Consider the following 57,671-nt stretch of genomic DNA (forward strand, 5'->3'; position numbering starts at 1 on the left):
CCTGAGCCTCGAGCTCCGCCGAGCGGCCACGGTGAGAGCCGCTTCGTCCATCGTGCCCTTCTCTGGGCCAATAGACCAAGTGATGAAACTAAACATGGCCACCACTCGCACGGATTAGTATGCGACGGTATTGTATCACGACTCCTGACCGCTGTCAGGATTTCGCCGGGGGGGGGGACTAGGGCTTAAGTCTTAACAACCCTGCGTAGACCACGTCTTTCGGGGCGAGTTGCTCGAACGCACGCTGCAGGTCGGCGACGAGCCCCGGCTCGAACTCCACGGTGGTGAGCGAGGCGGTGGAACCGACGACTGCTGCGCACACGATACCTTCCTTGACCCCACTCTCCCTCACGGCCTGCAAGAGCTGCGGCGTGATGTCCACGATGTCGGTGTTGCCGCGTGTGCGGACGTCGATGACGTGTGCTATTGTCATTTACCTCCTGCCCTGTAACAGCGGGCGGATGTAAAGCTTGTACAACAGGCCGGCGAGGCCGTCGGAGTAGCTGATCAGAATGCGTGGCAGGATGTGGGGGTCGTGCCGGTCGCCCGCGATGCCGAATCGGACGGTGACGGCAGCGAGGTATCCCCTTGCACGCACGGCGCGTACCGCCACCTCTCCGTAACGGCCGAAGGGGTAGGCGAAGGTCTTTGGTCGCACACCGATGCACCGAACCAACTCCTCCTCCGCCGCGGCGATCTCGGCCCAGATCCCGCTCTCACCGTCTCTCGGCTCGTCGAACCCCATCTCCTCGGCCGCGGACCTAGCCGTCTCACGCTGCGCCCCCGACATGTCGTGCCGACACCCCGTTTCGTCATGCTGAGCCTGTCGAAGCATGCTCTCGGTTGCCGCGCGCTCTCGGCTATCGGCGCGAGCGAGGCGGTCGGCGACGTCATGCTTCGACGGGCTCAGCATGACGGGTCCGGGCGCTGGGCGTTCACCTGCGGTTCTCTCCGACCCGCACACCGAGGGGATGGGTGCGGAAAGGTCGGCGTGGGTGTGGGTGTGGTTGCCGATCTCGTACCCGGCATCGCGGAGGCGAGTCAGTGAATCCCAGTCGGCGAGTTGGCGCGCGTTCTCTCCATCCCACCGACTCATATCTCCCACGAACGCGGTGACAGGAAACACCGTGCCCGTGGCATCGTGGTCTTTGGCGGCCTGCAGCAGCGGCTCCGTGGAGCACACATACGCATCGTCGAACGTGAGCACCACGCACCGCCCCTCGGCTGCATACAGATCTCGGAGGGGTATCAGTCGGTAGCGGCGCGCGAGGAAGGCGACCTGCCTGCGGAAGTCCCGCACGCTCACGTTGAGGAATCGCTCGTGAGGTTCGCCGACCTTGTGGTAACAGAGTATCGGCGTGCGCATTGCTCGGTAAGTGTACCGGAGTACAATCCACCCTATGAAGACGAGGCAAGAGGCCTGGGATCTGATGTGCCGCCACACCGAAACCGAGAGCCTGCGCAAGCACATGCTCGCGGTGGAGGCCTGCATGCGCCACTACGCCGCCAAGTACGGTGAGGACCCGGAGGTGTGGGGCATCGTCGGCCTGCTGCACGACTTCGATTACGAAAAGCACCCCACCGCCGAGGAACACCCTCTGGTCGGAATGAGCATCCTGAAGGACGAAGGCTGGCCGCCCGAGATCATCCGAGCCATCGGATCGCACGCCGCCGAGCGCACGGGAATCCAGCGCGAAAGCCTGATGGAACGCTGCCTGTTCGCCGTGGACGAGTTGTCGGGGTTCATCTTGGCGGTCACGTACGTGCGGCCCTCGCGCAGTATCACGGAAGTCGAAGTTTCCAGCGTCAAGAAGAAGATGAAGGACAAGAGCTTTGCGGCTGCTGTGAGCCGAGAGGAAATGTTGCAGGGGGCGGAGGAGCTGGGGATCCCCTTCGAAGAACACGTTCAGAACTGCTTGGACGCGATGCGCGGCGTAGCGGCGACGCTGGGGATCGAGTAGCCGATGAATGCCGAAATCGTGTCGGTCGGCACGGAGCTATTGCTCGGGCAGATCGTGGATGCGCATGCGCCGGTACTCGGTCGGAGGCTGGCCGAGATCGGCGTCGGATGTACGCACCGGCAGACCGTCGGTGATAATTTGCAGCGGGTAACCGATGCGCTTCGGCTTGCGCGTTCGAGGGCAGACGTCGTTATCACTATTGGAGGACTTGGGCCGACCGAAGACGATCTGACCCGCGAGGGTATCGCAGCGGCGTTCGGCGCGCCGCTCGTGCACGACCCGACTATCGAGCAGGGGCTCCGCACTTTGTTCGAAGCTCGAGGGCTGCGATGGGTGGACTCGCAGCTTCGTCAAGCGATGAAGCCGGAGGGCGCAGAGGCGATCCCCAACCCCAATGGCACCGCCCCCGGCCTGTGGCTGGAGCGCGAGGGCAAGATCGCCATCGCGATGCCCGGGCCGCGCGGCGAGTTCGGCCCGATGCTGGAGAACCACGTGCTGCCTCGGCTCAGCCGTCTGAGCGCTGGGGTGCGCATCGTGTCGCGTGTCGTGCGAGTCGTCGGCATCGGTGAGAGCGTCGTCGAGGAGATGGTGAGGCCGCTGCTGAAAAGCGAGAACCCTACGATCGCCCCCTTGGCCCACCTGGGTGAGGTGCATCTTCGCATCACTGCGCGAAGCAACGACTCCGAGGAGATTGAACGACTGCTGGACCACGCCGAGCACGAGCTGCGAGCGATCCTCGGCGATGCAGTGTACGGGGTGGACGAGACGACGCTGCAGGAAGCCGTGATTGGGATCCTGCGAGAACGCAACGAGACGCTTGCATGTGCCGAGAGCTGTACGGGCGGGGGTCTCGGAGCGGCCATCACCGAGGTCCCGGGAAGCAGCGACGTGTTCCTCGGTGGCTTCATCACTTACTCGAACGATCTCAAGCAGAAGCTGCTCGGGGCCCCGGAAGAGGTGTTGCAGCGACACGGTGCGGTGAGCGAGGAGTGTGCACGCGCGATGGCAAGTGGCGCGCGCGCTGCGACGGGCGCCACTTGGGCGCTTTCCATAACGGGGATCGCGGGGCCCACCGGCGGGACGGACGAGAAGCCGGTCGGTCTGGTGTTCATCGGCATCGCCGGGCCGGTGGGAGTAGACGTGGTGAGGCACCGTTTCCTCGGGGGACGGGAGGACGTGCGACGGCGGTCACGGCAGGCTGCACTAACCCTCTTGCGCGCCAAGCTGTTGGAGGCGCGATGAGGGTCTTTCTGGCGCTGGAGATGGACCGAGAGCCGAGGGAACATCTCGCCAAACGGGTGTTGGAGCTGCAGTCCCGCATCAGCGGGGGACGCGTCGGGTGGGTAGTGCCCGAGAACCTTCACATCACCCTGAGATTCTTGGGCGAGTTGAGCGAGGATCGGGTCGCAGAGGTGCGGCAGGCTGTGGAGAGCATTTCCTACGGAGCCTGCCCCTTCGAGCCGAGCCGTTGGGGCGCGTTCCCGGATGCCAAGCGTCCGCGAGTGCTGTGGGCTGGCTGTTCGCCGGAGCAGGAGCAGCAGGTCGCCGGACTTGCAGAAATGGTAGAATTTCGTCTACACTCGATTGGCATCCATAGGGAGCCCAAGCCTTTCCGCGCGCACGTCACCGTGGGACGGGTGAAGGAGCCGGTACGGGGAGTTGCCGAAGCCTTCGAGGCGAGTCCGTTGCGCGGCATCGGGCTTTCTTCGGGCGAGAGCTTCGTGCTGATGGAAAGTCGGTTGGGCCCGGGCGGATCGAAGTACACGGCGCTGGCGCGCTTCGCGCTGGGAAAGGAATGAGGGAATGACGATGACCGATGAGCTAAGCAAGGAGAAGGCACGCGCGCTCGAAGTTGCGCTGTCGCAGATCGAGAAGAACTTCGGTCGCGGCGCCGTGATGCAGCTCGGACAAGGAAAACTGCCGGAGGTGTCGGCCATCTCCACTGGGTCGCTCTCGGTGGACCTGGCGATCGGAGTCGGCGGCGTGCCGCGCGGGCGCATCACCGAGCTGTACGGAACGGAGAGTTCGGGCAAGACCACCCTCGCACTGCACATCGTGGCAGAAGCGCAGAAGGCCGGCGGATTGGCGCTCTTCGTGGACGCCGAACACGCACTGGACGTGGAATACGCGCGCAGGCTGGGCGTAGACGTAGAGAGCCTCTACATTGCACAACCCGCGACGGGTGAAGAGGCCCTGGAGATTATGGATGCGGTGGTGCGCAGCGGTGCGGTGGACGTTGTCGTTTTGGACTCCGTTGCCGCCCTGGTGCCCAAAGCGGAGATTGAGGGGGAGATGGGCGACACGTTCGTCGGCGTGCAGGCGCGTTTGATGTCTCAGGCGCTCCGCAAGTTGGGCGGCAGCGTTCATAAGTCGAACACCGCAGCGATTTTCATCAACCAGCTCCGCGAGAAGATCGGCGTAATGTACGGCAACCCCGAGATAACGCCGGGAGGGAGGGCGCTGAAGTTCTGGGCCTCGGTTCGCCTGGAGGTGCGACGCGGCGAGATGCTGAAGCGCGGAACCGATCAGTACGGAGCGCGGACCAAAATCAAGGTCGTGAAGAACAAAGTTGCGCCTCCGTTTCGCACGGCGGAGGTGGACATGATCTTCGGCCAGGGCATCTCGCGCACTGGGGACATCATTGACGTAGGCCTCGCAACGGGCGTGATCAGCAAGACCGGCACCTACTACAACTTCGGGGATCTGCGACTCGGCCAGGGGCGCGACAACGCGAGGGCGTTCCTCGACAACAACCCGCAGTTGGCCGACGAGATCGACGCGGCAGTGCGCGCGAAGATGAAGGAAGGCGCGAGCCTGCCCGCAGAGCGCACCGCGGTGGTCGAGATTGAATGAGCGAGTCCGAGGCGGCTGACGAAGCATACAAAGAGGCGATGAGTCGGGCAGGTCGCCTGTTGCTGCGGGGGCCGTACTCCAAGTCGGCGCTCGTCGCGCGCCTGGCGGCGGAGGGCTGCGACCATGCGGCTGCGGCGAAGGCGGTGGCCAGCCTCGCCGAAAGTGGCTTCGTGAACGAAAGTCGGGATATCGAGAATTTGATTGGCGACGGCTTACGGCGGGGCTACGGCAGTCTCCGCATCCGCATCCGGCTGGAGCAGGCAGGCTACTCGGAAAGCGCGATCGATCGCGCGATCCAACGGGAACTGTCACCAGAGAAAGAGGTGGCTACTGCAGTTGCCTGGCTGACGCACAAATTCCGTTCTACTGGGAAGCGCGACTTGCCCCGGGCATTCGCCGCGCTGGCGCGACGGGGTTTTCCGGAAGACGTGGCGCGGGATGCGGCGGAGCGCGTGTTCGGGGAGGAGCAGTAGACGACAGTGCTACAATCTAGCCTCTCGACCACCGACAAGGCTGGAGTGGCACTTGCGCGTTCTGTTCTTCGGAGACATCGTGGGCAGACCGGGGCGGCGTGGCGTCGCCTCGGTGATTCGCGATTGGACTGAACGCTTCCGGCCCGACATCGTGATAGCGAACGGGGAAAACGCAGCCGGTGGGATCGGAATCACGGCATCCATCGCACGCGACATCTTCGGGCTAGGAATCCGCGTGATGACCCTCGGCAACCATGCGTGGCAAAAGCGCGAAGTCTACGATTACCTGGACAGCGAGCCCTGCATTCTCCGCCCCGCCAACATGCCACCGGGCGTTCCCGGTCGAGGGATGGGGGAGTATCCGGCGGGTAGGCAACCGTTAGCCGTCCTCAACCTGTGCGGGCGCGTGTTCGTCGGGGACTACGACGATCCGTTCCGGTGTGTGGACAGCCTGCTTCAGCAAGTGAGCGCCCGATGCGTGCTGGTGGACTTCCACGCAGAGACTTCCTCCGAGAAGCAGGCCTTCGGCTGGTACGTAGACGGCCGCGTGTCCGCCGTCGTGGGCACGCACACGCACGTGCAGACCGCCGATGAGCGAGTATTGCCGGGAGGGACGGCCTACATCACCGATGTGGGGATGTGCGGCCCGCAGGATTCCGTAATAGGGATGGACAAAGACACCGTGTTGCGCAAGTTCACTACGCAGATGCCCGCTCGCTTCGAGGTGGCTAACTCGGAACCGGTGGTGTGCGCGGTCGTCTTGGAGATCGAAGACGAGACCGGTAGGGCATCGAGCATCGAAAGGCTTCAGTGGAGGGGCTGAGCGTCTCTCCCGACGATGGGTACCAGAAGGAGGTACGGCAGATGACGAGGTTGTTCGGAGTAGGAACGACGATGGTTGCGGCTATGCTCGCGGCGAGCGCCTTCGGCGCGGTGACGATCTATGGCGGCGGAGCTGGGGCAGAGAACGGCTATACGTTCGGTCCTTGGGGGGCCGGTGCCGCCGTCGAGTCGAAGGAGATTGCCCGCACGGGAGGGCATTCCATCAAGGTTACGACCCGCGGGTACTTCAGCGGAGGACAGATCGCGCTGGACAGGCCGGTGGACGTAAAAAGCCTCGCTGCGGACCCGAACAACCTCATGGTGTTTTACGTGTACCTGCCGGAAGCTGCCACGGGCGGAGGCTACGGCACCGGCGGAGGTGTGGGCCCCACGGTCGGCGGGCCGATGGGAGGTGGACCGACGAAGGGCGGGCCTCCGGGACCCGGGCCTTCAGGCGGGAGCGTCCGCGGTAGCGGCCAGATCGGTACGGGGGACGCAACCCCCATCAGCGTTCGGAATCTGCGTGTGCTCATCTCGACCGATGACGGTAAGTTGTCCGAGGTGTTCTTCCGCGTATACCGTCACTACCACGCACAATCCGGATGGCATGGCTATGCGCTGCCGATTGCCAAAATCCCGGGCTTCGACCGCACTAACGGGCGTATCAATGGCTTCCGCTTCTTCGCGGATGCGCCGACCACGTTCTATGTGGGCGAGATCACGGCGATCAACGATGCAACCCCCATCTCGGGGGAGATCCTGTCCATGAACACCAACCTCGCGAGGGACGACGAACCCGCCTTTCTCGCAGTGGGGCAAGCAGGGGTGACCCCGCTCTTGTTCTACTGGGACTGGGACGACAGAGACGGCGTGCAGATGGAAACGGAAGGCCCTGCCGTATATCACCGGTTCCGCGTGCCGGGCGACTACACGGTCACTCTGACCATCGCCGACGCGTACGGAGTGAAAAAGCCCTTCCAGACGACGATCTCGGTGACTGTGAACCCGTAAGAAGGGTCACCACTCTGGACTGAGACCGAGCGCTCGACGCATGTCGGCGGTGGTGTAGCGCCACCTCCCGCCCGTGAACTCTAGGGGTAGCTGGATATTGGCAGTGGCCTCCGACCCGTCCTTGAGCGCCCTCACCCGCACCGCTATCGGAACGGTCGAGCGATTGTTCTGAACGGGGGACTCCTTAACTTCGTACGCGATCACCTGGTAGCCACGCCGCTTCAGCTCTTCGATGATTTGCTTGCCGTACATCTCGATGCCGCCGCCGAAGTCGAGGCGGCGATCTTCGTCTTCCGTGAAGTTGATGTAGTAGGCCAGATCGCGAGGGTTCTCGGTCTGGAGTGCGAACATGATCTTCTCGGCAGCCGCGGCGGGACCCTGCGATCGCATGACCATCTTCACGACGAAATACAGGCCGACGAGCACCGCCCCAATCAATATCGGGATGAACAGCTTCTCGATGGGGAAGTGCCTGTACTCGTTGAAGTAGTACCTGCTTTCCGTCGAGGGAGTTCTCCTTGCCATTTTGCCTTATTCCGCTCCGCTGGACCTGACCGGCATTATGGACTTAAGTGCCTGCTCGTCGGTTCCTGCTGCGAAACGAAAGAGTCGGGCGCGAAACGCATCGAAAGAGGACCAACCGTTCCAACGCTCGGCCCACGTCCCGGTCAGCCCCCCGGCGAAGGCGACAATGTTCGCATCGCCCACTCGCCACGTGACGAGCAGCGGGAACACGTCCGCAGCGAGGTGCACCTTCGCATCGCGCCTGGCTTCCAACAGGTTGTAGGAGCCGACGGTAGGGGCTGAAGCCCACCCCAGGAAGCGCAACAGCCCGCTATGCTCGTCTTGAACCGTAGGTCTGTCAGCCCTTCCGGTTCGCGTCCCTGTCGGACCCGGTGCGACGGCGATTACCGGCAGCCATCGGGCGAGATGCGCGGACTGGAGCCCGGCGTCCGCGTACCCTTCTGGCCCCCCCTCCACTACCAGCCCCAATCCCTCGGCCATCGCGTCGCACAACATCGCATCGAAGTTGCCGAGCCGCTTGGCGAGGTCGCGGCCTTGCTGCAGGAAGACCGCATCGTACTGACTCCGAAGGTCCGAGCCGTCGGCAGCTAACGCTTCGAGCGTTTCCGCTCTGGCTTCGACGACCGCGATGCGGATCCCGTAGGGCTCCACGGCTCGGGCTAGGCGCTCGCATGCCAGAACGTCGGTGGCGACGGCCAGCACCCTGGCTTCGTCGGCTGCAAAACACGCGAGTGGGATGTAAGCGAGTAGGGCCGCTCCTAGAAGTCTCATTTCGTGGCGAAACGATACCCTTTCAAGTTGGGCAAGGAGGAGACGATGACGAAATCGGCAGTGAATGCCGCGCCGTCCTGCAACGTCAACGTGTGCACGCCCTCTCCCAGCCGAACCTCGCCGAGACTGATGACATCGCCTTCTCGCGTCCCCTGTCCGGGCTGCGCAACCACCTGGTCGTTGAGCAACACCGTCGGAGTGATCAGGTCGGGGCCGCGCAACGTGCGGATGAACAGCGAGTAGCTACCCGCTGCCTTGATCTCGAAGCGCGTGGTGATCGGCGCGTCGGCCGGAACGACGAGCGCGGTCACTCCAGAACCGGGGCTGCAATCGGGGCGAGCAATGGTCTCGGCGCGCCCTGGATCGAGGAACTTCTCACACTGCAGCAGGAACTCGTCGGTGTTCGGGCCGAGGGGCGTAGCAGAGGTCCCCCCGGGCTGCACAGTCACCGTCCTCGACTCGGTCGCGTCGGGCGTGCGCACGGTTCGGGTGCTGGGCGCCGATGACGTGTTGTAAAACACCAGTTTGTCCGAGAGCATGGTGGTGTACACGCCGTCACGGCGGTTGTCAATCTCCAGGGCATCCTCACGCTTCGGGTCCACCTCGGAAAGCCGGTAGATCAACATTCGAGCAACTTCGAGATAGTCGGACATGCGCACCCTGGTAGCCGGAAAGAACACGCTAAGCCCATCGCCCACCTCGGCCGACCAAAGATCACGGACCTGTGACGCCTCGACGCTGGACCGGAAACGACCCACCAAAGGCTCCGGGGCACTCGACGAATCGGCCCGACGAATCACCACACGCCGCACTCCCAAACCGATGTCGCGAAGATCTTCGGAGTCTGCGAGGTGCTCTCCGAAACGCCAGGTGTCGGACTGAATGGACAGCCTGCAGACGGGGCGGGTCACCCAGGCAGACGGGATGACGAAACGGTAGGCCACTTCGCCGGAGCGCGGGAGTTTCCCAAGCAGACGGCCCTCGAAAAACACGCGACGCTCGTAGCCCTCTGCCTCCGCCGGCACCCAACAACGGATCGTCACGGAGTAGTCCTGCCCTTCCTTCATGGGCAGTCGGACCGAGACGTTTGCTCCGGCATAGCGAATGGGCAAGTCGCCGGCACGTTCCGGCGGGTACCAGTCGCCTTCCAGCAGCCAATCTTGCTTCGGGTCGGTTACGTCCACCTCGTACACGTCCGGCGTCTTGCCTTCGTACACGTCCTTCAGCGCGGCGGGTGAGGCGGTGGCCGCCTGTGGGAACAACGCTGCGAACGCCTCCGTGGAGCCATCGGGTGTAGCCATCTTACCGAAGTCGTAGGCGAGCAGCACGCCGCCCTCCTTCAGCCAGCGTTCCAAGCTCGAGAGCGTGGCGGCATCCCACACGGGACCCTCGAACAAGATCGCCACTCGGTACTTGGACAGGGCGCCTTCCTGGATCAATCGCTCGTCCAAAACGTCGAAATCGGCATAGTCGCGAAGCAGAGTGGCCCCTTGCAGATACAGCGACGGAGCGGACTGGTCCGGGCGGAGATACTGCGTGGTAGAGGGGTACAAAACCGCGACATCGGTCTTTGGGATCGCCACGGTCAGGTAACGGCTTAGCTGCAGCGCGGCGTCGCCATGGCGGCTCCAGTTCTCGTGCCAATCGAGATACCCCGAGGCGCCGATGCAGACCGCTTCTGCAAGGCGCTGCGAGAACCCCTTGGCATCCGAGGGGGCCGCGGACTGCAGCCAGATGGGCACATGGTAGTGCTTGGCGGCAGCCCGAGCCAAACCGAGGGTGAGAGCGTGGTTTCGCGCAAAGGCGTGGTAGCCACCGACGGTAAGCAGAACGACGGCTTTGCGCTTTGCCGCCTCCTTGAACAGCGCAGTGATGTCCGCGCCGATCTTCGGCGAGTTGTCGGGCGGGCCGACGGGTAGCAGAAGGAGACTGTTCGGGCAGGCTTCGCGGGCAACATCCATTAAGCTGCCGCTCATGGCCGTTATGCCGTCGAGATACCAGCGCACGAAGTCCAGCCGGGCCACGTAGCCGAACTCAGGGCCGAGTGGAAGCGGAAGGGGCGACGAGGTCTCGATGTCTGCATTCCAGGCCTCGTTCAGCTCCTCGAGCCCACCATACTTGGTCAGCATGGCGCGGCTGAACGCCTCGCGAGCGTGATCGTCGGCGCACCAGAAGGATGGAGTCTCGACGATGCTTCCCACGGTGTTGGCCCACTGCGTCCGAAGGTCGTCCGACAAGCCTTGCATGCCCACCAGCAGCCCGGCGTCACCGAACTGGCCGTGGACCCCGACGATGGCAACCGGCGGCGAGCCGAACTGTGCCGCCGCAGCCGACCAGTTGTGCTCGGCGAACGTGCGCAACGCGGGCGACCAGGGCGAAAGCGCAGGAACGCTGCGGCCGGTCTCGGCAGAAACGAGGAAGTCGCGGAGGAAGCCGGTGCGTTGCCAGGCGTTGGGGATGGCGGCGTGCACCGACAGACCCCAGGCACCGCCGGCCTGCTCGACCGCGTCGCGCTCGGCGGAGGCGCGTGACCAGTTCCACACGCCCTCCTGCGTCTCCGGAGTGCCGAGCGTGTCCATCTTGGTAACGAAGAGGTCTACTCCCAACGCCCGCAGCGCGGGAATGTCGGCGATCACAGAGGCGGTGCTTGCGAGCACCATGCGGTCGCCGGCCTTGGACTCGGCCAGATACGGGTTGGAGCCCGGTGCGGGCGACGGTACACCCGCGAAGGAGCGCACCAGCCGGGACGGATCCGGCTGGCCCTGCAGGCTGAGGCACAGAACCGCGACAGTTAGAGCGGAGCAAAGCATTCGGTGGAGTTCCTCCGTGTCCCCCCTATTGCTTGGACCTGGTTGGGCGACGCACGTGTCACCCGACTTCCAATTCTGCGCGATTCGTCGGCTCCCTGTCTTAGCGCCGCAAAAGGGGTGGGTGCGCTGCGCCACATCCGGAGGTGCGGCGGGGTCCCAAAGAGTGCAACGCAAGAGAGAGTCGAGCAGTAATTCACTGGGGCAGTCCGAATGAGGGCGGGATTCGCCCCGATCCGACAGGAATCGACCGATTTTCTGACTGCGGGACTCTCGAGGCCGATCCGTCTTAGGTTCAAACCGCAGTGAGAGTCCCGCAGAATCGGCCGAAAAACATTATTTTTGTTGCAATGCGACTGCCCATTTGGGACCCTGCTCGGACCGCGGTTGGTGCGGGATGGGCGAGATGGGGGTTCCGCTGCCGGGTGAGATGTAAGCTTCGAACACCTTTTTGCCGGAGTGAAAATTGTATGACAAGCTACATTGCGGGACTCTACCCCTTTTTTGGGGTGCCGAGAGACTCCCGCACAGGTTCAAAGGTTGACAGATCGCCAAATGTGGTGATACAATTGAACCTAGAGAGGGCCGAGGGAGGGGTCGCAGTGACCGCCCCGCTAACAAGGGGACTGAAACAGATTGCATTCGGCGTCCACCCGTGCCGGGAAAACGCTTCGCGTCGCAGTGACCGCCCCGCTAACAAGGGGACTGAAACGCCACTCCGGCGACGCGGTCTAAGTAGCCGTACCCGACGAAGTCGCAGTGACCGCCCCGCTAACAAGGGGACTGAAACCCCCCTTCTTCTCTCGCTCGATGCCGACTAGGCTTCTCCCGATGTCGCAGTGACCGCCCCGCTAACAAGGGGACTGAAACCAGAGGTGCCCCCGGCGGGAACATTCACCAAATGCGACTAGGGAGTGCATTCGCCGGGGGCACCTCTGGTTTCAGTCCTTCTGGAAACGGTCCACCTCGAACATGACCCCGAACCACCAGGCAATCTCGTGCACGTCATCCCGTGGCACCGCCGGGACGGCGAAACTGTCGAGCCGGCGGTACGAGGTACTCTGCCGCAGGAGCGGAGGATGGACGTACTGGAAGAACTGAGGAAAGCTGGAGCTGTGCTGCACGGGCACTTCGAGCTTTCCTCCGGCCTGCACAGCGAGGTGTACTTCGAGAAGTTCCGCCTGCTGGAGCAGCCCGAGGTGCTGCGCCCGCTCTGCCGTCAGCTCGTGCAGCCGTTTCTCGATCTCGGGATCGAGTTCGTCGTGGGGCCGACCATCGGCGGGGCGCTGGTGGCTTACGAAGCTGCTGCGGCCCTGGGCGTGCAGGCAAGATACCTCGAGCGAACCGGTGCCGGCGGAAGGGAGTTGCGGCGCGGTGCGGTGATCCCAGATGGAGCGCGAGCCCTTCTGGTGGACGACGTGCTTACCACTGGCCTGTCGCTGCAGGAGTGCCTGCCCATACTCGCTCACGCCAGGCTGATGGGGATCGCCGTGCTGCTCTCGCGCACCGAGCATCCGGTGGATCTCCCGGCGCGGTTGCACGCGCTGGCCACCCTGCAAGCTCCCAGCTACGCTCCCAGCGAATGCCCCATGTGCCGCGAGGGAGTGCCGATCACCAAGCCGGGTAGCCGCGGCGGACCTACGAGCTAGCGGGCGGTAGGCTCTGCACGAACTCCGCGAGTGCCTCGCCCCAGTGGCGTAGAGGGGGAAGGCCCAGGCGATGCACCTTGCTGCAATCCAGCACACTGTAGCGAGGGCGACGGGCGGGAGTCGGCCAATCTGCCGTTGCGATGGCCTCCACCTCGGCTTGAATGCCCGCTGCAGAGAGCGTGGCTACCGCGACCTCGTGCCACGTGGCGGAACCCGAGTTCACGATGTGGAACAGACCGGGCGGCGGCCCGAGAGCGAGAAAGCGCAAGATTGCCTCTGCCAGGTCCGATGCAGAGGTGGGAGAGCCGGTCTGGTCGGCCACTACGCGCAGCGGCCCTCCCAGGCGGGCGGCGTTCAGGATGGTCTTTGGAAAGCACGGACCTTTGGCTCCGAACATCCACGCCGTTCTTACGATGGTCGCGCCTTCGGGGTAGGCGTGCATTGCCCGGCGCTCGCCTTCCAGCTTGCCTCGTCCGTAGTCGTTGAGGGGCTTCGGTTCGTCTTCTTCGGTGTACGGGGCGTCCTTCTCCCCGTCGAACACGTAGTCGGTGCTGACGTGAAGTAACCGGGCGCCCGATCCCCGGCAGCAGCGTGCCAGCACTTCGGGGCCCTCCGCGTTCAATCGGAACGCCTCACGGTTTCCCTCGCATTCGTCCACGCGGGTGAATGCGGCGCAGTTGACGACCCACTCGGGGCGATGGTTGTGGAGCGCTGCCGACACGGCATCCGCGTCTAGGATGTCCAGGTCGGCCTTGTTCGTGGCGAGGGCATCTGGAGCGAGTGCGGCCAACTCGGAACCCAGCATCCCCGCTGCGCCGGTGATCAGGAGCCTCACCGGAGGTCCTCCACGGCTCTCTCGTATGCTTTCTTCGCGCTCTCACCGAAGCAAACCAGCAGTACCTCTTCGATCTCCGGATGCTCTTGCAGGAAGGCGGTGACGGTGCGATAGGCGATTCGGGCCGCGCGGTCACGCGGGAAGCCGTACGCGCCGGTGCTAATAGAGGGAAACGCCACGGTACGGGCTCCGGCCTCGACCGCCAATTCCAGCGAGCGGCGATAGCAGGATGCCAAAAGATCGTCCTCGCCTTGGCCTCCCCCCTTCCACACGGGACCGACCGCGTGAATCACGAAGCGCGCCGGCAGCCGGTAGCCGCTCGTTATCTTGGCGTCCCCCGTCTCGCAGCCTCCGAGTCGGGAGCACTCGGTCAGCAGCTCGGGCCCAGCGGCGCGATGGATGGCACCGTCCACGCCTCCTCCGCCCAGCAGCGACGAGTTGGCGGCGTTGACGATAGCGTCAACCTGCAGCGTGGTGATGTCGGCCGAGACGATGCGCACACGTGCCATTAGTCAGCCTCCGACCCCGGTCGCATGTCGCGAGATGGCGACGACGGGCCGGGCACCCGGTCGCTCCAGGAGCGTGACTGCTGGGCCGTACAGGTCGCGCAGTCGCTGTGCGCTCAGGATGTCCTCTGGTGAACCGACGACCAGACTTCCCGATGGCACGAGGAGGGCGACACGGTCCGAGAATTCGGATGCGAGGTTGAGGTCTTGCAGCACGCAGAGCACTCCCACGGGGCGTTTGCTTCGTTCGCACAAGGTGCGCAGCAGAGACATTGCTCGTGCCTGGTAGCCCAGGTCCAGGTGTGCAGTCGGCTCGTCCAGCAGCATGAGCGGGGTGTCCTGGGCTAGGGCACGCGCGATGAGCGTCCTCTGCAGCTCGCCTCCGCTGAGCTGCGTGACGGGCCGATCTCTAAGAGCGATAAGGTCGAGGGCGTCCAGAGCGGCGTCCACGATGGGGCCGGCGTGTTCCTCATCACCGTGCGGCGTTCGGCCCATCCGCACCACCTCGCGCACGGTAAAGTCGAACACGGGGGGCTCGCTCTGGGGGACGTAGGCGATCAGACGCCCCCTCTCCGCAGCGCTCATCGCGTGGATGGAGCGGCCGTCTAGCATCACCCGACCCGACAGCGCAGGCAGATAGCCGGTGAGGGTGCGAAGCAGCGTGGACTTGCCCACGCCATTCGGCCCGATCAGCGAAAGCAACTCGCCAGGTCGTAGCTCCAGGCCGACGTCGGCGACAACTTGACGCTTCGCGTATCCGCACGCCAGCGACTCTGCACGGAGCATCAGTCTGCGGGAAGGACGGCTTCTAGGGTGCCGTGCACGTATGCAGCGTAGAGCCGTGCATACTCGCCGTCTCGAGCCAGCAATTCCGAGTGGTTGCCCTCCTCCACCAAACGACCGGCTCGCAGCACGACGATTCGATCGGCGCGTGCTGCGGTGCTAAGGCGATGGGCGATGACGATCAGCGTGCGCTGATGACGATTGCTCTCGATCGCCTCTTGGATGGACCTTTCCGAGACGGAGTCGAGTGCCGAGGTCGCCTCGTCCAGCAGGAGGATGCGTGGGTTACGCACGAGGGCTCGAGCGATGGCGACCCGCTGGCGCTCGCCCCCGGAGAGGTCGGTCGCGCTGGCCTGCAGCCCTTCCGCGGCGCCATTCGTCCGGCCACGAAAGAGGTGCGCCGCCAGGTGAGCGGCTTCTGCGGCCTGCTCGACTTCCTGGTCGGTGGCATTCGGACGACCCATGCGGATGTTGTCTGCGATGGTTCCGGAAAAGAGCAGCGTGGACTGGGGCACGACGCCGATCTGTGCTCGCAGCGACTGTGCCGTGATGTCCCGCAGGTCGTAGGAGTCGATGAAGATGCGGCCTTCGGTGGGGTCGTAAAAGCGCAGCAGAAGGTCGGCCAGAGTGCTCTTGCCCGCACCGCTTTCTCCGACGATGGCTACCGTTTCACCGGGCTTCACGGTGAAGGAGACATTGGACAGAGCCTGTGTGCCGTCGGCATAGCGGAACGATACGTTGTCGAATTCGATATGCCCGGCAATGGGTGGTAGCGGCTTCGCATCGGGCTTGTCGCGAACGTCGCTCTGGACGTCTAGCACCTCCCGGTAGATTCGGTCTGCGGCGGCGAGAACCTGGGCGCGCGTGGCGTTCATGTTGCCGACGCCACCTGCCGCGGTAACCATCTGGTGCGCGACGAATAGGAAACCCATCAGCTCGCCGCCCGTCATCACGCCTTGCGCGACGTCTCGCCCTCCGATCCACAGCACCAAGGCGATGCCGACCGTGCCGATGAGCTCCAGCATCGGTTTGATGGTGGATATCTTCTTCTGTGCATACATAGCGGTGCGGAAGGCGCTCTCGTTCGCATCGTCGAAGCGTTCGATCTGGTGATTTTCCATGCCGAAGGCCTTGATCACCCGGACGCCGCGGAGTGACTCCTCTAGGACGTGGACGAAGCCTCCGATTCGGTCCTGAAGCTCTCGTGTGATGCGGCGGACCTTTCGGCCCCGGTTGACCACGATGAGGAGCATGAACGGCATGGCGACCAATGCGGCTAGAGCGAGCCGCCAGTTCAGGATGAGCAGGTACACGCAGCCGCCCACCAACATCAACGGGGCGCTTACGAAGTCGCGCACGAGCCGCATTCCGTTCTCAACCACTACTGCGTCGTTCGTGATGGTGCTCTGGAGTGACCCGGCATGCTTGCGCTGGAAGTAGGAGATGGGCATCTGCTGCAGGTGCTCGAAGATGTGCGCGCGCAGTTTCTTGGTCATACTCTGGGCGGCGAGCGCCATGTAGTACATTTGCCCACGCGCGAAGAGGAAGTTGGCGAAGGCGACCGCAGCCACGAAGATCATCAGGCGGTCCAGCCCCGCTATGTCCTGATGTGTAGCGAGGTCTACGAAGTGCTCGATTAGTTTGGCGATGGCGAAGGTGATCCCCGCAACTCCCGCCGTGCAGAGCAAGGCGAGGGCCAGCGGCCGCCACTCGGCCAGCACCATGCGGATGACGCGACGCTCGACAGACATCACTTCAGCCTCACGGTAGCATATCGCAACCTGGCCTAGCAACCCGAATGCCCGGCTTCGGGCAGAAGGGACAGGGCGATTTCGGCGGTCCTCTCGGTCGCACCGGGAGGTCCGAGGCGCGCGACAACCTCTTCGAATCCGTCGAGCTGCGCTTGCCGGGCGGGTCCGTCATTCAGGAGCCGGATGCACTCCTGAACGATGCGTTCGGGTGCGGCTTGGGCCTGCAGCAGCTCGGGGCACAGCTTCCTGCCCAGCACGATGGATGGAAGAGCGACGAAGTCGAAACGCGGTTTTCGGAGTCGCCACTCGAGGTGCATCAGCCAGTCGCCTCGGTACATTACCACGATTGGGCAGTGGCATACGGCAGCCTCCAGTGTCGCGCTGCCCGAGCACACGATGGCCGCGCGGGCTCGACTGAGTAGTTCGATCGGGCCGTGCTGGGCGAGTGTTAGTGGGAGCCGGGTCACTGCGGACCAGGCCTTTCGTATCGCCTCGGGTCGGACAGTGAGAGCGGGGGCGACTTCGAAATACAGATCGGGGACTTGACGGGCGAGGTGTTCGCACGCCGACGCCATTACCGGAAGGTTGGCACGGACTTCGTGGTCGCGGCTGCCGGGTAGGAGGGCCAGCACCGGCTTTCGCGGCGCATCGGTGTGGGCCGGAGCAAGGTCGCGCAGCGGGTGGCCGACGAACTCGGCGCGTGCCCCGGCCTCTTGCAGCAGGCGCGCAGACCATTCGAAGGGTGTGGCGATCACGTCGGCGATTGCGGGCAGGTCCGCGCCCTGTCGGTCCTTGCGCCACGAGCCTGGCGGCATATAGTAGAGCACGCGGGCGCCGATAGCTCGGAGCCGGCGGGCGAGCGGGATGTTGAACGCACCGAAGTCTATAGGAACGTGGAGGTCGGGCACCCGCTCGGACGCCTGCCTGAGAAGGCGACGGTAGGAAGCGTAGACTCGCGGTACCTTCGGGAGCGAGCGGACGATTCCGATGGCCCCCCAGTCGGAGGAGTCGGCCAGCAGAAAGTCGGCGGCGTTGCGAAGTCGCGGTCCACCCACGGCTTCCACTCGCAGGTCGGGCCGTGCCGTTTTCAGCCTTGCGCAGAGCAGGGCGCCCACCATGTCTCCGGAGGCTTCGCCCGCCGTGATCCAGACGAGCGGGTGGGACACTACCGCTGGTCCTGCCGCCCGTACCTACCCTGTCTTCCGCTATCCACGAACTGGAGTAGGTAGTCCAACTCCTCGCAGGGCGGTACCTCTCTACGTACGACCTCGATGGCATGGCTGAGACCCATCTCGGAGCGGAAGAGCAGTTTGCAGGCCTTGTGCAGGGATAGGCGCGCGTCCGGGGTGGCGCCATAGCGGCGAAGGCCTACCGCGTTGATGTCCCGCACGTTGGCAGGATTGCCTTCGGTCAGCATAAAGGGTGGCACGTCCCTCACGATCCGTGACATACCACCTACCATTGCCACCTTGCCTATTCGTACGAACTGGTGCACTCCGGTCAGTCCGCCGATGTTCGCGAAGTCCTCGATGGTGACATGCCCGGATACACCCACACCGTTCGCCATGGTGACTTGGTTACCGACAGTCACGTTGTGCCCGAGGTGACAATATGCCATGAGGTAGTTATCGTCTCCTACCACCGTGGCACACTCTTCACCCGAAGCTCGGTGAAGGGTCACGAACTCGCGTATCACGTTCTGGTCGCCGATACGAAGGTAGCTGCGCTCGCCCCGATACTTACGATCCTGCGGGGGGCCGCCGAGAACCGCACCGGGCCAGACTTCGTTATATTTACCGAGGATGGTCCAGCGACCGATGTAGACGTTGGAGGCGAGCGACGTTCCATCGCCGAGGACTACGTCCTCCTCGATGATGCAGTAGGGTCCGATCTTGACCCCTTCCCCCAGTTCGGCACGGGGGTGAACGATTGCCGATGGGTGGATGTCCGTCACGACTCCCTGTTAAACCTCCTCTGGCCCATTGCGCTCGGTGAGCGCGAAAGTCAGTTCGCCCTCGGCAGCAATCTCCTCATTCACCCTACCTACCATGCTGATCTTGCCGATGTTACGCTTGAACCATAGCAGGTTGACTTCGGTGACGAGCGTGTCACCCGGAACCACGGGTCGTCGGAACCGGACGTTCTCGCAGCCTGTGATCACGGCGAGCTTCTTGGCATGTTCTGGATGCGACAGCATGATGACGGCCCCCGCTTGTGCCATCGCCTCCAATACTAACACACCGGGCATGATCGCTTGGCCTGGGAAGTGGCCGTTGAAGAAGTCCTCGTTAACTGTGACGTTCTTCAGCCCGACGGCGCGCTTGCCGGGCTCGAGCTCCAGAATGCGATCCACGAGTAGCAGTGGGTACCTATGCGGCAACAGACTGCGGATCTGCTCGACGTCCATAACGATGTCAGTCTTCAATACCCATCCTCCCTTCCTTTGTCTCCGCCGCGGAGCCGCCTAGCGACCTCTACGTTAACGGCATGCCCGGGCCGTTCCGCTCGCACCGACAGGTCATAAATGCTATGCCCCGACAGGGTGAGATCGCCTATGACGTCCAACACTTTGTGCCGCACCGGCTCGTCGGGAAATCGGGGCTGCGTCAGCGGGCCGTCCGTGGAGAATACCAGAGTGTTATCGAGGCTTGCGCCCAAAGCCTGGCCCAACGCCCGGAGCCGCTCTGCATCCTCCAGTAGTCCGAAGGTTCTTGCAGGGGCAACCTCGTGTAGATACACTTCCGGCGTGAGGGCGATGGATAGGCTCTGGCTGCCAATCGCTTCGTGTTCGTAGGAGATGGACACTGCGACCGAGCCCGTACCCGGTTCGACCCGAACGCGGGAACTGCCCGTAACCACTTCCACAGGTTCGATCTGCGGACATGCTTGCCCGCCCAAGCGCTCGAGTCCGGCTTCTCGCAGAGCTTGGGCGAAGGGTAGTGCGCTACCGTCCAAGATCGGAACTTCGGGTCCATGGATTTCGAGCACCGCATCGGTGATGCCGAGACCGTTTAGCGCGGAGAGAAGGTGCTCGACGGTCAGGATGGTTCCGTCTTCGAATCGCAGCCCCGTACATCGCGCAACGTCTACGATGTTGGCAGAGCGCAGCGGGTGCAATCCGCTGCCAGAGGTGACCTGAAGACCGGACGCGCCTGGGTGAACGGTTGCCGCGCACGTCTCGCCCGTGTGAACACCCGTCCCACGCCAGGCAACGGACTTACCGATCGTGCAGCGGTCACCCACTGCGCTTCTCCAGTTCCTCGACACGCGCTCGAAGCGCCCGCAGCTCTTTGATTATCTCCGGCAGCCTCGATGCGGCGGCCATCGTGCGCAGCGTCTCACGGCGGGGTCGCGCGGGTGTGCCCCAGTAGTCCCCAGGCTCGGTGATGGAAGCTGCGACCCCGGTTTGTCCACCGGTGCGAACGCCCGGGCCGATGCGGACGTGGTCGGATACCCCTGTCTGCCCACCGAGGACGACCCCATCCGCCAACTCGCTGCTACCCGAGATGCCGGTCTGGGAAACGATGATGCAGTTCGCGCCGATCCGAACGTTGTGACCAATCTGAACCAGGTTGTCCACCTTGGTGCCAGGGCCGATGACGGTGAAACCCACCATAGCGCGGTCCACGGTCACGTTGGCGCCTATGTCGCAGTCGTCGCCAATCTCGACATGCCCGACCTGCGGAATGCGTTGGTGCGTTCCGGCCTCGAAGCGGTAGCCGAACCCCGCTTCTCCGATGACGCAGCCTGCGTGGAGCCGGCAGCGACTGCCCACCCGAGTTCCGGGCATCAGGGTGGCACGCGGAAACAGTTCCGTGCCAGGCCCAACCGAGCAACCTTCTCCGACGTAGGCGAAGGGATGTAGCACGACGTCCTCTGCCAACCGTGTATCGGCCATCACACAGGCGAAAGGCGCGACGCGGACGCTCTCTGCGAGGTGGGCGTTGGGATGGACAAAGGCGAGAGGATGCACACCTACCAGAGGCCGGAAGTCGCCTTCGAACAGCGGTAGAAGTTGCTGCAGGGCAGTACGCACGTCATCCACGATCACCAAAGGCTTCTGGGAACTCGAACCCTTCGGAGCGAGAATCGCGGCGGCAGCCGAGTCCTCTGCGCGTGCAAGCCAGTCGGGGTCGCCCGCGAAGACGAGGTCTGTTTCCGAGGCTTGGTCGGGCGAACTGATTCCCGCCACTTCCGTATCGGGATCGCCGACCACGATGCCGCCCCCTGCCTCCGCGATGTCACGCAGGCGGTAGATCATGGTGCGAACTCCTTCAGGAAGTCGGCAGTAACGTCCCGGGCACCTCGCGGCGTGTCCGACAGCCGCCAGCCTTTCGCCCTTGCCCACAGGCGGGCTTGGCGTAGGAGGGACTCGCGCTCCCCGGCCGCCCAGCGAGCGGCAGTGTCAGCCCCTCGGCGAGCCGGAAGATCCGGGATGGGAACGGCGTCGAGCACGAGCACTTCCCGAAGCGTCGAGACCTCAGGGGTTAGCGGTGCATCCGGCAGGACGAGTCGAAGGTCAAAAGACTCCCCGCTCAGCTTCTGCTCTATGACTACGAGTTCTTCTCGAACCCGTTTTTGTGCATATTCGTCCGCCAGAACTTGTACATTTCTGCGGGCGGATGCGGCTGTGGCTTCGGCTTCCTGCTGCAGCGACCGCACCTGGGCGTCCTGCTCCGCGTCAAGTCGCTCGAGCTCTGCAACGACAGTACGCAGTTCCTCGCGCACTAAGTCGGGGCGGGGGCTCGAGCCGCCCTCGGCAGAGAGTACAGCGCGACGCACCAGCAATCGCGCCTTGCGTTCGGCGTACGCCTCTGCCAGTTCCCTCAGCCGCAGTCGCAGTCGGTCGTAGGCAGCCCCGGCTTCCGCGTCTGCCTCTTGCACGAGGTCTGCCTTTTTGCGCTCTACGTCCCGGGCGATTCGGAGGGATGCGGCATCACGCAGTTCCTGTTCTACCTCGAGCCTCAGACGGGCAGTGATGTCCAGCGCCAGCTTCCGCCGGGCCTCGAGTTCTTCTCGAAAGCCGGGTGTGGTGGTCAGAGGCTCGAGCACGAACTGCTTGCGAACGTTGTGTTCCACCTTTTCCTGTGGAACACGGAATTCGTGGAGGGCAGTAACTGCGCCCTCAGGCTTGAACGCCCTGACCTCCCAGACCCGGTCGAGGTTCACGTAGACCGTGGGCTCGGGCGGCTTGCCACATCCTGCCAGGGCAAGTGCGAACGCGGTGAGCGCCGCAGCTCTGAGACGCGAGAACGCCATGAAGTCCTACTTGTCTATTTCCTTCAGCACGAGGTCGGAGATGTCCGTCGGCGTATAGGGCGCGTATTGAGCGTCGAAAACCACCGAGAGTCCCTGCTCCTTGCCGATCTTTTGCACGGCCGCCTTCACTTTGTTGATAATGTCGGTCAGCGACTTCTGCCGCCAGTTCTGCAGCTCGGCGCGTAGCTCGTCGTTGAGCATTGGCAGGTAGTTGCGGTCCATCTCGATTGCTCGGCGGGTCAGCTCGCGCAGGCGGTCGTTCTCCTCCTTCGTGCGGTCCTTCTCGGCCTTCATCTGCAGGTCGGCGAGCTCCTTCTGCATGGTCTGCCCTTGGGTCTTGAGCAGGTCGAGCCGCTTTTCCTGCTCCGCCGTGCGATTTGTAGTGAGCCAAAGATCTCGAATTTCCTTTCGCTGGTTCTCGTCGTAGCAGCGAAAGGCGTCGAAGTGCTGGAGCAGCTCGTTGCGGAGGCGGGTATCGCGGTTGAACTGCGCCTCTGCATCCTTGCCGAGCTTGCTCTCTCTCACGACCTTGTCCAGGTCGATGGAGCCGTTCTTCGGGGCAGCCCCCTGAAACGCCACTACGCTCATGAAGGCCACCGCAATCAGGGCACCGAAGATCGCACCCTTTCCGAAGCTGTTCATATGAGTTCTCCTCCCAGTTAGTGTCGTGTCAGAACGTGTGACCTATCATGAAGTGCGTCTTGCTCTTACCGTCCTCGTTGATGGCCAGATCGAGTCGTATCGGGCCGAGCGGGGTTCGGAAGTGCAAGCCGATACCATAACCGAGCTTGCCGTCGAACGTTCTGCTTTGCGTGAATGTGTTCACCGTATCGTATCCTCCCCAGGCACTACCGTAGTCTACGAAGGCAACGGTCGACATGCCTTTTTGGATAGGGATGCGATACTCGAGGTTGGCGAACGCCACGTGGTTACCCCAGAAACGGTCCTCGGAGTAGCCACGAACGCTATCGGCGCCGCCCGCGAAGTACTGCTCGAAGAAGGGTATCTTGCCTACCAGCGTGCCTGCGTACAGACGCAGTGCCCACACATGCCTGGTGTCATCGGGGCGTAACCGCCTCCCCTGTCCCGAGTAGTACCACCGCATATCAATTTGGAACTTCGTAAAGGCGTTCCTTCCTAGCACATCCTCACCGGACACAGCCCCTGCGACTTTGGTGATGTTGGAGATGCCCGTCTCCACGGTGCTCTTATAGTAATGTCCAGACGCAGGGTCTATGTCTAGGTCTCTCGTGTTATGCACGGCGCCCAGGCTTAGCGCGGAGACGTCGCCGTCCTGAAGGATGAACTTGTCCTCATCGGTGGTTGGCACGTCGCTAGTCCGGACGCCCTCGAGACGAGCCGAGGCAAATGCGGTCAGCACCTCACCGAACGGACGGCTGAATGTGAGCACGCCGCCCGATCGTCGCTCATCGTAGCGCTCGGTGGCGTCCGGGTCGGTCTCGCCGCCGAAGAAGTTGCGGCTGAAGCGGTAGATCTGTTTGTCGTACAGGCTGACGCTCATGCCGGTTCGGCGCGAGTCCAGCCACGGGTTGGAGTAGCCGACGTCTATGTCCACTTGGCCTGCCCGGTTTGCCCGCATCAGCTTCAGATAGGCGGACTGGCCAGAACCGAACAAGTTCGCCTCTTCTACTTGTACAAAACCGGCGAAGCTCTGCCTGTCTGCGTAGCTGATACCGAGGTTCACGGAACCAGTTCGGCGCTCCTGGAACTTGAGGCCGAGCTCCACGGTGTCTATGGTAGGCGCGTCGGGATCGAGCGCATCTACGGCGTCGAAGAAGCCGAGGTTGTAAACGCGGAGGATGTCCTTCCGCCAAGTCTCCAGGTTGAAGAACTCGCCCGGCTTGGTACGGAGCTCTCGCCTGACGACCTTTTCCTTGGTTGCGCGCAGCCCCTCCAGTCGCACTCCGGCAACGCGCATCACGACGATCTTGATCTCGAAGGTGCCGGGGTCAGATTCCGAGAACTCTGCCGATTCGATCTGACTGAAGTACCCCTTGCTATCTAAGTAGCGCCGCAGGTTGCCCGCGTCGGTCCGCAGGGTGTTAACGTTCAGTACGCGCCCCGGCTGCAAGGTCATCACCTTCCGCAGTTCCTCTTCCGGCACCACGATGTCGCCGACGAACCGGAGTTTTTCGATGACCGGATTCTCTACCAAGTCCACGACCACTCGCACGCCGCCGGGGGTCGGCTCGGCGTAGGGCAACACGTTCTGAAAAAGGCCGAGGCCCTGGATCGCTGCGGCATCCTGAAGGAGGAGCGTGTCGGAAAACTCCTCTCCGACCTTCAGCTTCATGGCCACCCGCACGGTCTCCTCGGCGATGTTCTTCAACCCGTTGATGGCCACTTCGGTCACGGTGCCTGCTGTCGCGTTTTGCCCTTGCACCTGGGGGGGGTGGGTTCTCGGACGCGCCTGCCAAGCGGGTGCCGTGAGCAGCACGCCGGGCGTTGCCGAGGCTGTGTCGCCCTCGAATCGCGCTCCGCTCAGCGGATTGGACCACTCCATGGCTCGGACTGGGGCCCCTGCAGCCAACACACCTGTCAGTGCCGCTGCAAGACCAAGTCCACGAATCCCTTCTCGGACCATAGCTCCTCCTGTATGCCTTACCACGATAGATAAGGACCCATCCTCCGGCGGATCATCGCTCTTGCCCGGGCGAGACGACTCCTAACCGCCTCGACCGTAATACCCAATGCATCGGCGATCTGCTGATACGAGAGGTTCTCGAACTCCCTCAACACAACGCACTCTCGATAGCCGTCGGGCAGAGCTTGCACAGCCGCCTCGAGCTGTCCACGAAGCTCTTCGCTCGCCACGATTCGGTCGGGGCCGTGTGCGTGGTCGGGCAAGTCCCAACTGCCGCGGCTCTCGTCCAATCCGGCATCGAGCGACATCTCGGCAGCCTGCTTACGCTTCTTTTTGGCCGCATGATCTCGAACCAGGTTGACCGCGATTCTGTATAGCCACGTGTAGGGCTGCGCGTCTCCTCGAAAATTCTCGAATGCCCGATAAGCGCGAACGAACGCGTCCTGCGTAAGGTCCGCTGCCTCATCGTAGTCGCCGACCATCCGGTAGACGACATTGAAGATGCGCTGCTCATACAGGGCCACGAGCGACTCGAAGTCCGCCTTCTCTGCGGGCAATGCTCCTCCGTGTCGAGCCGTTTCCAGGCCACTGACGCATTAGACCCGGCCACAGGCACCTCGTGTCGGATTTAACACCTGCCGACACCGAACACCCCATTAGATAGCCGGAACGGAGAGGAAGATCGCCTAGAACCGAGTTCCCCACTCTAGGCTCAAGCGATGAACTCTCTGCTCGTCGTACGACCAGCCCAAGTTGAACGTTCCCCGGAACTGCTCGCGGATGGGCAGCCGCCACATCAACTTTACCTGATACCGCTGCTCAATCCCTTGGAGCGAACGCCGGTACGAGGCCGAGAGGCCATCGAACAGGGACTTGGACACGTTGAGCGTGAGCGGCTCGAAGCGGGAGTATGTGAGGGCGAGGGCTTCGAGACCGACACTCTCGGCGATGCCCGGCCCAACGACATCGAAGAACGCCGGGAGAACCGTGGCTCCGAAGATGTCCATCAACTCGTTGCGCAGAGTGCTTTCGATGTCGCCTCCGGCAAAGGTATCGAGGAAGCCTTGGTGGCCCAGCAACGCTAGGATGCGTTGCTCGGTGAGGTCGGGCGGAGACGACGTAGCATTCATCCGAAGGCCTCCGTCTTCGAGTAGGGAGCCGGTGATGTGCAGATCGATCGTGTATTCGTTCGGGATTCCGACTGGGCCCGCGGCGATGATCTGAGTGCGCGCACGCATGTCCACGTTGGCAACAGCGATGGCGGGGCCCTCGCGCTGTGCGTCGTACGCAATGGTGAAGCGGCTACCGGGTTCGATGCGGAGGCGACTCGCGGGCAATCGGATGCGCCCGTCCAGCGCAGTAAGCGATGCGGTGGCCTTCGGAAGACTCAGCGTTCGCTCCAAGCGGGCCACCCCTTGCACTCGGGCATCCATGCGCGAGGTGGTTAGAACGGTGCTCGGTGCGAAGGCCACGCCGATGTCGAGGTCCGCATCGAATGGGAGTCTCGGCGCGGTTGCCGATTCGTCCCATCCGGCCGGAATAGGCAGCGAGGCGTCCGAAATGCCGATGGAACCATTGACCGAGGGGCGTCGCAGGCGACCGTCGAGCGCGAGCGAGCCGTCGAGAGTCATTCGTAGACGTTCGGCCGTCGGACCCACGGCAGAGCGGATCTGGAGTGCGTCCATCTTGAGTTCGCCACGCAGCTCGCCATCCGCCTCCGCATCTAAACTCGCGACGGCCCACGCGGAGATAGCGCCCCCCGACGCACTCGTGCCTTTCAGGTTCTCGAGCCGCACCTCGTCACCCTCGAGACGGACCTCAGCAGTCACGTTATGCAAGCTTTCCTCGAAGCCTTGGAGCGCTATCTCTCCGCCGCTCAGGTAGGCCGCACCCTCGACCCGCGGGTTGTCCAGAGTGCCTGAGAGCGCAATCCGGATCGGCCTCTCGTCAGAGCCTTCGACGGGTTCACCGAACAGCTTTCCTTTCGTGCGCTCTACGTCGAGGGCGGGCAGGAACACACGGAGACCGGCGAGGTCTTGCTCCGGGATGGTCAAATTGGCTTGGAGTTCACCGTCGGAGGGGATGCCGAGGGGATCGAAGCGGAAGGGAACCTGACCGGAGAGGCGGGCGACGTAACCCTCCTTCTGCAACACCGCACCGTCGGTGCGGATCGAGCCGTCGCGGACTTCGATGAGTGAGAACATCGCGGCGTCCAGACTCGCTTTCTCGGTCCCGAAATCGGTTAGGGCGACGGTGAGATCGACATCAGGTCGCGAGGATTCTCCGGATACCTGCGCGGCCACATCCACCCGCCCCCGAACTGCCGCGTAGGCAGGGTCGAGTTCAGCGAGCAAGCCGGCGTCGAGGTTCGAGACATCCACGAAGCCACGAACGTCTCCTCCCAATGCGAAGCTCCCAGACCCATGCAGCGCCCCGACCGAAGAGTTCCAGTTTATGGCTTCGAAGTTGTACAATTTGCCTGTCGCAGTGCCCTTTGCTTCTAGCCAGCCGGCCTCGCGGGTGCCCACGATCAGATCTTCGATCCGGATGTCGAAGGGGAAGGATGGCTGCTCTCCATCACCCTGCACTCCAAACTGAAGACGCGCCTGACCGTGGAGCTTGCTCAGTCGCCTCCATGTATCGCTGTCAGTCTCTGGCACGAGGCGGCGCGCGAAGATTCGCGCGTCATCCAGGCTGAGGGTGACGAGGCCGGTTGCGTCCACGAATCGGTCGCTTAGACGGTACGTGTGGAGGTCGACAGTGGCGGCTCGGTTCTCAGCTACTAGTCGAAGCGTCCCGTTCCACTCGCCTTCTTCCGATCTCGCTTCGAGCACGCCCGATGTGAACTGCAAGTCGACTATCGCCGGTCTGCCAAGGGTGCCCGATATGGTGACGTCGGGCTGCGACAGTGAGCCTTGGAAGGAGGCCGTCAGATCGGCAGTTCCAGACAGCGGCGTGGTTGCATCGAGGTAGCCGTTGACGGCAGCCAAGTCCACGCCTGCGAGGTCGAAATGGGCTTCGATGGTATCCGCACCCACCCGTGCGGAGCCGTTCAGCAAACCGCCTCCGATGCGCGCCTCACCCTGGGGAATCAGTATGTCTCCGTTACGGTACACGAAAGCCGCCCTTGCCTCGTCCAGGGGCAGTCGGTCGATCATGCCCTCTGCGACACGCGCAGAACCGGCGACTTCGACGTCGGACAGCGGGCCGGAGACACGAGCGTTCACAGATGCCAACCCGCGCAGCGGCAGGTCCGTGTTCAGTACCTCCAATACCTGGGCGGATTCGATCTGATCACCGGAGACCTGAAGCGCGAGAAGCGGACCGAGGTCGGGATGGCGAAAGTCCACTTCGCCAGCGATGTCCACGAGGGCCGCGCCGCGCCGAAGCTGCACGTCATCTAAGGTCAGGACCTCCCGCGAGTAGTCGAATTGTCCGCCCACGAGTGCGGCATCGAACCCCGCCAGCTCGGGTCCGTACACTTCGGCACGCCCGCTTACCCGAGGTGCGTCCGGTAAGCCGGTAAGGGACCCCGACGCGTAGGCAGCGCCCCGGACAGCCATCGCGGGGCGCAGAACCTCGAGTGGAAGTCCCACCACGTCGTAGTCAAACGACAGTTCTCGCGTATCGCCGGTGTAGTACCCCGTGGACTGCAGCAGGCCGAGAGGGCCAGCTATGCGTCCGAGGGGCATTCTGAGCTGCCCTGCCCTCCAGGTCAGGCGTGCTTCGCCAACGCCGAGGTTCTCGGACCAATCCGTTCCCTCCCCCAAGTCACGGGTTAGGTGCAGTGCAGAGGCGGTGACGTTGGCGGCGACACGCAGGGTCTCACCGCCTCCCGTGATTACTGCCGAAACGTCGGCGAGACCGGAGAGGCCCTGCTGAGCGGTTTCTGCAAAGCTCTCGAGTGCAAGTCCGGCGACGTGGGCAGCGGCTTTGACTTCGTTCGTCCGGAGGTCCACCACCGCCTCTCCGAGCACCTCGGAACCTCGCCACCACCCACTCAGGTTCCGAAGTGCGAGGGTCCTGTCAGCCGTGTAGACCACTTCTCCAGTAAGCCCCGTGACTCGGCGACCCTGCGCCTGTGCGCTCGCTACGCGCCAGCTCCCGACCACGGACGGTGACGCGGGATTGCCTCGGATGTTGACGGCACCCGCGAAACTGCCTCGCACCGGAGAGGGACCCTGGCGTCCGGCAAGCATCCAGAGCCGCTCCGCGCTCGACCCCGAGCCGGAGACCCAGGCATCCACGAGTGAGCCGGATCGATCGGTCTGCACGTGCGCGGCGACTGCGACCGATCCGCCCGCTGCGCGAAGGATGCCCCGCGCGCACCAACCACCGGGCATGGCGATAAACGAAGCGCGAACGGCGCTTGCGGTGTGCCCCCGGTAGGAGACTCGTCGCGCGGCGACATCGCCAGCCGTGATCCAGTCGGTCTCTCCTTTACCCCACGTCAGCGCAAGCTTCACGGGGCCCTGCGCGTCAGAGAGCAAGATGTCCTCGACTGCCTCGGCGCCCACCTGCGTGCGGAGCGCGGCCAGTGTCTCGGCGCCACGCAAGGAATCGGCTGCGGCGCTCAGGCGCCCCCGCCCTGCTGCCCACTCGGCGTTGATCCACAGGTCTGCGGTGGAGTCGGTCTGGCCCCTGGCACTCAGCCGGCCGGCGTCGCTGAGCGCCTGCAGGTTGACGGTGACGTTTCGCACTTCGAACTGCCGGGGTTCGCGGTCGCCTCGGTCGGTATAGAGCAGGGTGGCGTCGCGAAGAGCAATGTCCAACGGCATCTCGCTCGGCTTCCTCTCGGGGCGGGCGAGCAGGCGTTGAAGTTCGAAGGAGCCATCCTCCAAGCGCACCACATGAAGCAGTGCACTATCGGCCTCGACCCGGACGTAGCTGCGCGGTACGTCTATGCCGGGGAACTTCACGCGGAGTGCCGGCGCCAATGCGAGAGGGTGACCGTCCCGAGCCGAAACTGCTACGTCCGTCGCGATGAGCGTGCCTTTACGCAGGTCGTAGTCGGCTGCAGCATAGCGCACCACGACACCGTATTCTCTTTCGACGGTGCGCACCGCCGCCGGTAAAAGCGCTGCTTCGGTCCCCGCCACCACACGCTGGATGACCACGTACGCGAACCAGAGAGCGCACACGATGGGTGCGCCCGCAATCAGGATCGGGATGACGCTGAGCCAACGAGACATGGGGCTATTACCCAGTCTTCGACATGCGCTCCGCCATCATCTTCTTGGAGAACGCGGCCGCGTTGTAGGAACTGCGCACGAACGGGCCCGAAGCCACGAACGCGAAGCCCATCTCCTCACCGATTGTCTCGTACTCCTTGAAGCGAGCCGGCTCGACGTACTCCACGACCGGCAGATGGTTCATGGTAGGCCGGAGGTACTGGCCGATGGTAACGGCGTCCACACCGGCGGAGCGAAGGGCGCGAAGCGTGTCCACGACTTCTGCATGCGTCTCGCCGAGGCCCAGCATGATGCCGGACTTGGTATAGATGTGCGGCGCGAGACGCTTTGCGGTTCGCAGAGTCTCGAGACTTCGCTCGAATCCGGCTTGCGGACGCACCACCGTCTGCAGACGAGGCACGGTCTCCACGTTGTGGTTGAAGATTTCGGGACCCGCGTCTGTGACCAAGCGCACCCGCCACTCGGCTGCCTTGAAGTCCGGTGTGAGCACCTCGACGATGCTGTCGGGCATTGCCGTGTGAAGCGATCGGATGGTATCTGCGAACTGCTGCGCCCCTTCGTCTGGCAGGTCGTCTCGGGCCACCGAAGTGACGACCACGTGACGGAGACCCATCTGCTTGGCGGTTTCCGCCACGCGCCTGGGCTCGTCCGGGTCGGGAGCGAGTGGGCGGCCCACTTTGATGGCGCAGAAGCCGCAGGAGCGAGTGCAGATGTCGCCCAGTATCATGAACGTCGCAGTCTTCTTCGACCAGCATTCATGCAGGTTCGGGCAACGGGCGCTCTCGCACACGGTGTGGAGGTGTGCAGAACGGACCATCTGCTCCACCTGCTGGACCGTTTCCATGCGCGGAAGCCGGATCTTGAGCCAGTCGGGAAGGCGCTGCTGCATCGGTTGGCGGATTGTACCTAGCGGCGAGTAGCTTCGGACCCTGTTCAGCCTACTGAGAGTAGGTCATCCAGAAAGTTGGCGGAACGAAGGTCGCTGTCCAAGACGTGCTGCCAAACGGTTCGGTACACGCGGCGAAGGGCCCCGCAGGCTTCGAGGGCGGGCGGTGGGGAGTCGGCTGCAGCCAGGGTGCGTAGCTCGGCCACGGCCGCAGCCGACAGCCCTAGTGCGTCGCGGCGACCTTCTGAGCATGTTCGGCACAGCAGGCCGCCCGCTGCTGCGCTGAATGCAGCTCGCGGCGGCAGGGGACGGTGACAAGAAGCACAGTCGTGGAGACGAGGGTGGTAGCCGAGGACTCCCATCAAATGGATCTCCGACCAGGCGGAAACCGCCGCGGGGTCGGAGGCCCCGTCCAGCATCTCCATCGTAAGAAGCGCGAGATCGTAGGCGGCCTCGTTGGGTTGATGGTCCCCAATCGCTCTCTCCACGATCTCGGCCAGCTCGAGCGCGCATGCCGTCCGTAGTAGGTCGGAGCGGAGATGTGCGAAGGTGCGGAGGGGCTGTGCTTGCGTCACGTAGTCCAGCTGCCGGCCCTTAGCTAGATGGTACTTGGCAAAGCAGAGTGCGTCCGTGCTACCCGCCAGTGGACTTCCGGGCTTGCGGGCGCCGCGTGCTATGGCCGAGATGCGCCCCATCTCCCGTGAGAACAGCACTAACAGCTTGTCAGTCTCGCCCAGGTCCCGCCTATGCGCGACGAAGGCCTCGACGGTGTAGGTACGCCGGTTCATCACACTATCGGACGCTCTGAGGTGAGTGTATCAGCGAACGTCGTTCTCGCGGAACTGATTGCGCTTGCACCCCTTGTCTTCCGTCCACGGCTTGCCGGTACCGAGGAAGGTGTTACGGTAGAGCGTTATCTCCGTGCTCTCCGAAAGCTCGACACCGACACCGTTCCATTCGAAGTGGTTGGCCTCAATGCGGTAGCGCCGCGAGGGCGGGCCTTCCTTCCTCCTGCGCATGAGCAACACTCCCTGCTCACGGTTGTATCCGATCTCGTTCCCAGCGATCAGGTTGCCTTCTGCGTGTTCGATGGCGATGCCCGCACGGCGGTTTCCGAGGATTTCGTTGTCCACCACGTGGTTATCGCACGAGAAGCCCATCCAGAATCCGTAGCCCGAGTGGGATGCCGTGTTGCCGTAGAAACGGTTGCGCAAACAGAAGGTGGACTCGAAGGCGTTGTGCGGGGAGTAGGACCCGTCGTTACCGATGATCAGGTTGTCGTTGGACTGCTCGGTGCCGAGGTCGGCTGTTAGGAAGAAGCCGTCGCCCCCGTATTGCAGGTCGTTGTCGGCGATGACATTGAAGTGGCATGCGTGACAGATGCAGATACCGGTGCTGTCGTTGCCTACGCTGTAGTATGGAGTTTCGCCGCTGATACAGTGGGAGAGGTCGTTCCCTATGATTCGATTGTAGGAACTGCGGTAGAGACGCACGCCCCACCCGAGGTTGTCCGTGCACTCGCACCCTTGCACCAAGCACTCATCGCACTGATCCAGAATGATACCGTTCAGTTGGTTGCACGCCGAGGTGCGGTGGATGGTGCAGCGCTTGCACTTCGAGAGATAGATTCCCGCACCGTATTTGCTCCACACTTTGTAGTCGAATATGTCCAGGAAGTCGCGCTTGTCATACTTCTCTTCCGTGCTGTAGAAGCGGTGACAGCCGTTGTGGTCGGCGTGGCAGTCCACGAGAGTGACGTCCTCGCAATCCTCCAAGACGATTCCTCGGTGATAGCGGAGGACGGTGACGCCGCTGAGACGCAGGCCTTTGCAGCCCTTCAGCAAGATGCCCACGCCCTTGAAGCGATGCGGCTCGTGGTGTACGCCGATGAGCGCGACTCCGGAGAGGTCGAGATACGAATCGGAAAGGGTGATGGTGAGCGCCGGACCCGCCTTGTCGCCGCCGAGTGGATACACTCCGGGCTTGATCGCTGCCTGCGCGGTAATGACCTGACCGAAGGTTGGCTGGATGGCTTTCATGCGAAGCAAGTTCCCCGACCGGGACCCGGCCTCCTGCGCGTCCTCGGCTGGTATGCTCGACAGCACATGCTTACCTCTCGGATCATCCCATGCTTGGACGTGCGCGACGGGCGCGTGGTGAAGGGCATCCGGTTCTCCGGACTGCGCGATGCCGGCTCCCCCGAGGACCTGGCGGAGGAGTACGAGCGTCAGGGCGCGGACGAGCTGGTGATCCTGGACGTGAGTGCCACCCCAGAGGGCCGTAAGACGGCGGTGGAGACGGTTCGAGGGGTGCGCGCTAAGATTGGCATCCCGCTCACTGTGGGGGGAGGCATCCGCTCCACGACCGATGTCGAGGCTCTGCTGGAGGCAGGCGCGGACAAGGTGTCAGTGAACACCGCGGCGGTAAACGACCCGCGAATCCTGCAGGAGATCGCCAGCCGTTTCGGCAGTCAGTGCTCAGTGCTTGCTCTCGATGCGGCGGAGCGAGGCGGAGGCACTTGGGAGGTGGTCGTGCTCTCGGGAACGCGCCGGACGGGCATGGACGCCGTGGAGTGGGCGAAGCAGGCGGTGGCATTAGGCGCCGGGGAGATACTGCTCACCAGCTGGGATCGAGACGGTACGCGCTCGGGCTACGACCTGGCGCTTCTCTCGGCCGTATCGAAGGCCGTGCACGTGCCGGTGATCGCATCGGGCGGGGCCGACACGTCGCAACACCTGGTGGAGGCGCTTCGGGCCGGCGCGGACGCGGTGCTGGCGGCATCGATCTTTCACGATGGTGACATGACCGTGGCCGATGTGAAGCGGGAGCTGGCCGCGGCCGGCGTTCGGGTGAGACTATGATTGTCCCCTCGATAGACTTGATGGGCGGGCAAGCGGTGCAGCTCATTGGTGGCCGCGAACTCGCGTTAGAAGCGGGCGACCCTCTGCCGATAGCTGAGCGTTTCTCGGTGGCGGGGGAGATCGCGGTGGTGGACCTCGACGCGGCGCTCGGGCAGGGCGAGAATGCGGAGGTGATCCGTCGCCTGCTGAAGGCTGCGCGGTGCCGCGTGGGCGGCGGGATTCGGGATGTGGACACGGCGCTGCGATGGTTGGACGAAGGTGCGAGCAAAGTGGTGATCGGCACAGCCGCAACGCCAGAGGTGCTCTCCAAGCTGCCACCCGAGAGGGTGATCGCCGCTCTGGATGCGCACCAAGGCGAAGTGGTGGTGAAGGGGTGGCGAGAGGGTACCGGACGGACCGTGTTGGAACGTATTCGCGAGCTTAGTGGTCTGGTCGGGGGCTTTCTCGTCACCTTCGTGGAGCGCGAGGGGAGGATGCAGGGCCTGCCGCTGGACACGGCAAGGGAGATCGTGGAGGCTGCGGGCGAAGCAAAGGTGACCATCGCAGGCGGGGTGACGACCACGTTGGACATCGCCGCGCTGGACCGGATGGGAGCCGACGCGCAGGTGGGGATGGCACTCTATACCGGTGCCATGGACCTCGCGGATGCCATCGCTGCGCCGCTCACCACGGACCGACCGGACGGCCTATGGCCTACCGTAGTGGTAGACGAGCATGGTACCGCGCTTGGGCTGGCTTACTCGAGTCTCGAGAGCTTGCGGGATGCGGTGCGCACCAGGACGGGCGTGTACCACTCACGCAAGCGAGGGCTATGGGTCAAGGGTGCGACCACTGGGAACACGCAAGAACTGCTGCGGGTGGACGTGGACTGCGACCGTGACACGGTGCGCTTCGTGGTCCGGCAGCAGGGCCCGTTCTGTCACACGGGCGAACGGACTTGCTGGGGGCCGGACTGGGGGCTGCGCGCGCTGGAGGCAACTATCCGCTCGCGGCTCGCCGATGCGCCGGAGGGCTCGTACACGCGAAGGCTGCTCGACGACCCGTCGCTGCTCGATGCGAAGCTGCGAGAAGAGGCCGGGGAGCTTGCCAGTGCCGAGACACCCGACGAGGTGGCGGAGGAGGCTGCGGACCTGCTCTACTTCTGGCTGGTTGCGCTCGTGCGTTCCGGCAAGTCGCTCGAAGACGTGGAGCGAGTTCTCGACAGGCGCGCGCTGCGCGTGACGCGGAGAGGCGGGGAGAGAAAGGACGCGGATGCATGAGCCGACTGCTTCGCTTGGTACAGCCATCGGAAGTCGAAGCCCTGCAGAGGAGCGCGCTGGACGCTGCGGCTATTACCGATGCCGCGCGGATCGTCGAGGATGTGAGACAGCACGGCGAGAGTGCGGTCAGAGAGCATGCCGAGCGTCTCGGCGACATCGCTCCTGGGGAGCCGCTGAGCTTGTCACGGGAGGACCTCGAGAGGGCACTCGCCTCGATCTCACAGGATGATTTCGCGCTTCTGCGGCGTGTGGCTGAGCGGATTCGTCGCTTTGCCGAGGCGCAGCGTAAATGCCTGCTCGACCTGGATACGCAGGTCGAAGGGGGGCGCGCAGGACATCGGTGGATACCGGTGCAATCGGCCGGATGCTACGCTCCCGGAGGGCGCTTCCCCTTGCCTTCCTCCGTGCTGATGACCGCGGTCACTGCGCGGGTAGCGGGGGTGGAGCATGTGTGGGTGGCATCGCCGAAGCCACCACCTATCACCCTGGCAGCCGCTGCGGTAGCGGGCGCGGACGGTCTGCTGGCGGTAGGTGGCGCCCAGGCGGTTGCGGCCCTCGCGTTCGGAGCGGGCGGTGTGCCTGCCTGCGATGTGATCGTCGGGCCCGGTAACAAGTGGGTGACCGCGGCAAAGCACCTAGTGTCCTCGTCGGTGGCGATTGATATGCTGGCTGGGCCATCGGAGCTGGTAGTGATCGCTGACGGGCATGCGGACGCCGAGACGGTTGCGCTGGACCTGCTAGCCCAAGCGGAGCACGACCCCGATGCCTGCGCGATCCTGATTAGCTTGGACGCGGGGCTCATCAAAGGTGTGGAGGAAGCGCTGGCGGGACATCTGGCCGGATCGCCCGTGGCTGACATCGCCCGGTCAGCATTGTCTAACGGCTTCGTGTGCGTTGTCGAATCGATAGAGGAGGCCGTGGGGCTTGCGGATCAGATAGCCCCCGAACACTTGCACCTTCATGTAGCGGGACCTGCGCTGGCGGAGGCGGTTCGAACCTGCAAGCGATACGGAACGATGTTCGTCGGGGCCGCGAGCGCGGAAGCCGTTGGGGATTACGGAGCCGGACCGAACCACGTGCTGCCTACCGGTGGCTCGGCAAGGCACTCCTCGGGCCTATCGGTGATGACGTTCCTGCGAGCACGGACCTGGCTGAAAGTGGATGAAGATGCATCGGCGCTTTTGGACGACACGGTGGCACTGGCGCGTCTAGAGGGTTTGGAGTTTCATGCAAGGTCGGCGGCCAGAAGACGATAGATGGAACGGTGGGTCCGGGGGCTGTGCCCCCGATCCACCGACATCGTATTCGCGACTCGGACCGGCCTAGCGCCGAGTGCGCAGTCTGCGAAGCGTACCGAGCGAACCCAGTCCGACGAGGATAGCAGCGAGGCTGCCGGGTTCGGGCACCAGCCGGAAGTGAGCGGTGTTTGCTCCGTCCGGCAGAGCACCGACGACGCGGATGTGCATCCCGAAATCATCGATCTTGCTCGTGTCGATTGCGGTGTAGCTGAAGCTGAGGCTGCCGTTCGGGTACACGGCAGCGGACTTGCTAGGGTCTTTCCATCCCGCGAGGTCGTACGAGCTCTCGTGGTACGACCAACCGTTCTGCGCAACTCCCGAGGCCGCCAGGTCGCCCGAATCCGAGATGGCCCAGAAGCCGAAGACGAGGTCCACGTCGTAGTCGATCCCCAGGTAGGTGATGGTCGGGTTAGGCCCGAGGCTGAGGATGTATTCGAACGTCCCAGCGCCTGGGCTCACGAAGATGTCGCTGAAACTGTCCAGCGGCAGAAAACTGGCTTTCGTCTGAGCCTGGACTACGCCACCAACGGCTAGGGCGGCCGCGATCATCAGAATACGTATGTGCTTCATTGTCCCACCTTTCTATCGGTTTCGAACCTGTCGGGTGCGAAACCGGTCTTTCTCTTGGCGATCTCTCAATAGTTAGCTAAATAGAACGCCAAAAGTACCATCCTTTGGTCGGTGGGCGAGTACAAATACCAGCAAACTGTTCGCGCGGTGCGCCAAACTCGCCCATCATAACCGAACCTTTGAGCAAAGTCTAGGCCGAGGAGGCGGAATGCTTAGCTAGGCTAAATAAACACGTTGTATTGCCTGGGTCTGCCCCCGTCTTCAGAGGCCAATCGGGCAGCCCTCGGCTCAGGCGGACGTGACATCGGGGCGAGGTGCTACAATCGGCGGATGGCCAACGGACGATATCGGGGTGTGATCATTGCCGGTGGATTCGGCACCAGGCTGCGCCCCCTCACCCTCACCCGACCCAAACCCTTGATGCCCCTAGCGAATCGGCCATTTCTGGAATACCAGGTCGGCCTTCTGCGCTCCGCGGGGATCAGAGAGATCGTTTTCGCCACCAATTATCTCGCCGATCAGATCGAGGCCCACTTCGGCGACGGTTCCCACTTCGGCGTGCACATGATCTACAAAGAAGAGACCGAGCCGATGGACACCGGCGGGGCCGTGCGTAATGCGATCGAGGGCCTGCCCACCATGGATTGCGTGGTGTTCAATGGCGACGTGCTGCACGACTTCGACCTGCAGGCGATCCTCCGCGACCATGAGGAGTCTGGCGCTGCGGCCACCCTAACGCTGTACACCGTGCAGCGCCCGCACCCTTACGGCGTTGTGCCGACCGATGAGCGGCGGCGCGTGCAGGCTTTTTTGGAGCCGACGCAGGAGCAGAAGAAAGCGGCGGACAGAGGCGAGAAGCAAGAAGGCACGGACAACATCAATGCAGGCCTGTACGTGTTTCGCGGCGAGGTGGCGGAGAGCATCCCGCTGCGACGATGCAACATCGAGCGGGAGTTCTTCCCTTCGCTGATCGCGAGCGGCGCGCTCGTTCTGGGCCACATCACCGGCGGGTACTGGACAGATGTCGGCAGGCCGGCCCAACTCCTCGCCGCCACGCGCGCGATCCTGAGCGGCGCCGTCACCGTCGCGATGCCCCCTGCAGGCGAAAAGCGTGACGGCGTGTACGCGGGCGAAGGCGCGGAGTGGGTAGGAGCAACCGTGAAGCCTGGCTGCGCAATCGGGCCGAGGTCGCTGGTGGCCGAGGGTGCGACGGTGGACGACTACAGCGCGCTGGGCGAAGGGTGCCGGGTGGAGAGCGGCGCTAGGGTGTCGGCGAGCATCTTGCTGCCCGGAGTGACCGTGGGGCAGGACGCAATCGTAGAGGGTTGTCTGATTGACCGAGACTGCAAGATCGGAGAGGCTGCGCACCTGCGCAACGTCGTGTTAGGTGCGGGAAGCGTCGTGACGGCGCATAGCAATCTAGGGGAGGGCATTCGATGAAAGTGCCTTTGGTGGATCTTAATGCGCAGCACGCCGAGTTGCGTGGCAGATTGGATGCGGCGTTGAAAGAGGTGCTGGACTCCGGTCGCTTCATCCTCGGTCCCAACGTGCAAGCCCTGGAGCAAGAGATTGCCGAGCGGTGCGGTGTGCAATACGGCGTGGGTGTGGCTTCTGGGACCGATGCGCTGAAGATCGCGTTGCAGGCTCTCGGCGTGGGACCCGGCGATGAGGTGATCACGACGCCGTTCACCTTCGTGGCGACCGTGGAGGTGATAGCACAGATCGGCGCGGTTCCGGTGTTTGCGGATATAGACCCTGCTACATTCCTACTGGACCCGGAGCGTGTTAGGGAAAAGATCGGCCCGAGAACGAAGGCGATCTTGCCCGTGCACCTATTCGGCCAGCTAGCCGACATGGATGCCCTGTGCGAGATTGCCGAGGAGCGAGGGCTCCTGGTGTTGGAAGACGGCGCGCAAGCGATTGGCGCAACACGCAATGGCAAGGCGATGGGGGCATTCGGACATGCGGCTACGCTGAGCTTCTTCCCTACCAAGAACTTGGGCGCGATGGGTGATGGCGGCATGATCGTCACGAATGACGAACGCATCTACGAACACTGCATCGCACTTCGGATGCATGGCATGCCCGCGGGAGACTATATGTATCGCGAGATAGGGTATGCAAGTCGGCTGGACGAGATCCAGGCCGCCGTGCTGAGGGTGAAGCACCAGATGTTGGACGAGTGGAACCGGCGACGAGTTAGGAACGCCGGTATCTACTTCGACCTGCTCGAAGGTACCGAGGTGGTTCTGCCATCCACTCTAGAGGGTAACACCCATACCTATCACCAGTTCACCATCCGGCACCCTCGCAGGGACCAGCTACAGGCGTACCTAAAGGAACGCGAGGTCGGGTGCGGCATCTACTATCCTGCGGGCTTACACTTGCAGGAGGCGTACGCTTCGTATGGTCACCGCGAGGGAGACTTCCCGTTGACGGAGCAGTCGTGCAGAGAAGTTCTGTCACTGCCTGTCCATGCGCATCTGTCCGAAGATCAGGTTCGGTTCGCAGCTGAGAGCATCGCCCAATTCTGCAAGGAATCCGTCGCCGCAGTATGAAGGCGATGCTCCTCGCAGCGGGTGTTGGATCGCGGCTGGACCCACTCACCCGTCGGCTGCCAAAGCCTATGGTGCCGGTGATGAACCGCCCCGCCATGGAGCACATCCTCGAACTCCTGGTGCATCATGGCTTCACCGAGATCATGGTGAACTTGCACTACATGGGGGATGTGATCGAGTCGCACTTCGGCGACGGGTCTCGATGGGGTGCTCGAATCACCTATTCGCGCGAAGACCAGCTTTGGGGGGATGCTGGCAGTGTCGGCCGTGTGAAGGACTTCTGGGACGACACGTTCCTGGTGATAGGCGCCGACGACGTAACGGACATGGACCTCGGCGCGCTGGTCGCTTACCATAAGGACCGTCGAGCCGATGCCACGATCGCCCTGTACCCCGTGGAGGACCCATCGGAATACGGGGTCGCGGTGGTCGAGAAGGGCAGGATCATTGGCTTTCAGGAGAAGCCCTCCCCCTCGCAAGCCAAGTCGCGCATGGCCAACACCGGTGTGTACGTGTTCGAACCGAGGGTGTTAGATATGGTTCCCGAGGGCAAAGTGTATGGTCTTGGAAGAGACCTCCTGCCTGGACTGCTGGACGAAGGGCGGCCCTTCTTCGGATGGCAGGCCGACGGGTACTGGTGCGATATCGGGAGTCTAGCGTACTACCATCAGACGCACCGGGATGCTCTCGCAGGACGCATCGCACTAACATCGGGGCTATCCGAGTTGCTGCCGAGGGTATGGGTTGCCGAGAGTGTCGAGTTGCACCCCGATGCGGTCGTAGTAGGGCCGTGCTTGCTGGGCGGCGGATGCAGAATCGGGGCGGGAGCTAAGATCGAGCGCAGCGTGTTGGGACCGAATTGCTCGGTCGCCGAGGGATCTCTCATCAACGATTGCGTGATTTGGGGCAGTGTGAGCGTCGGTCCGGCCACCACCTTGCAGTCGTGTCTGGTCGGCTCGGGATGCGCAGTGTCCTCGACGGGAGAGTTGCACCGGGCGATCATCGTCTAAGTCAGAGCTTTTCTGTTTCAGCACGCAGTCATACTGCTCGCTCGCTAACAACTTGCCACGTCTTCCTATACTAGCATTCTCGTATGCATACCTCCCCGCACAATTGCGATCCGTAGCGAATCGTGGTAGACTCAACCTGCCATCTGCCAAGCGGCAGATTGTGCAACACATCACATTCTTCGAAATGAGGATCAAACCATGCGTATGTGCATAGTCGCAGCAGCCCTGGCGCTGTGTGCAATCGTTCCTGCTTTTGCGGTCCCACCGACAGGAGTTATCTCCGGCAAGGGCACCGCAGATCTCGACAGCGGCGCCACGGGCAACCTCGATCTGTGGGTCGCCTTCTCACCAACCACGAAGTACGTGTCGAAGTTCAAATTCTCGACGCCCCATCCGCTCGGCGGGCAGTCTTGGTTCAAGGGATCGACGTTGACCGATTACCTCGTACAGGGTCCGTACCCTCTGATCGTGGGACTTCGGGTCATGGGCACTTGGAATGGAACGCCTGCTTACTGCGACTTTTTTGTCGTGGACGACTTCCTCGGCAGGGACTGGGTTGTGATCATCATCAGGAACCAGTTCGGGGTGCCTCAGCACTACTGGAATGGCGTGATGACGACGGGGGGCTTTCGGGTCAACCTGGCGCCGTAACCAAGGCGGTGATCGTCGCGAGCCGCACCTTACGGGCCACGCGATTCTCGTACACCACACTCTGGATAACATGCCGCAGGTGCCGACTCGCCTACAACCGGCGACCGGAGCCTGCGGCACCTCAGACTCCGTGCGGGAGTCTGACTGCTGACAATCGCGAATTGGGGGTAGTGCAACGAACATACTACGTACGGTGGCCGGCTGCATCTCGATCGGTGTAGCGCTCATGGTCTCTGCTCTCGGACACAGGGTCCAAGGCCGCTGCCACATCCACTTTCTGCCCTGACGAGTCGCTCGCTTCGCAGGCGCTCGTGTGAGGTGACCCACGCAACATCGAGCCCCTGAGATGCTTGACCGTGACCGCGGGGGCGTCGGAGCGCTCCCGCAATCCCAATTCGAAGTGGTCGCCGGTCGGTCCAGCTGAGGCTGCAGCCGTCACTTTCGTCATCTCCGGACCGAACTGGCAGTCTCAACCCCAGCGCTGGAGCGAGAGCCCTGCGCCCGAATGAGGGATTATCTGACTTCCTTCATACTCTGCCCGAGCATACACATCCGAGTCGCGCACAGCCGTGAGGTCGGTATCGCTGAAGAGGTGCATAGCCCTAAAGCCTCGACACACGTCCGCCGACCCGCACCTTCCGAATCCACGCCCTGAACCCGAGGAGCAGGCCGGGGCGAGACTCGAGTGCTTCGTGTCAACGCAATCTTGCGATTTTTCGGCAGGCCCGCGATCGCGATTCTTGCGGCCCGCAGCGGCGAGACCGGTCTACGGCGGCGACTGTGACTCGCTTTGGCAGGGGCAGAAAAAGCAGCCAGTCTGGACAGATTGTGGCGGGTTCGCGCTGGTTTCGAGTGCTATCACGGCCGGCGGTAAGCGCAGTTGTGCCCTGCCCGGTCCACTTGGCCTGCGGCTGCACCCCGGTTTCAGGCTACAATGGCCGGGAACCGCCAGGTCCAACCGCGCGGCCGTAGCTCAGTGGATAGAGCACCTGACTTCGGATCAGGTGGTCGGGGGTTCGAATCCCTCCGGCCGCGCCAACGTACTTCGGAGAAGCCCACGAGCCGCGGTTCTTGTACCTAGAAGTATACACAATTACGCAGCATTGCGCAAATCCTTTGGGGTCGATCCCGCACGGGATCGGGGTGTCGGTAAGTGGTAAGTCAGCGTGTCGGTTTCCACGCAGCGGGGCTAGGAGTCTCGTTCTGACAGTTCGTGACGGACCCGGAGTGTGCCGACGGTACCCGCGACGCACCAGAATGCCCGGAGAGGCGCCTCAGACGCAAGGCCGTCGTCGCCCTGTCGGGCGCCGGTCGAGGTACGACCGTTTCACTGATTCGCAACCGACGGGCCACGCCGGTGCCACAATAAGCCATGTCGTTCTTGCACAGCCAATCGCAGGCGTGGGACAGCGCCCACTGGGAGTTCTTGCTCGTGTTCGAGGATCTTGCTGACGAGGACCTGTGGCGGCGACCCGCCCCCGGGCTCCTGAGCGTCGGCGAGCTCGTGTGCCATATGGCTTACTGGCAGACCACGTACGCCACCAAGCTGGACCCCGCTTGCGACATCGAGTCGCCGCTGGCGCGTGAGGCGGCCCGTTACTATCCCTATGCGGTCGCCAGCCCACTGGTGCTCGACATGTCGGTGGCGGAGGTCGCCAAGGAGTTCGACCGTGTGCAGAAGGCGTCGAAGGAGGTCTTCCTTCGATCCAACGCTGATCGAGAGGCGCCGCTGACGTTCGAAGGGCCTGGCCGCACGTTCGGCGAGTTCGCCGACTACATGGTCTTTCACATCGCGTACCACACCGGCCAGGCGTTCTCGGTACGGCACCTGATGGGCCACCGGACGAACGACAACTGAGGGGCTCAAGGTCTAGGGTCTATGGCGGGTGAGCGCCCGCGGGGTGCTGGAGTGGGGCGTAGGGCCGTCGTCGCCTGTCGGGCGCCGGTCGAGGTGCGACCGTTTCACTGATTCGTAGCCGATGGGCCGCTCCTCGGTGCCCAATGGCTTGACGGGGTCGCGTCCCCCGTAGTGGTGTAGTAAGAGCGGGTGTACGTGGTTGTTGGCGACACGGGGTTGCCCTTGCAGGCAGACTGCAGTACAGCCAAAGTCAGTCTCCGGAGAGAGAGAAATGGAAAGGCTAGTTGAGTCATGTAAGAAACGGGGCAGCGAACGGGATGCGCTCGGCGCCCTTCGGCTTCTTCCTTCGCTCATGGAAGTTTGCTTACGAGTGTGCGGAGATCACCCACGGCCACCGAGAAGCTGCAGTAGCGGCAGCTGTCTTCGCAGATGCCATTGCTAGGGTGCTCGCCGGACAAGACCTGGCCTCGGCTTTGGCTGACGCCGCATCCCAAGCTGGTGCAGAAGGAACCAGTCGCGAGCTGGTTGTGCATGCGCTCGACCTTGTGGAGATGGGCCGCCCGGCTCCCGAGTGCATCCAGGAGCTTGTTGCGGGATGGGTGGCAGACGAGGCGCTAGCGATCTCTGTTTACTGCGCCGTCGCGGCGGACTCGTTCGATCAAGCCGTCTGCTGGGCCGTGAACCACTCTGGCGTTCGGACTCCACCGGTTCGATTGCGGGGAACCTCTACGGCGCCGCGCAAGGGATGGATTCCATCTCGCCTCGTTGGCTGTCCGACCTCGAGCTGAGGGACGTTATCCAGCAAGTCGCGGACGACGAGATCGACGGGGTCTGGCACACGCGCTATCCCGGCTGTTGACGCTCGTGCCGAATCCTCAGCGGGCACGCACGCTGTCGGGGTAGCGGCGTGATCCGTGACTACGCGAACGGTCTCGGAGACGTCACACGGCTAAGGTGATGGCATGCGCTCTACCTCGGCTGATCGCAGGACGCCGGCTGGGTATGGGGGCCGCACCTCCAACTGGCGCACTGACACGCATGCTCCCGCCGCGCCGATCCGCCCGTTGCGTCCGCCAGGAGCCAAACAAGTCCAACCAAGTGGGTGCCACATCGGGCGTCCTGACACCCGAGAATTGCTGTTGGGAGCTTACGTTTGGACCTAAAATCTGGCTCCGCGGGTGCAACCCTCTTCATAACCGTTCTCTTTCTCCCGAAGTTAACCGAAGTCCTTCAATATCAGTTGGTTATCAAAGATCAGGCTGCTCCCGATGATGCGGAAGCGGTGTTGAATCGCATTTCCCCATCTCCTCCGGGTGTCACAACTCATCACCTCGCCATCAGCGCGAACACGCCCCAGCCCAGGTACTCACGCGTGTACGTTGCGTAGCGCACTGGCTCCGAGGTCAGCTGGGCTTGAACCTCTTCGACCAACTCGTCGTCAGGATTAGCTTCAAGCCATCGGCGCATGGTGAGCCATTTGGCCGCCTCATATCTGTCCCAACCATCTTGGTCGGCCAGAACCATTTCGACGACGTCATAGCCAAGGCGGCCGAAAGACGCGAGAAGGTCCGGAAGCATGAGAAAGTCGGAGATCGAGTGGGCAAGGCACCCCTTAGCAACCTCTTCCGTGGGCGGTAACTGCCGCCAGTAGGGCTCGCCGATGAGGATGATCCCTCCGGTGCGCAGGCTCCTCGACAGAAGCTCGATAGTGCCGTCTACACCTCCACCGATCCAGGTGGCGCCGACACAGGCCGCCACATCGACCTTTTCGTCGGCGACATAGTCGGTAGCATCGCCATGGATGAATTCGACTCGATCGGCGACGCCAAGTTCTTCAGCACGGCGTTTCGCTTGCTCGGTGAACAATTGGCTCATGTCGATACCGGTGCCGATGACGCCGTGATCACGCGCCCAAGTGCATAGCATCTCCCCCGAACCGCTGCCGAGGTCGAGCACTCGGGTTCCCGGTTCCAGGCGCAGCGCAGCGCCGATAGTAGCGAGCTTCTCAGGTGTGATCGGGTTGTGGATGCGGTGAGCGCTTTCGGTGATGTTGAATATCCGTGGAATGTCCGCTGTGGAAAACCTCCTTAAGAATATGAATCGATTCGGTCACGGTCTAACCAGATGATATGCGCTTTCCAGGCTTTCTCGGGATCATACCGCCTTTGATCCGCCAGCATGCGGGCCAGCAACAACGCCATCTCGGAATCGTCTGTCGGTTGGCCGGCAATCGTATTCCAGGTCCCCCCGTCGGCAAGTTCCCGGACGCCGTTGGGATATTCCCGTCGGATCTGCTCGGGCGCTTGAAATTCGACCAGACTGCCCAACGCATCACCGGCGAGCTGGCCGAGGAGGCAACCTTGGGCCCGATCCAGCGTCTCTGCTTGGCGCAACGGACTAATCATCCTCCCCCCCGATGGGCGGTGGCATCCTCGTCGACCCAGTCCTCTTCGGTGTAGGACATGCCTTTTCGCCCCGGAACCTTGCGTGTCGGTCCAGGCCGATAAAGAGCACAGCTTTTCGGGCCATAGCAGAAGGTCTCAAACCGGTACCGTTTCTTAGACGGATTCCAGTGGTCGATGATCATCTCCACCGGCATTCGACAGCCCCAGACACAGGTCGTGCACTTGGTGTCATACGTCCGGGTGTCCAGACGCCGATGTCCACGACTACGATAGGTTTCCAGGTCAGGCGGTTCATTATGAAACGGTGGACCAGCCGGAGGACCATCTTCAGTATCTTTCAGTATCTTCAAATCGCTTGCCTTGTAGAATCGGCCGTCTCAAGCCGCGGATCAGGAACGGGAACCAACCGCCAGGCCGCTCACCTCCATGCCGACTTGAAATCGATGTTTTGCTTGTGCGGCCTTTCCGATGGCGATTATGAATTCGCCGGGTTCATCACCGATTGTCCCTTTAAACCGAAGTACATATCCCAGATAGCTGTGGCTCCGCTCGTCGAAAGACCGCATCAGTCGGATGCGGGGCTGAACGGATACAACCTTTCCGGACCATGCAGTTTTTTCGATATCTGCTTTTGTCATCCACCTCATCTGGTTTCTCGCCTATCTTTTGTCCTGATGCATCCAGTATCCATAGTTGTCTATCGACCAGGCCGTTGAACGTTCCAAAAATGATCCGGGAGCCCACGTAAGTGCTCCTCTCCACGGGCTACCTTGGTCCCAGCCGCCAAGAAGCTCTTTTACTCCTTGAATTCCCTGGATTTGATGCTGGCCACCTTCCAAGGCATGTCCCCAAAGGATGTCGCTCTGTATTTCGGGATGCTCTCTATCCAGATGAACTCGTTTCCCGAAGACGGACAAGTCACCGGATACCTCGTGCCACCCCACACGGCATATTTTCCCAAGACCGTATCTGGTGTCACCTCCGACAAAGAGGGTATCGATATTGTCCAACTGCCTCCGAAAGCCGTTATTTCTCAAGAAGACGTACCCTAAAAGCAGCATGGCATTCGTTTCCCCCTGACAGTTGGAATCACGCCACCAGGGATTGATACATTCTGTTTCCCGGAGAGTGCCTTCAGACGCTGAGTCCGATTCGGGAGCGATTGCGGTGCCGGGCCGGGAGTCCAGCAGACGACGTCTGAAGTCACGGTCCGACAGACTTTCCTCGCCGCCGTGGCAGTACCATTGGACGCCTCTCATCCTTTCGAATTTCGGCATCCAAGCCAGGAACTTGTCGCCCCGTTTTTCGGCCGGAAAGAGGTAGGTGAAACGGCAGTTGAGAGCGGTTTCCCATCCGAGTTTGCCGTAATCCGGAAAGCTTTCACCGTTTCTTGATCGAGATATCTCAGCGGTCACAGCGCCCCAAAGCACACGCGCCGGGACATAGGGTCTACAGCGGTTCAACACCCCTGCCGGAGGCATGCCGACGAAAAGCGGCGCTTCCAGTCGCCAGACCCATCGAAGTGCCGTCCAGGTCATGTTCGCACCTCACTCTTTTGTGGCACTCGCGCGTGATAGCGGGCGTAGACGAGTGTTTGCCGGACCAGATCACGGGCCAGCAGTAGCTTGTCAAGGTCCTTGCCCATCTGCTGAAGCGAGGTAAAGACGTCGGCATTGTCAGAAAGTGAAGGAGCCTGCTGTGGCGTCATTTTCAGGAACTCATGGATCTTCTGGTTGACATTTTCGGCCCCACTGCCGCCTCGCGTTTTTAGAAAAAGAAACAGAGCATAAATTCCTTGCTCTTCCAGGACAGCGAGCGCGCTCGTAACGAGGTTCTCAAGCTCCTTTGATGGCCTCTCCGCGATGGTCTTGCCCACCTTGGCACAAGCAAGGTCCAGGTTTTCCAAGGTCGGAGCGTCCATTACGAGACCTCCTTTCCTGGCTTATCCACATCGGCAAGCTCCTTCGTTGCCAGCACCCGCAGCCGTCCCATACCCCGGCTTCCCATGCCGCCGATGCCGAGATGTTCCAGATAAGAATTGGCATCAGTAACAACATCTCTGACTTTCTCCGGTGAGTCGACCGCCTTCACATCACCTTGATTGATCTTAAAGTGTTTTGGATTCCGGCAGGTTACCTCCCAAAAAAGCACTGTGCCTCGAGGCAGGGCCTCATAGGTGAACAGCGCCCCTTCCTCGGCCGCTCCAGTGGCCGGATCGATGGCGACCGAGGTTCGTACTTCGAGGTTGCTATTCACGATATGAGTGAACAGCTTGTCCGAAACGACACCCAGGCGGCTGATGATGTAACCCGGTATCCCCAGCGCTTCGATCTTTTGAGCAATCTCGCTCAGTGGCTGCCAATCCGTCTTGACCGGCAGAAGAAGCCAGCCGAGATTCAATGATGGCTGAGCTGCCGCGCCGTCCGCTTTACGGTAAACGACCTGCTGCTCAGGCAGATCACCCAGTTCTGAGAATTCGGCGATGCCGGTTTGCCGCAATGCTATCGGACACGTGATCCACTGCGGCCCCAATTGCGATGCCACGGGAAAGAGCAGCACATGCATGTCGCTGAATGCGGCCAGTCCCGCGAACCCACCGCTGGAGCCTATGCCTTTGGCAAAACCGAACACGGTGCACACAGGACAATCGGCGTTTCCACAATGGCCGCCTGCACCGTCGCGCTCCGGCTGGCCAAGGCCGGCACAGTTGGGGTATTTCCCCTTTGACATGGCTGTGTGGGCTCGCATGACTCCCGCGATGCTCGAACCCGGAATCTTCGGTATCCGCGTGACCGGGTCGCGCACGATGGTGTTGTCCACCCTGCCCAGCCGAGTTCCACCCGTGCCTACGTGGATGGGATCGAGCGCCACACCGGTAAACGGAAATGTCACAAAACTCCGATTATTTGTTGTCATCGGTCACCTCCGGACACTTGCTTTTTTAGTACGCTCATGTGCCATTCCAGGCTCCAGTCCAGGAGTCCATCCCCGGCGGCTTGCACCAAAGTCTCAAGGCATGCGCCTCGAACGCCCAGACGTTCATGGAACACCGCGCGGGCGAGGTCGAGCCAGGCCGTCTTCCCTCCCTCGAACCATGTCTCATCCGGTCCTTGCCAGACCCCGCGCCGCTCGACAAGCTCCGACCATGCTCCGCGGAGCGCGGTCTGGCTTTGTGCATGCCGGTCCATCAGCCGCCAGAGATCGCGCATCCGCAGCCATTCCGTAATCTGTCTACGACTCAAAGGTTCGAACCGCCTGGCCGTGCCGTCCATGAAAATTGTTGCAATAAGCGAGGGATAAACGAGAACCCCGTCCCCGCTTCGCAAGTCCTTCGCGTGCCGCAAGACCTGGCCGTTGGGATGCTGGAAATCCAGAGGAAAACGGACCTGCTTGTCTTCCACAGCAAGATACGGATAAAACACGTCATCACGTCCATCGGGGAGTCTGACGGGTATGGTTTTAAGAGTCTCATGTGGATGATCAAGAGACTTGAGGCTGAGGCTGGTGACGCCTTCCCGTGTTTCGCATCCCGCCACCCGCCAGGTTTCTGGCTCCTTAATCCCATCCATATCACTCTCGATGTTCCGGGCTGCGTCTATCACGGCCTGAAACGGCGTCATCCTCGGAAAGGCCACCACGCCGACCCGAAGTGGCAGCCGATCCCAAACACGGCCGAATTGATCTTTCCATTTTTCAATCGCCCGATCCACACAAGTCGATGCGGCCTCAAGTGGCAGAAGGACCCGAAAGCGCACCGGGGAAAGCTCAAGGGGGATCACCGGGTGATAAACGCCCAGAGCGCCCGTGTCGTCCGTAGCCGATTGCACAACGAGTTGTTTCGCCCTCACGCTATCATCCGCTTTCAACTCCAAAGTGATTCCGCGCAGGAAATCCTTATCTTGCTCAGGCTTCAGAAGTCGGGCCAGATTGCAGATGCTGAGGAAGTCCTTTGTTTGTTCCCGATACAAGAGACTTACGGGAGCATCCCCATAACGTCCGCCATAGATCTGCCGGTCTTCCCACGAACCGGAAGAACCGTTATCCGGCTTGATAACCAAGCGGCGCACGCGCCAGCGGTTCTGGTCCGCGGCCGCTATCTCGCGGAATTCGGCAAGCAAGGCTTTGAAGAAATCCTCGGCCTGCCGCCAGAAGCGATAGATACGACCGGGTGAGGCGAGCTTGCAGAACAACTGATGCGTGAGCCATGCGGCGCGTGTGTTCTCGTCAAGGGCGTCCCATTGGGGCGAGTCAGTTCGATCCTCGACGATTTTGGAGAAAAAAGATGGCCAATCTCTCTCGTGCGGGTACCCCTCCTGCAGGCCGCTCAGCACGGGGTCTGTCTTGTCAAAGGACTGGAGTTTTCCTTTGATATGCTGAAGGAGGCTGTCAAAACAGGCGGCTGGATCTATGGGGTTTGGTTGGTTTTTCAAGAGGGGATTGAACTTGCGCCATTCCGGAATGGCCTGGGTCCTGAGCGCATCCAGGCGGGTTCCGTCAAGCCAGGGCTCGATGTCCAGGCTCATCGTGACAAGGGCGACGCGGTCATTGGCATCCGCCAACTCGCTGATCCAGATGGAGTCTGATCCGAGCTTCCCCTCAAGCCACATGTCCAGGCGGTGAGTCCGCCGCGCCTTGCACGGATCGCAAGGCATCTGCTTGTCTGTCCCAGAGCGGCTTCTGCGCACAAGACATACCGGACAGACATGGCCATCCGACCTGTCTGCATGCGACGCACATGCAGGCGAATCCTGCCCGGGAATTTGCCAATTGCGGTGAAGCGGCACGGCCATCGTTTCCCGCGCCTTCCGGATTTCAGCCGTCATCCCAACAAGAGATCGCGAAGGCTCGCTGATGCTGCAATAAGGAGGCGTCTCGAGGTTGGCGTCACTGGCATAGTCGTCTATCTGTTCAGTCAGCCACTTTTGCCAACCTGCAATCTGTAAATCACCCCCCTGACACCCTTTACTCTTATGCCCAAATCGCTCCCCTGGGAATGAAAAGACACAGGTCTGACCGTCCCGATACAACAAGGAGCCAAAAGCCAGGTCGACCTCAACGAGTTTGCAGACTCTGCCGAAAAACTCGTCCAGCGCCAGCCTCGCCCCTGTCGAGTCACCGATCTTAATTGCCCGGGCCTCGTAGTGGTCCGCACCGATCCCGATGGTCAAGAGCCGCCAGCGGGTCTGTTGTTTAAGACTGTCATTTGCTTTCTCATTTCCGCTCTTATCCTTGATCTTCCAAGGAAATGAATCGCCTTCCAGAATCGCACCGGCCACTGCGCTCTTGAACAAGGCGGCCGCTACATAGGACTGGTCAAACAGCGAGACATCATTGTTCGGCAACCTGGTTTCGGCCAGGGTGCCGGTGAAGGCCGTGCGCAGCCATCCTTCAGGTCCCACCGCCCCATCGCGCCAACGCCACCAGCCATCAATGTCGTTGGGGGAACTGTTGTCGCCAAGCTGCTTCAGCTCGGTGAGGAGCTGCTCAATCCGATCAAGCAACCCTTTCCAGCCATTATCGTTGAGCAATTCAGGCGGGTCGGCAATCAGATTGCGGACCGGGTGGCCGAAGACTGTGGACAACCACATGTGGGTGACATCCTGACCCAGATACTTGGAAGTGGCCGCCGGTAGATTCTTCTCGATACCCGATGCCATAGCATGGCCGGCCTGGAGCAAGCCGACAAGGTTAGGTTTTGATCTGCCGTCTGCATGCTCACTGATAAAAGCTGTCAGCGTATCGGGCCATTCAAGGTTTTTGGCCGAACCCGTCTGGTAGTTTCTCTTCACCCATTGCAGTAGGTTATCCCAGAGAAAAGGTGGATTCTCCTGCCCATGCCAATTCTTGTAGTCATAATTGTTCTTCTGGCCGCCGTGCTCCCGCAGGAAATTGATTTTGGCCTTGCCTGTCATGTGGAGCCAGCCGATCGCCTCACACGCCAGAAGCAAGGGGCGATAGTGCCGCAACGTGTCCGGAAGTTGAAATCCCGTCATTGGTCACCTCCCTTCCGGGCAATTCGGCTTTTCATCTCCGCTTTGAATCCTTCCGCGTCCTTGAGAGTGAAGGAACCGGGTGTGCTCTGCTCACGTACCAGAGTGCCAAGGTCCTGAAGGCTGTGGAGAGTTTTCTTTGTGGATCGCGGTTCAGCCTTTGGCGGTTGCGCGGTGGCCTTCAACATTCCTGTCCAGGTATCGATTCGAGCAGTGCCCCATCCGGCGGTGCGCTTGGCGGAGATGCCGTACGTTTCGAGAAGCGCCCTGATGCTGTCGATGAAGCCGTCGATGAAGTCGGCCAGCATTACTTTGTCGCGTTCGATTTCCCCCGGTAGCGGCGCGTAGAGCAACCGCAACCTGCCTTTTGTCCCGGCTGGGACGATCTCATAGTAAATGGGTTGCGTCCCGGCCCGGCGGGTACGGCTGTGGGGATTAATCACCTCAAAGCCGATTTTATTGAACCAGGTGGGATAGAAGACAAGGGCGCCGGAGCGGAATTGCTCATCCTCTCCCTTCTCGTTGCCGAAGAGATGGATGATCCAGGAAGGGTCTTTCCAGCCATCCATTTGCATATCGTGCTTTTCAAGATGATCTGACAAGCCCGCCTGCATCCGGCAGGCCCAGCGAAGAAGTCCCTTCCAGGAGGCCGCTGACATAAACGGCACTCCGAAAACCCTGTCTTTGCGGACCGGGTTATCCAGCACGTGGAAGGGGCGGTCGTCCTTCGAGTACCAGGGTGACACCAGCGTGAAAGAAACGTCGATGCCGAACCAGGTCGAATCCGGCAGGGAAACATGGTCTGGCTCAAGGTGAAGGTCCGGAGGGAGATTGAGCTCCAGTTCAGCCGCTCGTTTCATGTAGCATTGACGTGCTTTGTTCTTCTCCCCGTCACGACAGGACCAGACCACGCATCCATCCACAAAGCCTGAAGCGAGACCGCCTTCATTCACCTGTTTTGGGCAGGCTTGTATTTCGGCCAAGGAGGCGTAAAGATCAAAACTCATAAGCGGTCCTCCTTCCCGGCGAATAGTTGATCTATGATCTTGTCCCCGGCGAGAAAATCCCAGCCGTTCTGTCCCCAAGCGTTCGTCAGACGCCCCTTCATGGTGTTGAAATCGATCAGTCCGGGTTTTACGAAGCCGAAGGTTCTTGCGGGGTTCTTGAAGCTGAACACCTTCTTGCTCTCCTGCTGAGAGCCGGCAAGCCATCTGACTATTCCATCGTTCCGGGTGGCCAACTGTTGTCCTTGATTTTTTGCCTCCTGTCGTCCGATCACTTGGTTAAAAGTACTCTTATTGTTGTCTACCCGCCCGAGATACTTTCCGTTCACGCACCAGAAGTGCTGTAGAGAAGCCCAGGCGAACTCATCGTGACTGAGCTTCCGCCATTTGGATAGGTATGTTTCCAAATCACCCCGACCTGTTCGATCGAATTGCCGAGACGTGACCATCTGCACCAAGCCATAGTCTTTGTGGTGCAGCCTGCTTGCCCGACTGGGTTCGTCCGTTGGCTTGAATACCGTCTTGCCACCGATGGCCCCATATTCGGCGATCAGACGAAGGGTGGCATCCAGGATGGCCCACTCTTCAACGCGGATCGGACGGAGGGGTGTGAAACGAAGACTGAACTCTTCGTCTTTCTTTATTTGAGGTGAGATTTTCGTTTCGGCATTGTTTCTGGCCTCTCGGATATTGCCATTCTTGTCGAGGACTTCAAATTTGAACTTCCGCGCCCAACCTGTACAGCCGAATAGTTCGCAGACAACACAATGGTTCCGGTCTTCACATTTCCTATCGGTTGGATCACAGGCGCTGCCGCCCAGACCTCGCACCAACACCTCAAACCACCAGCGGATGGAACCAAGCAGGCCGGTGGTAATCAGACGGTCCGATTTTCCATTGAGGTCGCCGGTCCACAACTCCGTCAGGGCCTTGAGTTTAAAGGTTCGTTCGCTTCTCGTGAGAGCCATGGTTTCCCTCTCTTCGTTCATTCCTCCGCAGTCCGCTCGATGTCTGCTTCGTCAAGCGGTTCGTCCACGGCGTTGCGCAGCCAGGATGGATCGAAGCCGGCAGCCGACGAACCCTCGACGCGGATGCGCACCCTGCCCCCGTCGGATTTATCGGCCAGGTTTGCGATGGCAGGGAATGCCTTGAAGACCTGTTCTCTGGTGGCTTCGAAGGCAAAAGCGACCCGTTTCTTCCGACCGGCGGCATCCGTGCCCGTCGTGACAGGTCCAGTACTGGTTGCCACATCAATTCCGGCCGGGCCCTCTCGGATGCTCGGTGGAGGAGGTGCGCCTGTATCGCCAGGGAAAACGCCTGCGGGTTGGACCGCCGGGGCTTCCGGGACGGCTGCCGGCATCATGAGAAAGCCGGAATCGAAATCGACCTCGTCATCGGCAATGGAGCGGCCGAAAATCACCTTGTCGCGATTGATCTGATATCTTCCATCAGGACCAAGAACAGGGCTGCCCCCGCTTACATACGCGAAGACGCTTTCCGATACACCGCGAGCGATGCCTTTGCGCAGGACGGATGCGGATTCCAACCGGGGCGGCGCAATATCTCGGAAGAACGATTCAAGCACATCGGACGCCTTGATGCCCATGAGCGGCGGCTCACCCTCGCTTAAGCGTTCGCCGAGCCGCACTCGCTCGGCGATTTTCCGCGGCGTCACCGATCCGTGAATGCGCGGCGTTCCCACGCTGGTGAGAAGTTCCATGATCCGCTCGTGGACGCCGGTCGCCTGAAGCGGTCGCCCGCCCCGTTCCACTTTCTCTATTTCCAACTCGCCATCCTGAACCCGAGGCAACCACGCGGCCGTGTAAAGCTCCCGGAAGCATGACTCGGCGGCAGCCTGCTCGGTGCGTTTCCTCTCCCGGAGTTGATCAAGCTGGTCCTTGGTGAGCCGAAGTTGCTGCTTCTTGGCTTCCACACGGTCGATGGCCAAGAGATACCGGACGGCACGCCGCAAAGCCTCGATTTGTTTCTTTTCCGGTATCGCGAGTCCCAGCCCGTTGCGGAATCGCCGGGGACGATCCCCGTATTTGGTCAGGTACTCCTTGGCCTGACGTTCCTGCTCCGACTTGCCCTCGGCAGCAAACTCAAGGGGCAGGTAGGCAACGAGAAAACGGGGGTCCTCGTCGGGGATGTCCTGACTCTTTGCCGGCCAGACGATGGCCGTGTGGTGTCCGGCTAGGCGGGTATCCAGCATCTCCTTGATCTGGCTTCGGACCGGGCCGTGACCACGAGCCTGAGAATCCTCGCGGGCAACGGTCTGCTCCGCGTCCTCGATCAACTTGGTGACATTCGGGTCCTTCTTGAAGCAGTACCGGACACCGTCGTAATGCAGGTACAGGCATGTGTTGCGAAGCTCGGATAAGACGGCGGTGGCCGTGATGTTGTCCAGGTCGGGGCCGACGCAGGCCGCAAGCAGTTCGTTTTCCGTAACGCCGGGCGGCAGTGTCTCGTCGTTGCCCGAGCCCTCTCGCCGGAGTCCGCCGAACGAGTAAAGAAGGATTGCCGTGGCGATACGCGTGGCTGGCTTCACGCTGGCAAGCGCGGGGGTCTCGCGCGCCATCCGGTCGTCGATGCGTTTTGCCCGGGCGTTTGGACCGTCGATGTCCGCCGTGATGACCGGGTCGTAGTCGTTCTGTACCCCGAGCTCTTTGAGCATCTTCACTCGGACATCCACGTCCTTCACCGGCACGTCTCCGGGCCCGAGAAGCGCCTTGGCCCCGCCGTTCTTCTTGAGGGAATGCATGCAGGAGGCAAGGAACCGCAGCGCGCCGCGTGTCCTCTGGAAGGCATCCACCGCGGTCCAGCGTTCCCTCATGATGTCAATGAGCGCAGGATGGAATGGATACGCCGCCCGCATCCGATCACGCAGCAGACGGCCTTCCTCCTCGGCCTGCTGGCGCTCGGAGGGGGTTTCGGCATGAGCCCGCTGCATGCCGGTCACGACGTCCTGATATGCCGTGGAAACTTCAGTTGCTGAGGAAGCGTCGGGAGCGCCGCCAAGAAGACGCCGCTGAAGGATCGGAAGGACCTCATCCCCTGAGACAGGTTCCCTAAGTTGGTCCACCCGAGATGCGAGTTTGTCGATCTCGGCAAGCAGTCCCACGTTGCCCAGGGCCTCCCTGGCGCTCCAGGTCAGGGAATAGACGAGCGCCGCCTTCTCGCTCCCGGCCACCTCGACGGTCAGGTTCTGGAAGAAATCCTTGGCCTGGCGCTGGAGCGTCGAATCAAGGACGCTGACCGCAGCGGAGCGCTCCATGTATTTGAGCACTTCGTCGAGGAGGATCAGAACCGGCCTGCCGCCAGCCCCCTTGGTGAGCAGATCGCGAATCACATCCCCGCCCGGGGCCACGCGATCCTTGTCGTGGTCGGCCACCAGGGGAAAGGCCTTTTCGGGGTCGATCTGCCAGGCGATCCAGCCCCACATGGTCTGGATCGTGCGGCCGTCTTCCAGCGTCTTGCCGTTACGGGCATCGAACTTCTCGCCGTCGAAAACCGCCACTGCCACATTGCCGGGCCGGGCGAATTCCTTAGCCTCAGGGATGCCGTCCAGCGCATCTCGCTTTCGCGCGGCATGGAACAGCGACGCCAGGGTGTGCGACTTTCCCCCGCCGAAAGGCACCCGGAGTTTCAATACCCGGTTGTAACCGGACTTGCCGGAAAGGGAGGCCAGCACTTCGTCCAGGAGCTTCCGCAGATCGGCCGTGAGATATGTCGCCCGGAAGAAGGCCTCCGGGTCCCGGTTGACCACGGGAACATTGGGATCATTGGCGGCGATGGCTCCGAGATCGATGGCGAACACCGCCTCGGTAAGCGCCCCCGCTTCCACATCAGGATGGAGCTTGACCAGGTCGGTCCAGGGACGAAAGTGGTGCGTGCTCATTGTCTGTCTCCATCGAATTGCATGCGCATCTGACCGGTTTTGGAATCTACATCCGACAGCCGTTGGTCGATGAGCGCCCGCCAGTTGGCGACGAGTTTCTTGAGCGCGGCGGATTCCGCCGGAGTGGTCGCCACAGCATGCTCGGGTCCGTCGTCCTTCCTGCCGGCCAACGCCGTTCCGGCCAAGGCTTGAGCCACCAGGCGCAGACGCTCCCGGTCCGGCCTCGCCTCGTCGAGGAAGTCATTCAGCTTGCGGGGTTCGTTTTCCACAAGCCAGAGGATACGATGCAGGGTATCAATAAGTGGGGCAGACGTGCCGTCATCCTTGGGCATGCCCAATTTTTCGTCGTCTCCCCGTTCGGCGAAATCTCGCAGCCGGTATTTGCCCTTCTTTTTTTCGACCAGCGCGCGGCTTCCGGACGAAAGGCCGTTCTGGCCGTCCAGCTCTACATTCTGGCCGTAGGTGAAAACGATGGCCTCGCCAGCGTCCATCTCGGCCGCCTTATAAGCGTAGCGCCAGAGCACGTAAAACCGGCTGGGCCCGTCCACCGCGGCAACGCCGCTTCCTGTTACCCCGAAGATCTTTTCGAGAAGCGTCTCCAGCACGACCCCTTCCACCTCGGCCAGAAACTTCTCGGCCGGGACCTCCTCGCCGTTTGCGTACTCCACGCGGGCAAATTTGGTGAAGGCGCGGAGCCCTGCACCTACCGCGGCAATGACCAGGTCCGCGCCGGTGATGCCCATCTTCCAGAGCGAATCGACCCGCTCTCGGACGATCTTATCGAGCTCGGACCGTACTTCGTCCTCATAAGAGCCGGTCAATGCACCTTCCCGTTTGCGGGCGACAAGGAAGATGCTGGAGGCGAGTGCCGCCGATGCGATTGCTCGAACTCGACCTGGTCGCTCAGTATCGAACGGCCAAGCTTCCGTGACGGTGAAGCCAGCCCTTCGAAGCGCGTCAACCAATGTAGCCCAGCCCAAAGTTGTCTTGTGGGCATATACAATCACCATCATGCCGTGCGCCTTCAGCACCCGGCATGATTCGCCGAAGGTCACTTCCATCATCGCTTCATATGCGCGTTTCGCTTTTCTTTTGTCGCCGTCATGACGAACCGCATCAGCCACTGCCTCAGCCTTCTTGGGCGTTCCTTCTGTCGAGAAGTGCTCTGAATACAGATGCCCCACAGTACGCTTGAGCCATACAAAAAAGAAGTCTGAGATGTCCGCGTATGGCACATTGTCGTAATAGGGAGGATCTGAAACAACGGCGTCGAGTGATCTATCTGGCCAAGGTAGATTCATCGCGGAACCGCGCACAACACTGGCCGGGCTCCCCGTGGCGGATAACGCATCGATCACGCCGATTATCCAGACAAGCGCGCCTTGCGGGGAACCAGATGCATCACCGAAAGGAGCGAGCTCAACAAAATCCCAAACAAGAGGAAGCCCTTTTTGCGCGAAAGTGCTCTTGATGAACTGCCCCCCAGACTCCCATACACAGACAGTACTATCGTAGTCAGCCTGACGGTCCAGGAGAATGCCTAAATAGCTTGCGACTGCTCGTGCCCGCTCGGCCTCACAACTCGAAGAAATCATCTCCGCATGGGCTTGGCGAACACAT

General features: G+C 62.1%; 49 protein-coding genes, 1 tRNA gene, 2 pseudogenes and 1 CRISPR repeat array (1 of these 53 running past the window's edge). Of the genes and pseudogenes, 18 read left to right on the forward strand and 34 right to left on the reverse strand.

Translation table 11 applies throughout. The features are described 5' to 3' along the window. Positions 1-178: 178 nt before the first annotated feature. Together HRF45_02800 and HRF45_02805 are read right to left on the reverse strand one after the other, a co-directional pair. A complete protein-coding gene (locus HRF45_02800; protein ID MEP0765458.1) occupies positions 179-433 on the reverse strand; it encodes a YjbQ family protein in 255 nt (84 codons plus the stop codon). Next, positions 434-1,366: a polysaccharide deacetylase family protein gene (locus HRF45_02805; GenBank protein MEP0765459.1), complete on the reverse strand. Its 933-nt coding sequence runs from the start codon at positions 1,364-1,366 to the stop codon at positions 434-436. 34 nt (positions 1,367-1,400) lie between these two features. Here HRF45_02805 and HRF45_02810 point away from each other — a divergent pair, with 34 nt between their 5' ends. The 7 genes from HRF45_02810 to HRF45_02840 are packed head-to-tail and all read left to right on the forward strand — an operon-like array spanning position 1,401 to position 7,120. Continuing rightward, positions 1,401-1,961: an HDIG domain-containing protein gene (locus HRF45_02810; GenBank protein ID MEP0765460.1), complete on the forward strand. Its 561-nt coding sequence runs from the start codon at positions 1,401-1,403 to the stop codon at positions 1,959-1,961. 3 nt (positions 1,962-1,964) lie between these two features. Next, entirely contained in the window at positions 1,965-3,203 is a 1,239-nt protein-coding gene (locus tag HRF45_02815) for a competence/damage-inducible protein A (protein ID MEP0765461.1), read from the forward strand. Continuing rightward, positions 3,200-3,760: an RNA 2',3'-cyclic phosphodiesterase gene (thpR, locus tag HRF45_02820; GenBank protein MEP0765462.1), complete on the forward strand. Its 561-nt coding sequence runs from the start codon at positions 3,200-3,202 to the stop codon at positions 3,758-3,760. Before HRF45_02815 ends, thpR begins: the two co-directional genes overlap by 4 nt. 10 nt (positions 3,761-3,770) lie before the next feature. Beyond that, on the forward strand, positions 3,771-4,814 hold the full coding sequence (gene recA, locus HRF45_02825; protein MEP0765463.1) for a recombinase RecA: 1,044 nt from the start codon (positions 3,771-3,773) through the stop codon (positions 4,812-4,814). Next, positions 4,811-5,287, forward strand: coding sequence for a RecX family transcriptional regulator (locus tag HRF45_02830; protein ID MEP0765464.1), 477 nt, complete (start codon positions 4,811-4,813; stop codon positions 5,285-5,287). The genes recA and HRF45_02830 overlap by 4 nt, the downstream gene beginning before the upstream one ends. Positions 5,288-5,339: 52 nt before the next feature. Continuing rightward, positions 5,340-6,110, forward strand: a complete 771-nt coding sequence (locus tag HRF45_02835; GenBank protein MEP0765465.1) for a TIGR00282 family metallophosphoesterase — start codon at positions 5,340-5,342, stop codon at positions 6,108-6,110. A gap of 41 nt (positions 6,111-6,151) precedes the next feature. Next, on the forward strand, positions 6,152-7,120 hold the full coding sequence (locus tag HRF45_02840) for a hypothetical protein (GenBank protein ID MEP0765466.1): 969 nt from the start codon (positions 6,152-6,154) through the stop codon (positions 7,118-7,120). A gap of 6 nt (positions 7,121-7,126) precedes the next feature. Here HRF45_02840 and HRF45_02845 read toward each other — a convergent pair whose 3' ends face one another. Genes HRF45_02845 through HRF45_02855 form a run of 3 tightly spaced genes read right to left on the reverse strand, consistent with a single transcriptional unit; the run spans position 7,127 to position 11,226 of the window. Continuing rightward, a complete protein-coding gene (locus tag HRF45_02845) occupies positions 7,127-7,645 on the reverse strand; it encodes a hypothetical protein (protein MEP0765467.1) in 519 nt (172 codons plus the stop codon). A 6-nt stretch (positions 7,646-7,651) separates the two neighbouring features. Beyond that, positions 7,652-8,416 (reverse strand): hypothetical protein, encoded by a 765-nt coding sequence (locus HRF45_02850; GenBank protein ID MEP0765468.1) that lies wholly within the window; start codon positions 8,414-8,416, stop codon positions 7,652-7,654. Next, complete coding sequence (locus HRF45_02855; protein MEP0765469.1) at positions 8,413-11,226, reverse strand: hypothetical protein; 2,814 nt, start codon at positions 11,224-11,226, stop codon at positions 8,413-8,415. The genes HRF45_02850 and HRF45_02855 overlap by 4 nt, the downstream gene beginning before the upstream one ends. 593 nt (positions 11,227-11,819) lie before the next feature. Further along, positions 11,820-12,093: a CRISPR direct-repeat array (repeat unit 37 nt; unit sequence GTCGCAGTGACCGCCCCGCTAACAAGGGGACTGAAAC). Between the two features lie 209 nt (positions 12,094-12,302). Between HRF45_02855 and HRF45_02860 the strand changes: the two genes are divergently transcribed. Continuing rightward, entirely contained in the window at positions 12,303-12,872 is a 570-nt protein-coding gene (locus HRF45_02860) for an orotate phosphoribosyltransferase (GenBank protein ID MEP0765470.1), read from the forward strand. Here HRF45_02860 and rfbD read toward each other — a convergent pair. The 17 genes from rfbD to HRF45_02945 form a co-directional block, all read right to left on the reverse strand. Then, complete coding sequence (rfbD, locus tag HRF45_02865) at positions 12,862-13,707, reverse strand: dTDP-4-dehydrorhamnose reductase (GenBank protein MEP0765471.1); 846 nt, start codon at positions 13,705-13,707, stop codon at positions 12,862-12,864. The two genes, HRF45_02860 and rfbD, sit on opposite strands and share 11 nt — an antisense overlap. Then, positions 13,704-14,216 carry an O-acetyl-ADP-ribose deacetylase gene (locus HRF45_02870; protein MEP0765472.1) on the reverse strand — a complete coding sequence of 171 codons (513 nt, stop codon included), beginning with the start codon at positions 14,214-14,216 and terminating at the stop codon, positions 13,704-13,706. The genes rfbD and HRF45_02870 overlap by 4 nt, the downstream gene beginning before the upstream one ends. Before the next feature lie 3 nt (positions 14,217-14,219). After that, positions 14,220-14,999, reverse strand: coding sequence for an ABC transporter ATP-binding protein (locus HRF45_02875; GenBank protein MEP0765473.1), 780 nt, complete (start codon positions 14,997-14,999; stop codon positions 14,220-14,222). Next, positions 14,999-16,747: an ABC transporter ATP-binding protein gene (locus HRF45_02880; protein ID MEP0765474.1), complete on the reverse strand. Its 1,749-nt coding sequence runs from the start codon at positions 16,745-16,747 to the stop codon at positions 14,999-15,001. The genes HRF45_02875 and HRF45_02880 overlap by 1 nt, the downstream gene beginning before the upstream one ends. Before the next feature lie 35 nt (positions 16,748-16,782). Then, positions 16,783-17,913 (reverse strand): hypothetical protein, encoded by a 1,131-nt coding sequence (locus HRF45_02885; GenBank protein MEP0765475.1) that lies wholly within the window; start codon positions 17,911-17,913, stop codon positions 16,783-16,785. Next, entirely contained in the window at positions 17,913-18,701 is a 789-nt protein-coding gene (gene lpxA, locus HRF45_02890; GenBank protein MEP0765476.1) for an acyl-ACP--UDP-N-acetylglucosamine O-acyltransferase, read from the reverse strand. Before lpxA ends, HRF45_02885 begins: the two co-directional genes overlap by 1 nt. A 9-nt stretch (positions 18,702-18,710) precedes the next feature. After that, a complete protein-coding gene (gene fabZ, locus HRF45_02895; GenBank protein MEP0765477.1) occupies positions 18,711-19,154 on the reverse strand; it encodes a 3-hydroxyacyl-ACP dehydratase FabZ in 444 nt (147 codons plus the stop codon). 14 nt (positions 19,155-19,168) lie between these two features. Continuing rightward, positions 19,169-19,990, reverse strand: coding sequence for a UDP-3-O-acyl-N-acetylglucosamine deacetylase (locus HRF45_02900; protein MEP0765478.1), 822 nt, complete (start codon positions 19,988-19,990; stop codon positions 19,169-19,171). Further along, the gene (gene lpxD, locus HRF45_02905; protein MEP0765479.1) at positions 19,983-21,008 is read right to left on the reverse strand and encodes a UDP-3-O-(3-hydroxymyristoyl)glucosamine N-acyltransferase; all 1,026 of its coding nucleotides are present in this window, start codon (positions 21,006-21,008) and stop codon (positions 19,983-19,985) included. The genes HRF45_02900 and lpxD overlap by 8 nt, the downstream gene beginning before the upstream one ends. Beyond that, the gene (locus tag HRF45_02910) at positions 21,005-22,006 is read right to left on the reverse strand and encodes a hypothetical protein (GenBank protein MEP0765480.1); all 1,002 of its coding nucleotides are present in this window, start codon (positions 22,004-22,006) and stop codon (positions 21,005-21,007) included. Before HRF45_02910 ends, lpxD begins: the two co-directional genes overlap by 4 nt. Before the next feature lie 6 nt (positions 22,007-22,012). After that, complete coding sequence (locus tag HRF45_02915) at positions 22,013-22,648, reverse strand: OmpH family outer membrane protein (protein ID MEP0765481.1); 636 nt, start codon at positions 22,646-22,648, stop codon at positions 22,013-22,015. Between the two features lie 28 nt (positions 22,649-22,676). Then, the gene (locus tag HRF45_02920) at positions 22,677-24,611 is read right to left on the reverse strand and encodes a BamA/TamA family outer membrane protein (GenBank protein ID MEP0765482.1); all 1,935 of its coding nucleotides are present in this window, start codon (positions 24,609-24,611) and stop codon (positions 22,677-22,679) included. Positions 24,612-24,628: 17 nt separating this feature from the next. Then, positions 24,629-25,168, reverse strand: a complete 540-nt coding sequence (locus tag HRF45_02925; protein ID MEP0765483.1) for a sigma-70 family RNA polymerase sigma factor — start codon at positions 25,166-25,168, stop codon at positions 24,629-24,631. A gap of 129 nt (positions 25,169-25,297) precedes the next feature. Continuing rightward, the gene (locus HRF45_02930; GenBank protein ID MEP0765484.1) at positions 25,298-29,803 is read right to left on the reverse strand and encodes a translocation/assembly module TamB domain-containing protein; all 4,506 of its coding nucleotides are present in this window, start codon (positions 29,801-29,803) and stop codon (positions 25,298-25,300) included. A 7-nt stretch (positions 29,804-29,810) separates the two neighbouring features. Next, entirely contained in the window at positions 29,811-30,692 is an 882-nt protein-coding gene (gene lipA, locus HRF45_02935) for a lipoyl synthase (GenBank protein ID MEP0765485.1), read from the reverse strand. Between the two features lie 44 nt (positions 30,693-30,736). Then, positions 30,737-31,477 carry a DNA repair protein RecO gene (gene recO, locus HRF45_02940; protein ID MEP0765486.1) on the reverse strand — a complete coding sequence of 247 codons (741 nt, stop codon included), beginning with the start codon at positions 31,475-31,477 and terminating at the stop codon, positions 30,737-30,739. Positions 31,478-31,507: 30 nt separating this feature from the next. Next, positions 31,508-32,728: a right-handed parallel beta-helix repeat-containing protein gene (locus HRF45_02945; GenBank protein ID MEP0765487.1), complete on the reverse strand. Its 1,221-nt coding sequence runs from the start codon at positions 32,726-32,728 to the stop codon at positions 31,508-31,510. Between the two features lie 66 nt (positions 32,729-32,794). Between HRF45_02945 and hisF the strand changes: the two genes are divergently transcribed. From hisF to hisD, 3 genes are read left to right on the forward strand one after another with little or no spacing between them, the layout of a single operon-like run. Further along, complete coding sequence (hisF, locus tag HRF45_02950; GenBank protein ID MEP0765488.1) at positions 32,795-33,550, forward strand: imidazole glycerol phosphate synthase subunit HisF; 756 nt, start codon at positions 32,795-32,797, stop codon at positions 33,548-33,550. Continuing rightward, positions 33,547-34,809, forward strand: a complete 1,263-nt coding sequence (gene hisE / locus HRF45_02955; protein ID MEP0765489.1) for a phosphoribosyl-ATP diphosphatase — start codon at positions 33,547-33,549, stop codon at positions 34,807-34,809. The genes hisF and hisE overlap by 4 nt, the downstream gene beginning before the upstream one ends. Continuing rightward, positions 34,806-36,065, forward strand: a complete 1,260-nt coding sequence (gene hisD, locus HRF45_02960) for a histidinol dehydrogenase (GenBank protein MEP0765490.1) — start codon at positions 34,806-34,808, stop codon at positions 36,063-36,065. The genes hisE and hisD overlap by 4 nt, the downstream gene beginning before the upstream one ends. A 66-nt stretch (positions 36,066-36,131) precedes the next feature. Here the strand turns inward: hisD and HRF45_02965 are convergent, their stop codons facing one another. Continuing rightward, on the reverse strand, positions 36,132-36,677 hold the full coding sequence (locus HRF45_02965; GenBank protein MEP0765491.1) for a PEP-CTERM sorting domain-containing protein: 546 nt from the start codon (positions 36,675-36,677) through the stop codon (positions 36,132-36,134). A gap of 330 nt (positions 36,678-37,007) precedes the next feature. Between HRF45_02965 and HRF45_02970 the strand changes: the two genes are divergently transcribed. From HRF45_02970 to HRF45_03000, 7 genes are all read left to right on the forward strand, one after another. Then, on the forward strand, positions 37,008-38,117 hold the full coding sequence (locus HRF45_02970; protein ID MEP0765492.1) for an NDP-sugar synthase: 1,110 nt from the start codon (positions 37,008-37,010) through the stop codon (positions 38,115-38,117). Further along, positions 38,114-39,235, forward strand: coding sequence for a DegT/DnrJ/EryC1/StrS family aminotransferase (locus HRF45_02975; protein MEP0765493.1), 1,122 nt, complete (start codon positions 38,114-38,116; stop codon positions 39,233-39,235). The genes HRF45_02970 and HRF45_02975 overlap by 4 nt, the downstream gene beginning before the upstream one ends. Before the next feature lie 5 nt (positions 39,236-39,240). Continuing rightward, positions 39,241-40,245, forward strand: coding sequence for an NDP-sugar synthase (locus tag HRF45_02980; GenBank protein MEP0765494.1), 1,005 nt, complete (start codon positions 39,241-39,243; stop codon positions 40,243-40,245). A 198-nt stretch (positions 40,246-40,443) separates the two neighbouring features. Further along, positions 40,444-40,896, forward strand: a complete 453-nt coding sequence (locus tag HRF45_02985; GenBank protein MEP0765495.1) for a hypothetical protein — start codon at positions 40,444-40,446, stop codon at positions 40,894-40,896. Positions 40,897-41,858: 962 nt separating this feature from the next. Continuing rightward, positions 41,859-41,934: transfer RNA gene (locus HRF45_02990), tRNA-Arg, on the forward strand. A gap of 334 nt (positions 41,935-42,268) precedes the next feature. After that, on the forward strand, positions 42,269-42,754 hold the full coding sequence (locus tag HRF45_02995; GenBank protein ID MEP0765496.1) for a DinB family protein: 486 nt from the start codon (positions 42,269-42,271) through the stop codon (positions 42,752-42,754). A gap of 284 nt (positions 42,755-43,038) precedes the next feature. Then, positions 43,039-43,542, forward strand: coding sequence for an ADP-ribosylglycohydrolase family protein (locus tag HRF45_03000; protein ID MEP0765497.1), 504 nt, complete (start codon positions 43,039-43,041; stop codon positions 43,540-43,542). 538 nt (positions 43,543-44,080) lie between these two features. Here HRF45_03000 and HRF45_03005 read toward each other — a convergent pair. From HRF45_03005 to HRF45_03055, 11 genes and pseudogenes are all read right to left on the reverse strand, one after another. Next, positions 44,081-44,851 (reverse strand): class I SAM-dependent methyltransferase, encoded by a 771-nt coding sequence (locus HRF45_03005; protein MEP0765498.1) that lies wholly within the window; start codon positions 44,849-44,851, stop codon positions 44,081-44,083. Between the two features lie 20 nt (positions 44,852-44,871). Next, positions 44,872-45,159: pseudogene (locus HRF45_03010) on the reverse strand (ADP-ribosylglycohydrolase family protein). Further along, positions 45,156-45,797, reverse strand: a pseudogene (locus HRF45_03015) (hypothetical protein). The pseudogenes HRF45_03010 and HRF45_03015 overlap by 4 nt, the downstream one beginning before the upstream one ends. Before the next feature lie 21 nt (positions 45,798-45,818). Further along, the gene (locus tag HRF45_03020; protein MEP0765499.1) at positions 45,819-46,697 is read right to left on the reverse strand and encodes a hypothetical protein; all 879 of its coding nucleotides are present in this window, start codon (positions 46,695-46,697) and stop codon (positions 45,819-45,821) included. Further along, a complete protein-coding gene (locus HRF45_03025) occupies positions 46,694-47,080 on the reverse strand; it encodes a hypothetical protein (protein ID MEP0765500.1) in 387 nt (128 codons plus the stop codon). The genes HRF45_03020 and HRF45_03025 overlap by 4 nt, the downstream gene beginning before the upstream one ends. Next, the gene (cmr4, locus tag HRF45_03030) at positions 47,080-48,075 is read right to left on the reverse strand and encodes a type III-B CRISPR module RAMP protein Cmr4 (protein ID MEP0765501.1); all 996 of its coding nucleotides are present in this window, start codon (positions 48,073-48,075) and stop codon (positions 47,080-47,082) included. The genes HRF45_03025 and cmr4 overlap by 1 nt, the downstream gene beginning before the upstream one ends. Continuing rightward, positions 48,072-51,152, reverse strand: a complete 3,081-nt coding sequence (locus HRF45_03035) for a CRISPR-associated protein Csx11 (GenBank protein ID MEP0765502.1) — start codon at positions 51,150-51,152, stop codon at positions 48,072-48,074. The genes cmr4 and HRF45_03035 overlap by 4 nt, the downstream gene beginning before the upstream one ends. Beyond that, positions 51,149-52,156 carry a hypothetical protein gene (locus tag HRF45_03040; protein ID MEP0765503.1) on the reverse strand — a complete coding sequence of 336 codons (1,008 nt, stop codon included), beginning with the start codon at positions 52,154-52,156 and terminating at the stop codon, positions 51,149-51,151. The genes HRF45_03035 and HRF45_03040 overlap by 4 nt, the downstream gene beginning before the upstream one ends. Then, the gene (gene cmr1, locus HRF45_03045; protein MEP0765504.1) at positions 52,153-53,121 is read right to left on the reverse strand and encodes a type III-B CRISPR module RAMP protein Cmr1; all 969 of its coding nucleotides are present in this window, start codon (positions 53,119-53,121) and stop codon (positions 52,153-52,155) included. The genes HRF45_03040 and cmr1 overlap by 4 nt, the downstream gene beginning before the upstream one ends. Positions 53,122-53,138: 17 nt before the next feature. Continuing rightward, positions 53,139-56,051, reverse strand: coding sequence for an ATP-binding protein (locus HRF45_03050; GenBank protein MEP0765505.1), 2,913 nt, complete (start codon positions 56,049-56,051; stop codon positions 53,139-53,141). Beyond that, positions 56,048-57,671 carry the 3' portion of a DUF1156 domain-containing protein gene (locus HRF45_03055; protein MEP0765506.1) on the reverse strand. 1,343 nt of this gene lie beyond the right edge of the window, so the window shows 1,624 of its 2,967 coding nt (coding positions 1,344-2,967); its start codon lies beyond the right edge, outside the window; the stop codon is at positions 56,048-56,050. The genes HRF45_03050 and HRF45_03055 overlap by 4 nt, the downstream gene beginning before the upstream one ends.

It is taken from the genome of Fimbriimonadia bacterium, from assembly GCA_039961735.1.
Taxonomy (GTDB): Bacteria; Armatimonadota; Fimbriimonadia; order Fimbriimonadales; family JABRVX01; genus JABRVX01.

Bases quoted from the DNA above. Each gene is read 5' to 3' on its own strand.
- HRF45_02800 (MEP0765458.1), bottom strand. From the start codon at position 433: ATGACAATAGCACACGTCATCGACGTCCGCACACGCGGCAACACCGAC.
- HRF45_02805 (MEP0765459.1), bottom strand. From the start codon at position 1,366: ATGCGCACGCCGATACTCTGTTACCACAAGGTCGGCGAACCTCACGAG.
- HRF45_02810 (MEP0765460.1), top strand. From the start codon at position 1,401: ATGAAGACGAGGCAAGAGGCCTGGGATCTGATGTGCCGCCACACCGAA.
- HRF45_02815 (MEP0765461.1), top strand. From the start codon at position 1,965: ATGAATGCCGAAATCGTGTCGGTCGGCACGGAGCTATTGCTCGGGCAG.
- thpR (MEP0765462.1), top strand. From the start codon at position 3,200: ATGAGGGTCTTTCTGGCGCTGGAGATGGACCGAGAGCCGAGGGAACAT.
- recA (MEP0765463.1), top strand. From the start codon at position 3,771: ATGACCGATGAGCTAAGCAAGGAGAAGGCACGCGCGCTCGAAGTTGCG.
- HRF45_02830 (MEP0765464.1), top strand. From the start codon at position 4,811: ATGAGCGAGTCCGAGGCGGCTGACGAAGCATACAAAGAGGCGATGAGT.
- HRF45_02840 (MEP0765466.1), top strand. From the start codon at position 6,152: ATGACGAGGTTGTTCGGAGTAGGAACGACGATGGTTGCGGCTATGCTC.
- HRF45_02845 (MEP0765467.1), bottom strand. From the start codon at position 7,645: ATGGCAAGGAGAACTCCCTCGACGGAAAGCAGGTACTACTTCAACGAG.
- HRF45_02850 (MEP0765468.1), bottom strand. From the start codon at position 8,416: ATGAGACTTCTAGGAGCGGCCCTACTCGCTTACATCCCACTCGCGTGT.
- HRF45_02855 (MEP0765469.1), bottom strand. From the start codon at position 11,226: ATGCTTTGCTCCGCTCTAACTGTCGCGGTTCTGTGCCTCAGCCTGCAG.
- HRF45_02860 (MEP0765470.1), top strand. From the start codon at position 12,303: ATGGACGTACTGGAAGAACTGAGGAAAGCTGGAGCTGTGCTGCACGGG.
- HRF45_02870 (MEP0765472.1), bottom strand. From the start codon at position 14,216: ATGGCACGTGTGCGCATCGTCTCGGCCGACATCACCACGCTGCAGGTT.
- HRF45_02875 (MEP0765473.1), bottom strand. From the start codon at position 14,999: ATGCTCCGTGCAGAGTCGCTGGCGTGCGGATACGCGAAGCGTCAAGTT.
- HRF45_02880 (MEP0765474.1), bottom strand. From the start codon at position 16,747: ATGTCTGTCGAGCGTCGCGTCATCCGCATGGTGCTGGCCGAGTGGCGG.
- fabZ (MEP0765477.1), bottom strand. From the start codon at position 19,154: ATGGACGTCGAGCAGATCCGCAGTCTGTTGCCGCATAGGTACCCACTG.
- lpxD (MEP0765479.1), bottom strand. From the start codon at position 21,008: ATGATCTACCGCCTGCGTGACATCGCGGAGGCAGGGGGCGGCATCGTG.
- HRF45_02910 (MEP0765480.1), bottom strand. From the start codon at position 22,006: ATGGCGTTCTCGCGTCTCAGAGCTGCGGCGCTCACCGCGTTCGCACTT.
- HRF45_02915 (MEP0765481.1), bottom strand. From the start codon at position 22,648: ATGAACAGCTTCGGAAAGGGTGCGATCTTCGGTGCCCTGATTGCGGTG.
- HRF45_02920 (MEP0765482.1), bottom strand. From the start codon at position 24,611: ATGGTCCGAGAAGGGATTCGTGGACTTGGTCTTGCAGCGGCACTGACA.
- HRF45_02930 (MEP0765484.1), bottom strand. From the start codon at position 29,803: ATGTCTCGTTGGCTCAGCGTCATCCCGATCCTGATTGCGGGCGCACCC.
- lipA (MEP0765485.1), bottom strand. From the start codon at position 30,692: ATGCAGCAGCGCCTTCCCGACTGGCTCAAGATCCGGCTTCCGCGCATG.
- recO (MEP0765486.1), bottom strand. From the start codon at position 31,477: ATGAACCGGCGTACCTACACCGTCGAGGCCTTCGTCGCGCATAGGCGG.
- HRF45_02945 (MEP0765487.1), bottom strand. From the start codon at position 32,728: ATGAAAGCCATCCAGCCAACCTTCGGTCAGGTCATTACCGCGCAGGCA.
- hisF (MEP0765488.1), top strand. From the start codon at position 32,795: ATGCTTACCTCTCGGATCATCCCATGCTTGGACGTGCGCGACGGGCGC.
- hisE (MEP0765489.1), top strand. From the start codon at position 33,547: ATGATTGTCCCCTCGATAGACTTGATGGGCGGGCAAGCGGTGCAGCTC.
- hisD (MEP0765490.1), top strand. From the start codon at position 34,806: ATGAGCCGACTGCTTCGCTTGGTACAGCCATCGGAAGTCGAAGCCCTG.
- HRF45_02965 (MEP0765491.1), bottom strand. From the start codon at position 36,677: ATGAAGCACATACGTATTCTGATGATCGCGGCCGCCCTAGCCGTTGGT.
- HRF45_02970 (MEP0765492.1), top strand. From the start codon at position 37,008: ATGGCCAACGGACGATATCGGGGTGTGATCATTGCCGGTGGATTCGGC.
- HRF45_02975 (MEP0765493.1), top strand. From the start codon at position 38,114: ATGAAAGTGCCTTTGGTGGATCTTAATGCGCAGCACGCCGAGTTGCGT.
- HRF45_02980 (MEP0765494.1), top strand. From the start codon at position 39,241: ATGCTCCTCGCAGCGGGTGTTGGATCGCGGCTGGACCCACTCACCCGT.
- HRF45_02985 (MEP0765495.1), top strand. From the start codon at position 40,444: ATGCGTATGTGCATAGTCGCAGCAGCCCTGGCGCTGTGTGCAATCGTT.
- HRF45_02995 (MEP0765496.1), top strand. From the start codon at position 42,269: ATGTCGTTCTTGCACAGCCAATCGCAGGCGTGGGACAGCGCCCACTGG.
- HRF45_03020 (MEP0765499.1), bottom strand. From the start codon at position 46,697: ATGACCTGGACGGCACTTCGATGGGTCTGGCGACTGGAAGCGCCGCTT.
- HRF45_03025 (MEP0765500.1), bottom strand. From the start codon at position 47,080: ATGGACGCTCCGACCTTGGAAAACCTGGACCTTGCTTGTGCCAAGGTG.
- cmr4 (MEP0765501.1), bottom strand. From the start codon at position 48,075: ATGACAACAAATAATCGGAGTTTTGTGACATTTCCGTTTACCGGTGTG.
- HRF45_03035 (MEP0765502.1), bottom strand. From the start codon at position 51,152: ATGACGGGATTTCAACTTCCGGACACGTTGCGGCACTATCGCCCCTTG.
- HRF45_03040 (MEP0765503.1), bottom strand. From the start codon at position 52,156: ATGAGTTTTGATCTTTACGCCTCCTTGGCCGAAATACAAGCCTGCCCA.
- cmr1 (MEP0765504.1), bottom strand. From the start codon at position 53,121: ATGGCTCTCACGAGAAGCGAACGAACCTTTAAACTCAAGGCCCTGACG.
- HRF45_03050 (MEP0765505.1), bottom strand. From the start codon at position 56,051: ATGAGCACGCACCACTTTCGTCCCTGGACCGACCTGGTCAAGCTCCAT.